45 protein-coding genes (2 of these 45 running past the window's edge) are annotated in these 57,671 nt (G+C 70.4%); 18 read left to right on the forward strand and 27 right to left on the reverse strand.

What is annotated here, in order from left to right; genetic code table 11:
* The 11 genes from KIK09_RS02300 to KIK09_RS02350 all read right to left on the reverse strand — a co-directional run.
* Positions 1 to 40: the 5' end (the start) of a TatD family hydrolase gene (locus tag KIK09_RS02300; RefSeq protein WP_214316915.1), read on the reverse strand. Its footprint begins 812 nt before the window's first position; the window shows 40 of its 852 coding nt (coding positions 1-40); it begins with the start codon at positions 38 to 40; the stop codon falls past the left edge of the window.
* Between the two features lie 3 nt (positions 41 to 43).
* Positions 44 to 646 carry an EboA domain-containing protein gene (locus KIK09_RS02305; protein WP_308163895.1) on the reverse strand — a complete coding sequence of 201 codons (603 nt, stop codon included), beginning with the start codon at positions 644 to 646 and terminating at the stop codon, positions 44 to 46.
* Positions 643 to 1,488 carry a sugar phosphate isomerase/epimerase family protein gene (locus KIK09_RS02310; RefSeq protein WP_214316916.1) on the reverse strand — a complete coding sequence of 282 codons (846 nt, stop codon included), beginning with the start codon at positions 1,486 to 1,488 and terminating at the stop codon, positions 643 to 645. The genes KIK09_RS02305 and KIK09_RS02310 overlap by 4 nt, the downstream gene beginning before the upstream one ends.
* The gene (locus KIK09_RS02315; RefSeq protein ID WP_308163896.1) at positions 1,485 to 2,354 is read right to left on the reverse strand and encodes an SCO3242 family prenyltransferase; all 870 of its coding nucleotides are present in this window, start codon (positions 2,352 to 2,354) and stop codon (positions 1,485 to 1,487) included. The genes KIK09_RS02310 and KIK09_RS02315 overlap by 4 nt, the downstream gene beginning before the upstream one ends.
* Before the next feature lie 31 nt (positions 2,355 to 2,385).
* Positions 2,386 to 3,537 (reverse strand): inositol-3-phosphate synthase, encoded by a 1,152-nt coding sequence (locus tag KIK09_RS02320; RefSeq protein WP_214316918.1) that lies wholly within the window; start codon positions 3,535 to 3,537, stop codon positions 2,386 to 2,388.
* A 61-nt stretch (positions 3,538 to 3,598) separates the two neighbouring features.
* Complete coding sequence (locus tag KIK09_RS02325) at positions 3,599 to 4,606, reverse strand: sugar phosphate isomerase/epimerase family protein (protein WP_214316919.1); 1,008 nt, start codon at positions 4,604 to 4,606, stop codon at positions 3,599 to 3,601.
* A complete protein-coding gene (locus KIK09_RS02330) occupies positions 4,603 to 5,760 on the reverse strand; it encodes a Gfo/Idh/MocA family protein (protein WP_214316920.1) in 1,158 nt (385 codons plus the stop codon). The genes KIK09_RS02325 and KIK09_RS02330 overlap by 4 nt, the downstream gene beginning before the upstream one ends.
* Positions 5,757 to 6,815, reverse strand: coding sequence for an ABC transporter substrate-binding protein (locus KIK09_RS02335; protein ID WP_214316921.1), 1,059 nt, complete (start codon positions 6,813 to 6,815; stop codon positions 5,757 to 5,759). The genes KIK09_RS02330 and KIK09_RS02335 overlap by 4 nt, the downstream gene beginning before the upstream one ends.
* A gap of 31 nt (positions 6,816 to 6,846) precedes the next feature.
* On the reverse strand, positions 6,847 to 7,866 hold the full coding sequence (locus KIK09_RS02340; RefSeq protein ID WP_214316922.1) for an ABC transporter permease: 1,020 nt from the start codon (positions 7,864 to 7,866) through the stop codon (positions 6,847 to 6,849).
* A complete protein-coding gene (locus tag KIK09_RS02345) occupies positions 7,863 to 9,344 on the reverse strand; it encodes a sugar ABC transporter ATP-binding protein (protein WP_250572488.1) in 1,482 nt (493 codons plus the stop codon). The genes KIK09_RS02340 and KIK09_RS02345 overlap by 4 nt, the downstream gene beginning before the upstream one ends.
* Positions 9,345 to 9,649: 305 nt before the next feature.
* A complete protein-coding gene (locus tag KIK09_RS02350; RefSeq protein WP_214316924.1) occupies positions 9,650 to 10,918 on the reverse strand; it encodes an ROK family transcriptional regulator in 1,269 nt (422 codons plus the stop codon).
* A gap of 206 nt (positions 10,919 to 11,124) precedes the next feature.
* Here KIK09_RS02350 and KIK09_RS02355 point away from each other — a divergent pair, with 206 nt between their 5' ends.
* The 5 genes from KIK09_RS02355 (at position 11,125) to KIK09_RS02375 (ending at position 16,776) form a co-directional block, all read left to right on the forward strand.
* Positions 11,125 to 12,408 carry an ROK family transcriptional regulator gene (locus KIK09_RS02355; RefSeq protein ID WP_214316925.1) on the forward strand — a complete coding sequence of 428 codons (1,284 nt, stop codon included), beginning with the start codon at positions 11,125 to 11,127 and terminating at the stop codon, positions 12,406 to 12,408.
* 205 nt (positions 12,409 to 12,613) lie between these two features.
* The gene (locus KIK09_RS02360) at positions 12,614 to 13,099 is read left to right on the forward strand and encodes a hypothetical protein (protein ID WP_214316926.1); all 486 of its coding nucleotides are present in this window, start codon (positions 12,614 to 12,616) and stop codon (positions 13,097 to 13,099) included.
* A gap of 130 nt (positions 13,100 to 13,229) precedes the next feature.
* Complete coding sequence (locus KIK09_RS02365) at positions 13,230 to 13,901, forward strand: response regulator transcription factor (RefSeq protein WP_214316927.1); 672 nt, start codon at positions 13,230 to 13,232, stop codon at positions 13,899 to 13,901.
* Positions 13,898 to 15,226, forward strand: a complete 1,329-nt coding sequence (locus KIK09_RS02370) for a sensor histidine kinase (protein ID WP_214316928.1) — start codon at positions 13,898 to 13,900, stop codon at positions 15,224 to 15,226. The genes KIK09_RS02365 and KIK09_RS02370 overlap by 4 nt, the downstream gene beginning before the upstream one ends.
* 116 nt (positions 15,227 to 15,342) lie before the next feature.
* Positions 15,343 to 16,776 carry a serine/threonine-protein kinase gene (locus KIK09_RS02375; RefSeq protein ID WP_214316929.1) on the forward strand — a complete coding sequence of 478 codons (1,434 nt, stop codon included), beginning with the start codon at positions 15,343 to 15,345 and terminating at the stop codon, positions 16,774 to 16,776.
* Positions 16,777 to 16,905: 129 nt separating this feature from the next.
* Here KIK09_RS02375 and KIK09_RS02380 read toward each other — a convergent pair whose 3' ends face one another.
* From KIK09_RS02380 to KIK09_RS02390, 3 genes are all read right to left on the reverse strand, one after another.
* On the reverse strand, positions 16,906 to 17,928 hold the full coding sequence (locus KIK09_RS02380; RefSeq protein ID WP_214316930.1) for a hypothetical protein: 1,023 nt from the start codon (positions 17,926 to 17,928) through the stop codon (positions 16,906 to 16,908).
* Between the two features lie 278 nt (positions 17,929 to 18,206).
* Positions 18,207 to 18,887, reverse strand: coding sequence for a hypothetical protein (locus KIK09_RS02385; RefSeq protein ID WP_214316931.1), 681 nt, complete (start codon positions 18,885 to 18,887; stop codon positions 18,207 to 18,209).
* Positions 18,880 to 19,416 carry an RNA polymerase sigma factor gene (locus KIK09_RS02390; RefSeq protein WP_214316932.1) on the reverse strand — a complete coding sequence of 179 codons (537 nt, stop codon included), beginning with the start codon at positions 19,414 to 19,416 and terminating at the stop codon, positions 18,880 to 18,882. The genes KIK09_RS02385 and KIK09_RS02390 overlap by 8 nt, the downstream gene beginning before the upstream one ends.
* Positions 19,417 to 19,609: 193 nt before the next feature.
* Between KIK09_RS02390 and KIK09_RS02395 the strand changes: the two genes are divergently transcribed.
* Entirely contained in the window at positions 19,610 to 21,898 is a 2,289-nt protein-coding gene (locus KIK09_RS02395; protein ID WP_214316933.1) for a polysaccharide lyase 8 family protein, read from the forward strand.
* A gap of 21 nt (positions 21,899 to 21,919) precedes the next feature.
* Here KIK09_RS02395 and KIK09_RS02400 read toward each other — a convergent pair whose 3' ends face one another.
* The 7 genes from KIK09_RS02400 to KIK09_RS02430 all read right to left on the reverse strand — a co-directional run bounded on the left by KIK09_RS02400 (position 21,920) and on the right by KIK09_RS02430 (position 38,101).
* On the reverse strand, positions 21,920 to 23,329 hold the full coding sequence (locus tag KIK09_RS02400) for a hypothetical protein (RefSeq protein WP_214316934.1): 1,410 nt from the start codon (positions 23,327 to 23,329) through the stop codon (positions 21,920 to 21,922).
* The gene (locus KIK09_RS02405; protein WP_214316935.1) at positions 23,329 to 27,468 is read right to left on the reverse strand and encodes a choice-of-anchor Z repeating domain-containing protein; all 4,140 of its coding nucleotides are present in this window, start codon (positions 27,466 to 27,468) and stop codon (positions 23,329 to 23,331) included. The genes KIK09_RS02400 and KIK09_RS02405 overlap by 1 nt, the downstream gene beginning before the upstream one ends.
* 26 nt (positions 27,469 to 27,494) lie before the next feature.
* Positions 27,495 to 30,737, reverse strand: coding sequence for a choice-of-anchor Z repeating domain-containing protein (locus KIK09_RS02410; protein ID WP_214316936.1), 3,243 nt, complete (start codon positions 30,735 to 30,737; stop codon positions 27,495 to 27,497).
* Positions 30,734 to 34,960 (reverse strand): DUF6603 domain-containing protein, encoded by a 4,227-nt coding sequence (locus tag KIK09_RS02415; protein ID WP_214316937.1) that lies wholly within the window; start codon positions 34,958 to 34,960, stop codon positions 30,734 to 30,736. Before KIK09_RS02415 ends, KIK09_RS02410 begins: the two co-directional genes overlap by 4 nt.
* A gap of 10 nt (positions 34,961 to 34,970) precedes the next feature.
* Entirely contained in the window at positions 34,971 to 36,413 is a 1,443-nt protein-coding gene (locus tag KIK09_RS02420; protein ID WP_214316938.1) for an exonuclease/endonuclease/phosphatase family protein, read from the reverse strand.
* Positions 36,414 to 36,584: 171 nt separating this feature from the next.
* Complete coding sequence (locus KIK09_RS02425; RefSeq protein ID WP_214316939.1) at positions 36,585 to 37,418, reverse strand: alpha/beta fold hydrolase; 834 nt, start codon at positions 37,416 to 37,418, stop codon at positions 36,585 to 36,587.
* A 74-nt stretch (positions 37,419 to 37,492) separates the two neighbouring features.
* Positions 37,493 to 38,101, reverse strand: a complete 609-nt coding sequence (locus KIK09_RS02430) for a hypothetical protein (RefSeq protein ID WP_214316940.1) — start codon at positions 38,099 to 38,101, stop codon at positions 37,493 to 37,495.
* Positions 38,102 to 38,169: 68 nt separating this feature from the next.
* Between KIK09_RS02430 and KIK09_RS02435 the strand changes: the two genes are divergently transcribed.
* The 4 genes from KIK09_RS02435 to KIK09_RS02450 all read left to right on the forward strand — a co-directional run bounded on the left by KIK09_RS02435 (position 38,170) and on the right by KIK09_RS02450 (position 42,211).
* Entirely contained in the window at positions 38,170 to 39,552 is a 1,383-nt protein-coding gene (locus tag KIK09_RS02435; protein ID WP_250572650.1) for a tetratricopeptide repeat protein, read from the forward strand.
* Positions 39,553 to 39,583: 31 nt separating this feature from the next.
* Entirely contained in the window at positions 39,584 to 40,402 is an 819-nt protein-coding gene (locus tag KIK09_RS02440; protein ID WP_214316942.1) for a PIG-L family deacetylase, read from the forward strand.
* A 519-nt stretch (positions 40,403 to 40,921) separates the two neighbouring features.
* Positions 40,922 to 41,830 (forward strand): hypothetical protein, encoded by a 909-nt coding sequence (locus KIK09_RS02445; protein WP_214316943.1) that lies wholly within the window; start codon positions 40,922 to 40,924, stop codon positions 41,828 to 41,830.
* A 21-nt stretch (positions 41,831 to 41,851) separates the two neighbouring features.
* Positions 41,852 to 42,211: a sensor histidine kinase gene (locus tag KIK09_RS02450; RefSeq protein WP_214316944.1), complete on the forward strand. Its 360-nt coding sequence runs from the start codon at positions 41,852 to 41,854 to the stop codon at positions 42,209 to 42,211.
* On the opposite strand, the gene KIK09_RS02455 is transcribed toward KIK09_RS02450, so the two are convergent.
* Positions 42,208 to 43,029 carry an SDR family NAD(P)-dependent oxidoreductase gene (locus KIK09_RS02455; protein ID WP_214316945.1) on the reverse strand — a complete coding sequence of 274 codons (822 nt, stop codon included), beginning with the start codon at positions 43,027 to 43,029 and terminating at the stop codon, positions 42,208 to 42,210. The genes KIK09_RS02450 and KIK09_RS02455 overlap by 4 nt on opposite strands.
* A 115-nt stretch (positions 43,030 to 43,144) precedes the next feature.
* Here KIK09_RS02455 and KIK09_RS02460 point away from each other — a divergent pair, with 115 nt between their 5' ends.
* Both KIK09_RS02460 and KIK09_RS02465 read left to right on the forward strand, forming a co-directional pair.
* Positions 43,145 to 43,735: a TetR/AcrR family transcriptional regulator gene (locus tag KIK09_RS02460; RefSeq protein ID WP_214316946.1), complete on the forward strand. Its 591-nt coding sequence runs from the start codon at positions 43,145 to 43,147 to the stop codon at positions 43,733 to 43,735.
* 153 nt (positions 43,736 to 43,888) lie between these two features.
* The gene (locus KIK09_RS02465) at positions 43,889 to 44,629 is read left to right on the forward strand and encodes a phosphotransferase (RefSeq protein ID WP_214316947.1); all 741 of its coding nucleotides are present in this window, start codon (positions 43,889 to 43,891) and stop codon (positions 44,627 to 44,629) included.
* Here the strand turns inward: KIK09_RS02465 and KIK09_RS02470 are convergent.
* A complete protein-coding gene (locus KIK09_RS02470; protein ID WP_214316948.1) occupies positions 44,622 to 45,542 on the reverse strand; it encodes a carbohydrate kinase family protein in 921 nt (306 codons plus the stop codon). The two genes, KIK09_RS02465 and KIK09_RS02470, sit on opposite strands and share 8 nt — an antisense overlap.
* A 139-nt stretch (positions 45,543 to 45,681) precedes the next feature.
* Between KIK09_RS02470 and KIK09_RS02475 the strand changes: the two genes are divergently transcribed.
* The 4 genes from KIK09_RS02475 to KIK09_RS02490 all read left to right on the forward strand — a co-directional run bounded on the left by KIK09_RS02475 (position 45,682) and on the right by KIK09_RS02490 (position 50,047).
* Positions 45,682 to 46,656, forward strand: a complete 975-nt coding sequence (locus KIK09_RS02475) for a sugar ABC transporter substrate-binding protein (protein ID WP_250572489.1) — start codon at positions 45,682 to 45,684, stop codon at positions 46,654 to 46,656.
* A gap of 1 nt (position 46,657) precedes the next feature.
* The gene (locus tag KIK09_RS02480; RefSeq protein WP_214316950.1) at positions 46,658 to 47,632 is read left to right on the forward strand and encodes an ABC transporter permease; all 975 of its coding nucleotides are present in this window, start codon (positions 46,658 to 46,660) and stop codon (positions 47,630 to 47,632) included.
* On the forward strand, positions 47,629 to 48,441 hold the full coding sequence (locus KIK09_RS02485) for an ATP-binding cassette domain-containing protein (RefSeq protein WP_214316951.1): 813 nt from the start codon (positions 47,629 to 47,631) through the stop codon (positions 48,439 to 48,441). The genes KIK09_RS02480 and KIK09_RS02485 overlap by 4 nt, the downstream gene beginning before the upstream one ends.
* Before the next feature lie 622 nt (positions 48,442 to 49,063).
* On the forward strand, positions 49,064 to 50,047 hold the full coding sequence (locus KIK09_RS02490; protein ID WP_214316952.1) for a LacI family DNA-binding transcriptional regulator: 984 nt from the start codon (positions 49,064 to 49,066) through the stop codon (positions 50,045 to 50,047).
* A 10-nt stretch (positions 50,048 to 50,057) separates the two neighbouring features.
* Here KIK09_RS02490 and KIK09_RS02495 read toward each other — a convergent pair whose 3' ends face one another.
* Positions 50,058 to 50,726 (reverse strand): DUF4386 family protein, encoded by a 669-nt coding sequence (locus KIK09_RS02495; protein WP_214316953.1) that lies wholly within the window; start codon positions 50,724 to 50,726, stop codon positions 50,058 to 50,060.
* A gap of 54 nt (positions 50,727 to 50,780) precedes the next feature.
* Here KIK09_RS02495 and KIK09_RS02500 point away from each other — a divergent pair, with 54 nt between their 5' ends.
* Positions 50,781 to 51,449, forward strand: a complete 669-nt coding sequence (locus tag KIK09_RS02500) for a TetR/AcrR family transcriptional regulator (RefSeq protein WP_214316954.1) — start codon at positions 50,781 to 50,783, stop codon at positions 51,447 to 51,449.
* Here KIK09_RS02500 and KIK09_RS02505 read toward each other — a convergent pair.
* Both KIK09_RS02505 and KIK09_RS02510 read right to left on the reverse strand, forming a co-directional pair.
* Positions 51,432 to 53,975: a glycoside hydrolase family 2 protein gene (locus KIK09_RS02505; RefSeq protein ID WP_214316955.1), complete on the reverse strand. Its 2,544-nt coding sequence runs from the start codon at positions 53,973 to 53,975 to the stop codon at positions 51,432 to 51,434. The two genes, KIK09_RS02500 and KIK09_RS02505, sit on opposite strands and share 18 nt — an antisense overlap.
* Positions 53,975 to 55,498 carry a beta-N-acetylhexosaminidase gene (locus tag KIK09_RS02510; RefSeq protein ID WP_214316956.1) on the reverse strand — a complete coding sequence of 508 codons (1,524 nt, stop codon included), beginning with the start codon at positions 55,496 to 55,498 and terminating at the stop codon, positions 53,975 to 53,977. Before KIK09_RS02510 ends, KIK09_RS02505 begins: the two co-directional genes overlap by 1 nt.
* A 145-nt stretch (positions 55,499 to 55,643) precedes the next feature.
* Here KIK09_RS02510 and KIK09_RS02515 point away from each other — a divergent pair, with 145 nt between their 5' ends.
* Positions 55,644 to 57,110: an alpha/beta hydrolase gene (locus KIK09_RS02515; RefSeq protein WP_250572490.1), complete on the forward strand. Its 1,467-nt coding sequence runs from the start codon at positions 55,644 to 55,646 to the stop codon at positions 57,108 to 57,110.
* 39 nt (positions 57,111 to 57,149) lie between these two features.
* On the opposite strand, the gene KIK09_RS02520 is transcribed toward KIK09_RS02515, so the two are convergent.
* Positions 57,150 to 57,671 carry the 3' portion of an MFS transporter gene (locus tag KIK09_RS02520; protein WP_214316957.1) on the reverse strand. Its footprint extends 969 nt past the window's final position, so only the last 522 of its 1,491 coding nucleotides appear in the window; its start codon lies beyond the right edge, outside the window — the gene reads right to left on this strand; its stop codon occupies positions 57,150 to 57,152.

The following is a 57,671-nucleotide window of genomic DNA, read 5'->3' on the forward strand; positions in this document are numbered from 1 at the left end:
TGCGCGAGGTCATGTGGATGTGCGGGTCGAAGATGCGCATCGGTCAGGGCTCCTTGCGAGTGAGGCGGTGCAGCAGCGCGACAGCGTCACCGGGTGTGGCTCGGCCGGCCGCGGCACGTTCGTCGGCGAAGGCGGCCAGCATGACGCCCAGCTCGGGGTCGGCCCGCTCATCGAGACCGTCCACGACGGCCAGCGGAACGCCCATGAACACGCACTTGAGCACCGCCTGCCGCCATGCGGCCTGGTCGAGGTGGCGGGCGCACGGGCCGAGCGCGGCGGCTACCAGGCGGGCGTCGTTGGTGCGGATCGCGTCGTGCAGCAGCGGCAGCGCCGCCGTGCCGAGGTCGAGCATGGGCAGCGCCTTGAGCACTGCTCGCTTCTCGTCGGCGTCGCCGTACCGGTAAAGCTCGCAGATCGCGGCGGCGCGGTCCGGGGGAAGCGCGGCCAGCAGCAGCGCTCGTGCGGCCTCATCGGCCGTCCAACCCGGCGCGCCCGGCAGCGGCTCCCGTCCGGCTTGCCGTCCCGCTGCGGGGAAGGACCGCCTGACGGTCTCGGGACGTTCGGCCGCGGCGGCGAGCATGGCTTCCAGCGAGGCCGCCCCCGGCGTCTCGCGCAACGCGGCTCGCAGTCGCTCAGGTGTCGTCACGATCCGCCTCCCCCGGCCTGCTCCGCCGCGCGGAGGAATCCGATCGAGCGGGCGGCCACGTCCGGGGCCGCGTGCGCGTGGCGGGGCAGTTCGACGGCCACCAGGCCCCGGTATCCGGCGTCGGCGAGCGCGCGCAGCACCGGCGGGAAGTCGATCTCGCCCTCGCCGAACTCCAGGTGCTCGTGCGCGCCGCGGCGCATGTCGTCGATCTGGACGTTCACCAGGAAATCCGCGACGGACGTGACACAGGCGGGCACCGGGTCCGGCTCGTTGCAGCGGCAGTGGCCGATGTCCAGGGTGATGCCGAAGCCTTCCGGCTCGCCGAGCGCCTGGTGCAGCGCGCGCCAGCCGGCGATGGTCTCGACGAGCATTCCGGGTTCGGGTTCGAATCCCAGCGGCACGCCGACGCGCCGGGCTGTCTCCAGCACCTGCGCGCATCCGTCCACGAGCCTGCTCCAGGCGAGGGACGGCTCCGTGTGTTCGGGGCGCACTCCGGACCAGAACGACATCGCCTCGGCGCCCAGGTCGGCGGCGATGGCGACGGCCCGGCGCAGGAAGTCCAGCCGCGTGTCCCGGTCGTCGTGGAGAAGGGTCGGGGCGTGCTTACGCCGGGGGTCGAGCAGATAGCGGGCGCCGGTCTCGACGACCACGGCCAGGCCGAGGGTGCGCAGGCGATCGGCGAGCTTCGCCACGCGCGGGACCAGGCCGTCGGCGTAGGGGTCGAGGTGATGGTGATCGAGGGTGAGCGCCACTCCGGCATAGCCGAGCTCGGCGATGACCTCGAGGGCGTCGGGCAGGCGGTGGTTGGTGAAGCCGTTGGTGCCGTAGCCGAATCTGATCATGTCGGTGACAGCTTTCTGATCAGGCGGCGGGCGAGCGGAACCGCCGTGGCCAGGACGAGACCGGTGCGGGTGGCCCCGCTCCGCGCGGCGAGGGCGCCCTGGAGTGCGGGCAGGGCGACGATGCCGGAGGCGACCGCGGCACGGACGCGTCCGGCGGAGGGCTCCGCGAAGGCTCGCGCCTGGGAGACGCCGAACTCGGCGGCGTACCAGGCCGCGAGCACCGTGTGAGCCGCGCGGGCCGACGCGTCGGCGCGTCGGGCTCCGGGACCGGCGGTAGCGGCCGCGAGCGCGAGTGTGCCCGTCAGGGTGGCGGCGGGGAGGCGGCGGTCCGTGCCGGAGACCTCTGCGCGGGACAAGGTGGTCAGGAGGTAGGTGTGGATGGCGATCGTGAGAGCGGATGGGAGCGCGGCGACCATCGAACGGCTGGGCGCGGCCCCGAGCAGTACGTCGAGGCCGCGGCACAAGGCCATCGCCGTCGGCCCCGCGGGGGTGTTCTTGGCGAGGAGGTCGTACGCCCAGACGGCGGCGGCCAGGGGCACGGCGACGGTCAGGGCGCGGCGTCCGCCGACGAGCCCTGCCACGGCGACGCCCGCCGTCGTGAGGCTGGCGGCCACCGCGAGGGCGGCACCTGGAGACACCCGGCCTGAGGGTATGGGCCGTTCAGGGCGTTCGACCTCGTCGAGGCGGCGGTCCGCCCAGTCGTTGGCGGCCATGCCCGCCCAGTACAGGCAGACCGAAGAGCAGGCCAGGCCCAAGGTCCGGCCGTTGAGTGCCTGTCCGGCGGTGGCACCGGCGATCACGTCGCCGGGTACGGACAGCGCGGCCGGCGCCCGGACGAGTTCGAGCAGGTCCCGCAGCGCCGTCACCGCCGCACCCCCGGCGCGCCGTACTGGAGCGTCATCGCGCGGCGCCCGGCGCGTCGAGAGCGGCGACGAGGTCGTGAAGCGCCTGCCATTGGGCGGCCAGGCCATGCGGGACCCGGCCGATGGGGTCCTTGAAGAAGAAGGCCAGTTCGGTGAGCGGGCCGGTCCGCCCGGCACGGTGGGCGGCGGCGGCCAGCCGCGCCAGGTCGAGGACCAGCGGGGCGGCCAGGGCGGAGTCGCATCCGTGCCAGGTGAACTCCATGCGCATGCGGGTGCCGAGGAAGCCCTCGAAGGTGATCAGGTCCCAGGCGGTCTTGAAGTCACCGAGGTCTTCCAGGTAGTCGATGCGGGTGTCACCCTGCGGGGCGTAGCCCAGCGTCTCCGCGAGCACGCGCTGCTTGCTCGCGGCCTTGGCCGCGTTGGCGTCCGGCAGTGAGAGGTTGGCGCCGTCGCCGCCGCCCAGCAGGTTGACCCCTGACCAGGTGCGTACTGTCAGGTTGCGCTGGGCGAACATCGGAGCGAGCACCGACTTGACCAGCGTCTCCCCCGTCTTGCCGTCGTGCCCGGCGTACGGCAGGCCCTGCTCCCGGGCCAGCCGGTCGAGCGCGGGCAGGCGGGCGCCGGTCGATGGGGTGAAGTCGACGTATGGACAGCCGGCGAGCAGGGCGGCGTAGGCGGCCAGCGCGCTCGGCGGCAGGACGGGTTCCGGTCCGGCGAGCGCGGCACGAAGCGCGTCGAGATCGGCGTGGGCGGGGTGGTCTCGTGGAGCGGGCTCCGTGGACGACACGTTGATCACGACGACGCGGTCCAGGCCGTGCCTGAGCCGGAAGCTGTCGAGGTCGGCGCCGAGCGCGCCGGCCGCCTCGGCCTGGGTGGCGGCGGCCGGGAGCGGCCGTACGTCCTGCTCGATCGCGAGCAGCTCGCCGCGTACGGCATCGGCCAGCGCCGCCGGGACGACTCCCGCCTCCCCCAGCGCTTCGGCCTTCTTCTCCAGCCGGACCGAGGAGACGTCATGGCCGCCGAAGACCAGGTCACCGATGTCGGGCCGGACACGGCCGCGCAGTTCGGCCGACTCCAGGACGCACCCGGTCGGCGCGGCCAGGCCGGCCCGTACCGCGAGCGCTCCGATCATGCTGGTGACGGCGACCGAGCCCCGCGCGCCTATCAGCCATACTCCCGTGCTCATCTGATCTCCTTCACGAGGGGGGTGCCCGACGGGCGGCCGCCGGCAGCCGCCCGCGGCGAGTTCATTCGGCGGAGAAGGCGGCGTCGAACGCCGAGGAGGGCGGGGTGATCGCGTTGTAGGCGCGGATGAGCGCCAGCGCGTCCGGCGCGCCGTGCAGCCGGTCCATCCCCGCGTCCTCCCACTCGATGGAGATCGGGCCGTCGTAGCCGATCGCGTTGAGCGCGCGGAAGCAGTCCTCCCACGGCACGTCCCCTCGCCCGGTGGACACGAAGTCCCAGCCCCGGCGCAGATCGGCCCAGGGCAGGTGCGACGAGAGCCGTCCGCGGCGACCGTCGCCCACGCGCACCTTGGCGTCCTTGCAGTCCACGTGATAGATCCGGTCGGCGAAGTCGAGGATGAAGCCGGCCGGGTCGATCTCCTGCCACACCATGTGCGAGGGGTCCCAGTTCAGGCCGAAGGCCGGCCGGTGGCCGATCGCTTCCAGGGTGCGGACCGTGGTGTGGTAGTCGTAGGCGATCTCACTCGGGTGCACCTCGTGGGCGAAGCGGACGCCGACCTCGTCGAAGACGTCCAGGATCGGGTTCCACCGGTCGGCGAAGTCCTGGTATCCGGCCTCGATCATCGACGTCGGGACCGGCGGGAACATCGCCACGGTGTGCCAGATGGAGGATCCGGTGAACCCGACCACGGTGGAGACGCCGAGCTTCGCGGCGGCGCGGGCGGTGTCCTTCATCTCCTCGGCCGCGCGCCCGCGCACGCCCTCGGGCTCGCCGTCGCCCCAGATGCGGGCGGGCAGGATGCCCTTGTGCCGCTCGTCGACGGGGTTGTCGCAGACGGACTGCCCGACCAGATGGTTGGAGATCGTCCACACCTTGAGGTTGTGCTTGGCCAGCAGCTCCAGCTTGCGACCGACGTACGAGTCGTCGGACAGTGCCTTGTCCACCTCGAAGTGGTCGCCCCAGCAGGCGATCTCCAGGCCGTCGTAGCCCCACTCCGAGGCCAGGCGGCACACCTCCTCGAACGGCAGGTCGGCCCACTGGCCAGTGAACAGCGTGATCGGCCTGGTCATGCGTCCTCCGTAGGGGTCAGCCGGCTCCCGTGAGCCGCGCTATCCTCGACCGCCTCCAGCACGCGCTGCACCCGCAGGCCGTCGTCGAAGGACGGCTCGGGGGCGATGCCTGTGGCGATCGCTTCCAGGAAGTCCTTCACCTCGTGCGTGAAGGCGTGCTCGTAGCCGAGGCCGTGACCGGGCGGCCACCACGCGCCGGCGTACGGGTGGTCGGGCTCGGTGACGAGGATGCGCCGGAATCCACCTGTGCCCTCGCAGAACCACAGCTCGTTCATCGACTCGAAGTCGAAGGCCAGACTGCCCAGCGCGCCGTTGACCTCGATGCGGAGCGCGTTCTTGCGGCCGGTGGCGAAGCGGGTGGCCTCGAAGGAGGCCAGTCCGCCGCCCGACATCCGGCCGATGAACAGCGCGGCGTCGTCCACGGTGACCGGTCCCCTGCCGCTGCCGCCTCCGGCGGTCAGCCCCGAGGAGCTGCCGGCCAGGGGGCGTTCCTTGATGAAGGTCTCGGTCAGCGCCGCCACCTCGGTCAGGCGCTCGCCGGTGATGAACTGGGCGGTGTCGATGATGTGCGCGCCGATGTCACCCAGTGCGCCGGAGCCCGCCCTGTCGCTCTGCAACCGCCACACGAGTGGGAACTCCGGGTCGACGATCCAGTCCTGCAGGTACTGGGCACGTACGTGCCTGATCTCGCCGAGCCTGCCCTCCTCGACGTAGCGCCGGGCGAGCGCGATGGCGGGCACCCTGCGGTAGCTGAACGCCGTCATCGCGTGCACGCCGCGCGCGGCTGCCGTACGGGCGGCGGCAGCCATGGCTTCGGCCTCCGCGACGGTGTTGGCCAGCGGCTTCTCGCAGATGACGTGCTTGCCGGCCGCCAACGCGGCGATGGCGATCTCGGCGTGGCTGTCGCCGGGGGTGCAGATGTCGACGATCTGCACGTCGTCCCGCTCGATCAGGCGCTTCCAGTCGGTCTCCGTGGCGGCCCAGCCCAGACGGTCCGCGGCCTGCGCGGTGGCCTCGGCGGACCTGCCGCACAGCGCCGCCATGGCGGGCCGCAGCGGCACGTCGAAGAAGGCCGCGACGTTGCGCCACGCCTGGGAGTGGACGCGCCCCATGAACGCGTACCCGACCATCCCGACCCCGATGCGCGCGCTCATGATTCGAACCCGAGAGGCAGGTACTGTGCGGCATTGTCCTTGGTCACCGTCTCCGAGGCCAGCGTGATGGACTGCGGCACCTGCTTCTCCAGCAGGTCGCTCATGCCCCTGCCCTGGGCGATCAGGCGAGCCAGCTTGATCGCGGACGCGGCCATGGTGGGGCTGTAGGTGACGGTGGCCTTCAGCACGCCGGAGTCGGCCTGGATGTCACGCATCGCGTTGGCCGAGCCGGCTCCGCCCACCATGAAGAACTCGCTGCGCTCGGCCTCCTTGATCGCGGCCAGCACGCCGATGCCCTGGTCGTCGTCGTGGTTCCAGATCGCGTCGATCTTCTTGTGTGCCTGCAGCAGGTTGGTGGCGACCTTGGTGCCCGACTCGACGGTGAACTGGGCGTCCTGCCGGGCGGTCACCTTGTAGCCGTAGGTCTTGAGCGCGTCGTCGAAGCCTTTGCTGCGGTCCTGCGTCAGGGGCAGGGTGGCGATGCCCTGGATCTCCAGGATCACCGGATCGGACACGCCCTTGTCCTTGAGCCGCTTGCCGATGAAGTGTCCGGCCGCGACACCCATGCCGTAGTTGTCGCCACCGATCCAGGTCCGGTACGACAGCTTGTCGGGGAAGACCCGATCGAGGTTGATCACGGGGATGCCGGCGTCGGTGGCCTGGCGGGCGATCTGGTTGAGCTGCTGGCCGTCGTTGGGCAGGATCACCAGCGCGCTCACCTTGGCCGCGATCAGCGACTCGACGGCGCTGATCTGGGCGTTGATGTCGTTGGTCGGCTCCACCGGTTTGAACTCCACGTCGGAGTACTGCTTGGCGGCGTCCTCGGCGTTCTTGGCGATGGCGGCGATCCAGCCGTGGTCGGCGGCCGGAGCCGAGAAGCCGATGACGACCTTCTCGCCGGGCGCGTCGTTACCCGCGGTGGCCGCGGGGGCGGGCGCGGCGGCGCTGCTCGGCGTGCCGGCCGGCTGGTTGCTGGTGCACGCGCTCACCAGGGCGCCGGCACCGATGACGGCGCCGCTGAAGAGGAATCCCCGGCGTGGCACAGAATCGGACATGAGAATTTCTCCTTGCGAGGGGGGTGACGGGTCAGACGGGTGATCGCAGGGAGCGCCGCTGGAGCAGCACGGCCGCCACGATGATCAGGCCCTTGGCGATCAGCTGGTCGCTGGTGTTGAGCCCGTTGAGGATGAACAGATTGGTGATCACGGTGAAGATCAGCAGGCCGAGGATCGAGCCGATGATCGTGCCGCGCCCGCCGGTGAGGAGCGTGCCGCCGATGATCACGGCGGCGATGGCGTCCAGCTCGTACAGGTCGCCGTGGGTGGACGAGCCTGTGGTCGTCCTGGCCATGATGAGCACCGCGGCGATGCCGCAGCACAGGCCTGACAGCGCGTACAGCAGCACCGTGTGGCGCCGGACGTCGATGCCTGCCAGGCGGGCCGCCTCGGGATTGCCGCCGACCGCGTACGTGCGGCGGCCGAACGTGGTCCGGTTGAGCAGCACCCAGCCCAGCACCACCACGATCGCGAAGATGTACACCAGCACGGGGATGCCGAGCAGCCGGGTCGTCGACAGGTCCACGATCGCCTGGTTGCCCTGCTGCACGAGCTGGGTCTTGCGGTCGGACATCCGCTGGGCCAGGCCTCGGGCGGCCACCAGCATCGCCAGCGTGGCGATGAACGGCACCAGCCGCCCGTACGCGATGAGCAGGCCGTTGACCAGCCCGGCCCCGGTGCCCACGAGCACGGCGCAGACGATCATCATGAACGGGCCGTAGGACTGGGTCGCCAGCGTGGTCGCCCAGACTGAGGCCAGTGCCATGACCGCGCCGACCGACAGGTCGATGCCGCCGCCGATGATCACGAAGGTGGCGCCGACCGTGATGACGCCGATCGTGGCGGCCAGGGACAGGATGCTCACCAGGTTGGAGACGGTGGCGAAGGTGTCGGGTGTCGTCGCCAGCCCCACGGCGGACAGCAGCACCAGCGCGATGATCAGTCCCAGGTGGGGAATCGCTGTCAGCCTGGTCCGCAGTGTCCCGGCTGTGCCCGTCTGGGCGGGGACGGTGCTCTGCCCGCTCACCGCGGGCGCCGAAGGCTCGCTCATGCCGGGGCCCCTTCCATGATCATGTCGAGAATGTCGTGTTCGTCGAGGTCACTGGCGTCGCTCTCCTTCACGAGGCGGCCCTTGCTGATGACGAGCACCCGGTCGGCCAGCCCGAGCACCTCGGGCACCTCGCTGGAGACCAGCAGCACTCCGACGCCTTCGTCGGCCAGCCGGCGCACCACGGCGTAGAGCTCGGCCCTGGCGCCCACGTCCACCCCCCTCGTGGGCTCGTCAAGCAGCAGGAGCTTGCGGCCGTTGACCAGCCAGCGGGCCAGCACGGCCTTCTGCTGGTTGCCGCCGGACAAGGTGCCGACCGGCCGGTCGGGGTCCGGAGGCCGGATGTCCAGCGCCCGCACCATGGCTCGGGCGTCCTCGGCCTCGCGGCGCCGGTCCATCCAGCTGAACCTGGAGTAGCGGCCCAGGCTGGCCAGCGAGATGTTGCGCGTGACGCTCTCGCCCAGCAGCAGCGCCTGGGCCTTGCGCTCCTCGGGAGCCAGACCCATGCCCAGCCGCACCGCGCCCGTCGTGCCGCGGCGGCGCGGGACGGGACGGCTCTCCAGGAAAACGCGGCCGGAGAAGCGGCGCGCCCCGTAGACCGCCTCGATGATCTCTGAGCGGCCCGAACCGACCAGGCCCGCCAGCCCCACGATCTCGCCGGCCCGCACCGAGAACGACAGGTCCCGGACCCGGCCGGGCACCGTCAGGCCCTCGACGCGCAGCACCTCCTCCCCCGGTTCGCGCGACACCCGGGGCGGGAATACGTACTCGACGCTACGGCCGGTCATCAGAGAGACCACCTGGGACGTCGACGTCTGCTCGGCCGGAAGCCCCACCGCGACCGTGCGGCCGTCCTTGAGCACCGTGACGCGGTCGCCGATCTCGCGGATCTCCTCCAGCCGGTGCGAGATGTAGATCACCGCCACGCCCTGCGACGTCAGCTCCCTGATGATGCGGAACAGGTTGCCGACCTCATCGTGCGCGAGAGCGGCCGACGGCTCGTCCATCACGATCAGCCGGGTGTCGTGGGAGAGCGCCCGAGCCATGCTCACCACCTGCTTGGCCGCGGGCGAGAGCCGGCCCACCTCGGTGGTCGGGCGGATCTCGCCGTGTCCCAGCCTGGCCAGCAGTTCGCGGGTGGCCCGGTTGGCCTCACGCTGGTGGACGAATCCGAGCCTCGCGGGCTCGTGGCCGAGGAAGATGTTCTCGGCCACGCTGAGCCCGTCCACCAGGTCGAGCTCCTGGTAGATGGTGGAGATGCCGAGCTGGATCGCGGCCGTCGGGCTGGTCAGCCGGACTTCCTTGCCGCCGAAACTGATGCTGCCCTCGTCGGGCTGGTGCGCCCCTGCCAGGGTCTTGATGAGTGTGGACTTGCCCGCGCCGTTCTGGCCGAGCAGGCAGTGCACCTCCCCGGCACGGACGTCGAGGTCGACACCGTCCAGGGCGCGCACACCGGGGAACTGCTTGACGATTCCTCGCATGACGAGGAGGGACGCCGAGTCGGAAGATGACCGCGGCATAGGGGCCTCCTGGGGGTGTGGGGCAGGCCGAGGGGTTGGGCCCCGTCCGTCTGAGCGGCGCCGGCGGCACTGCCGCGACGCACCGAGGTCGGCGTTAACGAATGCCTACGCGGCTCCGGACAGCCGGACAGACGGACGGGACGTTCAGCGGAGGGATCCCGCCTGCCTTCCTGGGCGGGAAGGGCGCGAGGCGTGGCTCCGGGCGGGAGGGTTCAGGCGGGTGCGAGGTCGGGGAGGCGGGATCTCATCGTTGTTCCATCCAGGGTTCACGGCTGAGTGATGGCGATGGTGGTGGGGTCGGTGAGCACGCGTTCGATGACGACACCTGCCGCCCCCCGCGAGGCAGCGCCGAAACCGAGATCGGAGGGGACGAACCTGCAGCGCTGTGTGGCAGCGGCCATGCCGAGGCGCTCCATTTCCGCCTGGGCGACAGGGATGAGCCGGTCGGCGAGCCTGGCGAAATATCCGCCCAGCACGATCACCCGTGGGTTGAACAGGTTGACCAGCAAGGCGGAGCCGCGGCCGAGCCACCGGCCTACTTCGGTGACGGCCGCGTCGACCCGAGGATCCCCGTCGGCCCGCCGCTGCTCGATGTCGGCGAGCCGTTCCTCCGGATCACGGAGGACGTGTTGGCTCGTTCCGTAGGCGTGGTCGGGAGTGGCCATGCGAACCAGCGCGGCGAGCCCCACCTTGGTCTCCCAGCAGCCGATGCGGCCGCAGCCGCACCGGTCGCCTTCGGGGTCGACCACCATGTGGCCCACCTCGCCCGCGAACCCGTCGGCGCCGTTCAGCAGTCTGCCGCCGGAGATCACGCCGCCGCCGACGCCCACCTCACCGGTGAGGTAGACCATGTCGGATGTCCCCGCGGCGACACCGGAGGTGTACTCGGCCAGCGCGGCGAGGTTGGCCTCGTTGTCCACCGCTATGGGTACGGTCCGCGGGATGCCGGCGCGCGACAGCCGCTCAGCCACTGCCACCTCGTGCCAGCCCAGATTCGGGGCGAAGACGACGGTGCCCGTGGTCGTGTCGATCAGACCGGGGACGGCCACCGTGATCCCCGCCAGTACGACCCCGAGCCGGTCGAGGTCGGCCATGGCGCGTTCGACCGCCCGGGTCAGCTCGTCCAGCGAGCGTTCCGGGCCGGATCCCATGGCGTCGAAGCCGATGCGCCGGTCGATGAGCACCCTGCCGGCCAGGTCGGTGACGAAGGCGGCGATGTAGTCGACGTTGACTTCCACGCCCAGAGCGCCCACCCGCGAGCCGTCGAGGACGAGCGCGAGGCCCGGCCGACCGACAGAGCCCGCGTACTGCGGCCCCGCTTCCTTGACGAGTCCGCGCGCTTGCAGCTCGCTCACCAGGCTGGTGACGGTGGTTTTGTTCAAGCCCGTCTCGACGGCGACGGTCGAGCGGGCGCAGGGGCCGTGATCGCTCACGTGCCGCAGGACCAGGGCAAGGTTGGAGCGGCGCACGCTGGCCTGGTCCGCGGGGGTTCCCGCGGATCTGGTGCGACTCGTCGTGTCCGTGCTGCGGTTCACGCCACACTCCAATTAGTTTGGATGGCTGGCCAAATTAAAGGCATCTCCTCCGGATCAAGGCAAGTGAAGCGGATGTAACGTTTCGGAAACGCAAACTGACACCCGTAACGACCTGCGATAAGTGTTGGATTCCAGGGTGCTCATCCGGCAGCTGCGTGCTACAGACTTGACTTAGTTGATCGCCGAGACAAACAAGCCGAAGGTGGATGGTGGCGAGCGAGCAGGACCACGCAGGACTCGCGGGCGGCACCGCCTCGGGTCCTGCCGCGATGCGCCGAGCGAACCTGTCGCTCGTGCTCCGCGAGCTGCGCGCCCACGCGGTGTTGTCACGGGCGGACATCGCGGAGGCGACCGGCCTGCATCGGGCCACCGTCTCGAACCTGGTGGCCGAGCTCCTCGATCGGCAGTTGGTGCGCGAGGTCGGCGTCGAGCGCGTGGGCGCGGTCGGCCGTCCCCGCCGTGCCGTGGCGCTGCACGGTGCGCACCTAGGCGTGCTCGGCATGGAACTCAACGTGGACTACATCGCGGTCCGCGGAACCGACCTCAGCGGCCGTTCCGCCCTGGTGGAGCGCCGCGTCGTCTTCGACGCCATGGCCGGCGGACCGGATCGCGCGCTGCGCCGCCTGGGTATGGTCGCCCGCGAGGCCGTCGAGGCGATGCGCCGGGCCGGAGCGGACCCCGCCGGCATCGCGGTGGCCGTTCCCGGCCTGGTGGACGTGGCGCGCGGCGTCGTGACGTACGCGCCGAACCTGGACTGGCGCGATATCCCGCTGGCGGACCGGCTGTTGTCCGCGCTCGGCGGGGACCGCGTACCGGTGACGGTGGACAACGACGCCAACCTGTCGGCGCTCGCCGAGTACCTGTCAGGTGTCGCGGCGGGCACGCCCGACCTCGTCTATCTCACGGGCGAGGTCGGTGTGGGCGGCGGCATCGTCAGCCACGGCAGGCTCTTGCGCGGCGCCGACGGATTCTCCGGCGAAGTGGGGCACCTGCCCGTCGATCCGTCCGGCGACCGTTGCGGCTGCGGGCGATCCGGCTGCTGGGAGACCAAGGTGGGGCTGGCGGCCCTCGTCCGCGCCGCCATGCCCGAGCAGGCATACGGGCTGTACGGCGTGCCGGTGCCCGATCCCGAGGAACGCGTGACGGAGATCATCCGCGGGCTGGCGGCGGGAGACCCCCAGATGCTGGAGGCGGTCGCGCAGGTCGGACGGTGGCTTGGACTCGGTGGCTCGATCCTGGCGAACCTGTTCAATCCTCGGGTGATCGTCGTCGGCGGATACTTCGCGTCGCTGGCCGCGTGGCTACTCCCTTACGCGCAAGAGGAGCTGGAGCGACTGGTCGTGGCCGGCTCTGCCGCCCGTTGCCGCTTCGTCGCCTCCGAATTCGGCTTCGGCGCCGCTTCACGGGGCGCGGCGATCGTCGCGGTCAACCAGCTGATCGACGATCCCACCCGGCTCCTTGACCCACCGGGACGGCCGCGGAGGCGATGACCTCGGGTGAGGACATCGCATGGTTCTCCCGAACCAGGTACGGCCGAGCCACGGCGAACTCATCGGTCACAGGTCGCGGGCCCGCGCCGTACCTGGAGGCGATCTTCTAGGGCTTTTCTAAGGTTCGCCGACGGCTCGGTGAAGGTCGGCCGGATTGGCTGGCGGCAGCCGACCGGAAACACCGGCCGGGAGAAGGAGAAGCGAGATGAAGCGACGAATGGCCGGCCTGGCCGCGGGGATGGTCGCCGTCCTGGTGCTCGGCGGGTCGGGGGCGCTGGCGGCCTCGCCACAACCAGGCCCCACCGGCAAACCCTGCGCGGAGACCGCGCCGTGCTCGCCCGACGACCTGGCGAAGCTGAAGGAGGAGGCGGCCAGGACGGCCGACCCCGGCAAGGACGGGGTCAGGTGCTCGGCCGACGTGAAGCAGCCCGAATCCCCCGATCCAGGGAAACTGGCCCAGGTGCTGGCCGACACGCTGGGCGTCGGGCTCGACCGGGCGAAAGCCGCCGCGGACGACCTGAGCCGGCTCGCCAAGCAGGGCGGGATAAGTCCTGACTCACCGGAGTTCGCCGCGGTGGCCGCGCGCCTCGGCGTGTCGGCGGAGCGGCTGCACGAGGCGCTGGTCGCGTTCAAGCGAGGGATCGCGACACAGGAAGACAAGCTGAGCCCCAGCAAGACGCCGGGCTCCTGAGCCTCCGGACCGCCAGGCGGGCGCCCAGCCCGCGAGGGACGCCCGTGGCTGGGCGGTGGCCATCCCCGCCCGGCGGTCCGGAACGCAGGAGGGCTGGGCGACGGCGGGACTCGGCGAGGAGAGTGTCATCATGCATGTCCTTGTGGCGGATGACGACGAGGCGGTGCGCCGCTCGCTGGCGCGCGCGCTCACCCGCGAGGGTTATCACGTGAACACGGCCGCCGACGGCCTGCGCGCGCTGGAGGCCGCCGGCGGCGGGCGGCAGGACGCGGTGGTGCTGGACATCATGATGCCGGGGCTGGACGGGCTGGAAGTGTGCCGCCGGCTCCGGGCGGGCGGCGACCGTACGCCGATCCTGATGCTCACGGCCCGCGACCTGGTCGCCGATCGGGTGGCCGGGCTGGACGCCGGGGCCGACGACTACCTGGTCAAGCCGTTCGCGCTGGAGGAGCTGCGGGCCCGCCTGCGCGCCCTGCTGCGGCGCAGCGGCGCGGCGGAGGAGGTGTTGCGCTTCGCCGACCTGGAGCTGGACACCGCGGCCTGCCGGGCCTCCCGCGGCGCGCGGGTCCTCGACCTGACCAGGACCGAGTACACGCTGCTGAAGGTGTTCCTGCGCAACCCGAACCGGGTGCTGAGCCGGGGCGTGATCTTCGACGCGGTCTGGGGCTATGACTTCGGACCCTCCTCGAACGCGCTGTGGGTCTACATCAGCTATCTGCGGGCCAAGCTGGAGGCCGCAGGCGAGCCGCGGTTGATCCAGACCGTGCGCGGGCTCGGATACGTGCTGCGGGTGGAGCCGTGAAGCTGCGTACCAGGGTCGCGCTGGCGGGGGCGGCCGTGGTGGCGGTGGCGCTGCTGGTGGCCTCGCTGGTGCTGTATCCGTCGACGGCGGCCGGGCTGGCCGGCCAGCACGACGGCGAGCTGGTGCTGGCCGCAGGTCAGACACCGTGGCTGCTGAAATCGTTCAAGGCCACCGACGCTCCCCTGCCCACGAGCCCGGTCTCCGTGGGCAACACGTTGCTGCAGTTCGTCCCGCCTCCCGTGGAGCCGGGTCCGACGGAAGGGTTCGTCCCGCTCACCGTCAGGGACGCGGAGGTCGCGTCGGGCAGGAGCACGCCGTACTTCCAGGACGTCAGCTACGACGGGGTGCGCTACCGCGTCTACACGGCTGCGCTGAACCAGGCTGACCAGGCGCTGGTGCGCACCGCGTTCCCGCTCGATCGGGACGACGAGACGCTGAACAGGCTGAAGCTCCTGCTGGCGGCGCTGACGCTGGGCGGCGCGCTGATCGCCGGGATGAGCGCGCGGCTGCTCGCCGGGCGGGTGTTGCGCCCCATCGGCCGCCTCACCGAGGTGGTCGAGCAGGTCACCGTCACCCGTACGCTCACCGCCGTCGACCTGGACGGCGGCGCGCGCGACGAGGTGGGACGGCTGGCCCGTTCCTTCACCACGATGACGGGCGCGCTGCACGAGTCGCTGCTGGCCCAGCGACGCCTGGTCGCCGACGCCTCGCACGAGCTGCGCACCCCGCTGACCAGCCTCCTCACCAATCTGGAGCTGCTGGGGGAAGGGCGCGGCACCGCCGACCCGCAGGCCCCGGCCCTGGTGAACGAAGCTCGCGCGCAGGCCGGGGAGCTGCGGGTGCTGGTCAACGACCTGGTGGAGCTGGCCAGGTTCGGCGACGTCCAGATCCACCTCGAGGACGTCCGCCTCGACCTGGTGGCCGAACGCGTGCTGGCCAGGGCACGGACGCGCGCGCCGCACGTGCGGCTGCGGGCCGAGCTCGCCGAGTGCCTGGTGCGCGCGGACCCGGACGCCGCCGAACGCGCCGCCGCCAATCTCGTCGACAACGCGATCAAGTGGAGCCCGCCGGGCGGCGAGGTGCTGGTTCGAGTGGATCCGGCCGGCACGCTGTCGGTCGCCGACCAGGGGCCCGGCATCGCGCCCGAGGATCTGCCCTTCGTCTTCGACCGCTTCTACCGCGCCGACGCGGCCCGCTCGCTGCCCGGCTCGGGGCTCGGCCTGGCCATCGTGCGGCAGATCGCCGAGGCACACGAGGGCACGGTCCGGGCCGAGCCGCTCCGGCAAGGGGTCCGGCTCGTCCTGTCCTTGCCCGTCGCCCTCTGAGCCCGCGCGGTTACGGGGTCGGCGCCCATGTGTGGCCGCCTTGAGGATGCGGCTGTCAGGAGACCGAGTCAGGCGCTAACATGATCTATCTCCCGTGACGCGACGGATGGGACGTGATGGCACAGCAGGCCAAGCCAGGTCATCTGGTTGGTGGGCGTTATCGTCTGATCAGCTATGTCGGGTCCGGTGGGTTCGGGCGGGTGTGGCGAGCCCGCGACGAGTCGCTACTCGTTGACGTGGCGGTCAAGGAGATGTGGCTCCCGCCGACGGCTTCCGAGGCCGAGCACGCCGAACGGCTGGTGCGGGCCGAGCGGGAGGCTCGCAACGCCGCCAAGCTGCGCCAGCATCCCAACATCGTGTCCGTGCACGATGTGGTCGTCGAGGATGGCAGCCCGTGGATCGTGATGGAGTTCGTCGAGGGGCGTTCCCTGGCCGAGCACGTCGCCGAGCATGGGCCGATGCCCGTGGATCGGGTCGCGGTGATCGCCGGTGCACTCCTGACGGCTCTCGGGGCCGCGCATGCGGCGGATATCGCGCATCGGGATGTGAAACCGGCCAACGTGATGCTTGGCGAGGATGGGCGGGTTCTGCTCACCGACTTCGGGATCGCCGCGCACGACGCCGACACGAGGGTGACCGCCACGGGGGCGCTGGTCGGGTCGCTGGAGTACATGGCTCCCGAGCGGTTCGACGGCATCGGATCCGGCCCTGCCGGGGATCTCTATTCATTAGGGGTCACGCTTTATCAGGCGGTGGAGGGGTTCTCGCCGTTCCATCGGGATACGCCGACCAAGACCTTGACCGCCGTGGTGCTGGGGCAGGCCCCGGCGCCGCAGCGGGCCGGGGCTCTGGGGCCGCTGATCTCTCGGTTGCTGGTCAAGGATCCGGGCGAACGGCCGGCCGTACCGCAAGCGCTGGCCATGCTGAACGGCGTGCCCCAGCAAACCGAGGCCCTCCCTCACCCCGGGCGCGGCTCGACCGCTGTCATGCCCCATCCCGAACCCCATCACGGCGGCCCGAACCCGCCCGCACCCCACCAGCCCCAAATCCCCGCAGTAAGGCCACCGTCACGAAATATCCGACTGATCGCCGCGGCCGCCGGTGCCGTGGTCGTCGCGGTCGCGGTGGTCGCTGTCCTGGTGAACCTCCCAGGAAAGGACGGCGGCGGCACTACGGGCTCGCACACCCCCGCATCCCCCTCTCCGGAGACAGCCGCCAGCAACGGCATCACCATCCAGGCAGGATGCGAGAACCTGAGCCAGGTCGCCAAGGACATGGACAAGGTCGTCACCTCCGACCGCTACGGCAACGGCCCGGCGCCGATCGCCGACCTCCTGGCCAAAGTGCAGGGCCAGTTGAGCGCCGACGTCGCACGAGCCACGATCCCGTCCATCAAGACCGCACTCCAGAAGGAGTACGACGACGTCACAGATGCACTCAACACCTACAAGTCCGGAGACACAGGCGGCTTCAACAAGGCGATGACGGCGGCATCCCTGGACAACCCCCTGAGAGTCTGCATAAAGGCGGCCATCCAATCCCCCGGTTGATCACACCGAGGCGATGAGCCGCAGCTGAGCGCCCAGATCTCGTGACCGCGGTGAGCGACACGGCTACTGGTGCGTGCGGCCGGCGTATGAAGGCCGCACGCACCCGCAACCGGTGATCGCCGATACTCGTCAGAGTGTGCAGAAGGCGATGGCCTGGACCTGTGTTTCATAGGGGGAGTCGTTGCGGACCCAGGCCGTCCAGGAATTGGCGGAGTCAGGGTAGTTGTCGGTGACGGCGCCGACCGGGGTGTTGTGCGGCTGGAGCACGCCCCCGCCGATGAGGCGCCAACCTTGGGGGCAGGGCGCCGTAACCGAGGCGAACTGACCCACTCGAAAGGTGTGCAGTGCGCCGGACACGACCTGGTAGGGCCCGGTGCCCCGCACGCAGACGGCGTACGGCCACACGTCCACATTCTCCACGCCGGTATTGCGCACGTAGTTGGCCCAGACACTTCCGTCTTCGCTCGGCGCCAGAGCGGGAGCGTTGACGGTGTTGGGTACCGGCCAGAAACCGCCGCCCACGGCCTTGCGGCCATCGGTGCAGGTCGCGATGGCGGCGACGTAGACGCCTGGCTCGGCTGTCCGGTGTGGTCCTTCGGTGAAGAGATAGTCGCTGACATTGGAGTCACAGACCGCGTAGACGGTCATGCGCGCATCGCTGCCGGAGAGGTTGCGCACGTTGACGATCCAGCCCGCGTCGCTGCTCGGGGTGTACGGGCCGGTGTGGATGAGCTGAATCCCGCCGGGGCTGGTGTTGGACTCCCCGCCGTTCACCGCCCGCATCCCGGACGGGCAGTAGACCCACTGGCGCCACACCTCGCCCGCCGGTACCGTCATCGGCCCGAACTGGGCGATCTGGCGGCTGGCGGCCGAGACCGCGCCTGGACGGACCGGTCGCGTCGGTGCGGCCTTGGGCTCGACATCCGAAAGCGGCTGCTGGATCTTCGGTACCGCGCCGCGCGGCCCGGGCACCGGGCCGCCGCCACCATTACCAACTGGCCGTGCTGCCACTGCTGCGGAGGGCACGGTGGAGTGTGGGGTGGAGGCCGCTGCGGCACCCTGCAGGGCGGTCAGCAACAGCGGCAGCGCGATCAACACACGCGTCACCGTCACCACACGGGCGGGCACCGGTCGTGAGAAACCCACGCTCATCGACACCTCTCCTTCTACGTCGAGTCTGATCAGAGGCACTTCAGCCGATCCGGGAGAGGACCGCGCGTGCACGCTCATCCAAATACCCGTGCACACGCTGAGTGATCATCGGATACGTAAAGTGATGATGATCTTTGAGATCTCGGCTGACCAGGGCGAGCCCGCGCGTGCCGTACGTCAGACGCGCGGCTCGTGGTGGTGGGACACCGCGATTCGTTTGGAAGCAACCGATCCCTGGCCGGGGTCGGGGCCGCGAAGCTGGTGTGGACGTGAGATGCTCACCTGCGCGCAGGAACGTCGTATGCCGCGACCGACCAGGCACCAGGACGCCTGCCCAGTTCGGCGGCCAGCCGATCGGGCGCTCTCGGGTCGGACAGATCCCTGCAGCCGCGACACGAGCCCCGCCCGCGGGCGACGGGAGCATCGGGCGGGAAAACCCAGAACGTCACCTGGTGATCGCGGCCGAGCCAGCCCGGTTCGTGCGCCTTGTCCGCGAGCATGCTGAGCCCACCCGCCGGACCACACGTGCCGCCGGCGCCGCTGCCTGCCTCCCGGCTGTAGAAGATCGAACCGGGCTGCTGGCAGAACACCACCAGCGCGATCTTCACGCTCGTCGGGCGGAACCGGATGGTCACCTTCGTCGCCGACCGCGGCATCCCCTCCCCCGCCAGCCGATCCAGGCCCTTGTAGACGCGCGGCGCCTGCTCATAGGCAGGAGGTACGGCGGGCGGCGCGGGCTCGGGAGCGCCGGCCAGGTTCGACACCAGCATGACCACGGCCACGACGACCGCCGCGGTGGCCACGGCGGCGCCGGCCGTCCAGCCCCAGCCGCGACGCATGCGGGCCTGCCGTACCGGATGCTCGTGAGCGGCCAGCCGGGCACGAGCCCTGGCCACAACCTCTGACGCGGGCGGCGGCGCGTCCGGCACTGCCTGAGCGATCAGCGCGACCTCATCCATCGTGCGCCTCCTTCAGCGGGTTGACCTCACCCAGCGCCTTGCGCAGTTGCTTGCGCGCCCGGCTGAGCCGAGACGCGACGGTGCCGTAGGGGATCTCCAGGGCGGCGGCGACCTCCAGGTGCGTCAGCCCGCCCAGTGCGACCAGCAGCACCACGTCCCTGTCGCCGCGGTTCAGACCGGCGAGCGCCCTGGCGATCCTGGTGGTGAGCTGTCCGGCCGCGACACGCGCCAGCGTCGTGTCCTCGTGACTTTCCGCCTCGCGCTCCGCTGTCCGGCTGAGCGCCTTCCACCTGCGGATCTCGGTACGGCGATGCCTGGCGATCAGGTTGGTGGCGATGCCGTACAGCCAGGACCTGACCTCGCCCCGCGAGGACTCGTATCCTCCCTTGACGGCAACCAGGAAGACCTCGGCGGCCAGGTCGTCGGCGACGTCCGCGGGGAGCCTGCGGGCGATGTAGCGGTGGATCTCGGCGAAGTGCGCGTCGAAGATCCGATCGAGATCGGTGCGCAGCGGGGTCGGAGCGCTCACGTCGGCTGCCCCGCTGGCATCGGTAATGGGGTCACGCACTGCTCTCCATCCGATCAGGAACTGCGGTCACCCCTGATTGCCCGGTAGTGCGGAATGCTTTCACGGCTGCGAGAGGTGAGCTGTAACAACCGGGCCGTGCAATCGACATATGATCTTTTCACCTGACATGTGCCCGATTGTCGGAAAGGCCTCCATGACCCACCCCCTCAGCCGGCGGTCCGCCCTGCTGGGCACCGCGGCCGTGGCCGGCCTCGCCCTGTGGGACAGACCGGCGGAGGCGGCCGGCACCGCCGCGTTCGACGTAGCGCGTGAGCGGTGGGTGGGCCTGCTGGCCGGCGGGTCGTACAACCCCGCCTACGCCGACAAGACGCAGGCGATCGAGGGCTCGGCCAATGCGGTGCTGCGCAGGATGAAGCCCACCCCCGGCCGCCCGAGCCTGTGGCCCGACCTGCCGCTCGAGAACCCCCGGACGGGCAACTTCAACCGCGCCTACAACCGCATGCGCACATTGGCGCTGGGCTGGGCCACGCCGGGCACCGCCATGCACGGGGACATGCGGGTCGCCGAGACCGCGGTCAGTGCGCTGGACTTCCTGTACGAGCACGCCTATCACGAGGGGCTCGACCGGCGGGGCAGCAACTGGTTCTGGTGGGAGATCGGCGTCCCCCGCTCGCTGACCGACACCTGCGCCCTGCTGTACGACGGCCTGCCCAAGGACCGCCTCGAGCGCTGGCTGCGCCCGTTGCGCCGCTGGTGCCCCGACCCGGAGCGCCGCATCAGCCACCCCGGCGAAGTAGAGACCGGCGCCAACCGGGCGAGCAAGGCCATGGCGGTGGCGATGCGCGGATTGCTCACCCACGACCCACGCCTCGTCAAGCGGGCCAGGGACGCGGTCTCCGACCTGCTGCGGCCGACCAGGGGCCCGGGCGACGGCTTCTACCGTGACGGGTCGTTCATCCAGCACGGCGTGTACCCCTACAACGGCAGCTACGGCGTCGACTACCTGGAGAGCGTGGCCAAGCTGATCGCCATGCTCGCGGGGTCACCGTGGGAGATCACCGGGATCGGGAACGTCTACGACCTCGTGGATCGCTCGTTCGTCCCGTTCGTCTTCGACGGGCTGATGATGGACTGCGTACGCGGCCGGCAGATCTCCGTGCAGGGCCACCGCGACTACCACTCAGGGCAGAAGACGGTCGAGGCCGTTCTCAACCTGCTGGAGGCGGCACCCGAGCGCCATGCCCGGCGCTGGCGACCGCTGGTGAAAGGCTGGCTCACCCGCAACCAGGCCATCCCCTACGACACGCTCGCACCGCTGGCGAGCATCGCGAGGGCCAGGGCCCTGCTGGAGGACCCGTCGGTGCCGGTCGGCCCGAGCACGACGGGCACGTACGTCTTCGCCGACATGGACCGGGTCGTGCACCGCCGTCCCACCTGGGCCTACGCGATCGCGATGAGCTCGGAGCGCATCGGCGCGGCCGAGGCCATGAACCAGGAGAACCTGCACGGCTGGTACACCGGCGACGGCATGACCTACCTCTACACCGCAGACCTCACCCACTGGAACGATGACCTGTGGCCCACGATCGACCCGTACCGGTTACCGGGCACGACGGTCGACACCCGCAGACGCGCCGATCTGACGCACGGCAAGCGTCGCCTGCCACCCACCCCGTGGGCGGGCGGCGTGGCACTCGACGGCGAGTACGGCGTGGCGGCCATGAAGCTGATCGCCGACGGCTCCTCGCTGCGGGCCAAGAAGGCGTGGTTCCTTCTCGATGACGCGGTGATCGCCCTCGGCACCGGCATCACCGCGTCCGACGGCCGCCGCATCGAGACCGTCGTGGAGAACCGCAACACCCACGACAGCCATCCCCCGCTGGCACAGGGCGACGGCTGGGTCCACCTGTCCGGTGTGGCCGGCTACGCGCTGCTCGACGGCGTCGATGTCAAGGTGACCCGCAAGAAGCGCACCGGACGCTGGCGGGACATCGACAAGGGTGCCACCACCGGTGGCGACCAGACCCCCACCACCAGGCACTACACGACGATCCTCATCGACCACGGCGTCGATCCGCGCAGGGCGCGCTACGCCTACGCCGTGCTGCCCGACGCCTCCATCGCGCAGACCGCGGATTACGGCCGGCGGATCGAGATTCTCGCCAACTCCGGAGCGGTGCAGGCCATTTCCCGCGACAACGTGCTCGCCGCCGTCTTCTGGCGCGCGGGGACCGTCAAGACCGCGGATGGACCGCTCGCCGCCGACGGCCCGTGCACGCTGCTGATCAGCCGCGACCACAAGCAGGTACGGCTCGCGGTCTCCGACCCGTCCAGGACCGCCCACGAGGTGAGGATCACGCTGCCCTGGCCGGTGAGATCGGTCAAGGAGAGCCACCGCGGCGTGCGCAAGGCCAAGAACGCGGTCAAGGTGAAGGTCGGTGGCAGCCGCGGGCACGCCCACACCGCGGTGGTGCGCATCTGAAGGCGCTCGAGGCCGAATCTGTCATCTCCGTGCGAACAGCGCGACCAGTTCATCCCGCTGATCGTCGTCCAGGGGGGTGCCGAAGGCCTGCGACAGCTTGTCGACGAGGTTCCGCGCGCCGTCATCCCACTCGAAGCAATAGGTGCCGAAGAGGGTCGGCGGATCCGCGATGTTCACCGGGCTCTGGTCGGGCGGCACGATGCGATAGGTGTTGCCGTCCGTTCCGCTCCCGAGCGGGAACCACCAGATCTGAACGGCTGAGTCCTGCTCGTTGCCGCTGGCGGCTCCCCCCGCGGCGTACTGCCAGTAGCTGCCGGCGGGGATGGGCAGGGTCATCGCGTTCGGGCTGAGGTTCATCTGCAACTGCCAGTTGACGCCGAACTGGCCGACGTTGCCGCCCTGGACCTGGAACCACTGCCCGGCGGTATAGATGCCGCCGTACGCGTAGGAGCTGTAGCCGAGCCAGCACGAGGGGTAGATGTGCACGACGGCGAAACCGTCGGTCAGCGACTGGACGAGGGTGTTCGATATCTGCAGGCCATCCGCCAGTTTGGTGCCGGCGGTGAACATGGCAGTCTGGAGGCCGACGGTCAAGGACGAGGCGACCAGGGCCGGGTTCTGCACGGATACGACCGTCGACAGCGTGGCGGTCAGGGGCTGACCGCCGGTCGTGCTCACGTGGACTTCGAGTGTGAAGACCGTATCGCTGGTCAGTCCCTGTGGGGTCGTCCACGAGTTCGGATCAGTGAGGCGGTCGGCGCTCCGCTGGCCGTCGGTGGCGCTCGAATAGAGGATTTCGATGGCGCTCATGTCAACGACCGAGCAGTTCCACACGAGGGTCACCGTCGCGCCCGAGGCGACCTGCGCCACCGGCACGAGCGCGCCGTCCTGCTCCACCGTGGCGACCAGACCGTTGAGGTAGAACCCGTCCGGAAAGGTGGTGACCGAGGCGGTGGTGAAAGCAGGAGGGTTCTGCTCGGTCATCTCCTTGATGCCGATCGTGGTCGTACCGGTGTTCTCCACGGTCGGAATCTGGTAGATCTCCACCACCACGGACGCGCCGGCGGCCAGCGGCACGCTGGAACCCGACACCGGCCCCAGCACGTACTGGGCCTGACCTTGGGTGATCACGGACCCGGGTCCCGTGACGCTCCAGTTGCCGGTGTCGGAGACCTGGGTCAGGATTCCGGCGGTGCTCGTGGTCAGGTCGGAGCCTGCCGTGCCGACCTGCAGCGTGAACGTGATCGCGTCGACGTTCACCGTGTCACCCGTCTGGTTGGTGATGACGAACTCCAGCGACGCGAGAAGCGGGTCGGAGCCGGGAACGCTCACCGTCAGAGGCGCCGGATCGGTCTGCAGCGCATAGGTCAGCTGCGTTCCCGAGTCGGCCTTCACGTCCACCCAGACATTGGGCTTCGAGATCAATGACATCAGATTTCCTTAAGGGCAGAGGACAGTTGCAGGAGGCCGCGCCGCAATACCGGCGCGACGGTCGGCAGCCGGGCCGTGTGGCCGTTCGGGCCTGTCGTGTAGCTGGTCCAGCCGCTGGTCTCGTCCTCGACCCAGGACCAGGCGCCGTTCTTCTCCTTGGGGGTCGGGATGAGGATGGTGGTCACGCCGTCCGCGGTGGTCGTCTGGTCGGTCAGGCCCCCGTTGACGCGGAAGGTCACGTTCATCGCGGCCAGGGCATCGGTCACGAACCGCGGCGGCAGCGCCAGCTTGACCGTCGGCAGCACGGCCGTGGTGGCGTGGACGGCGGCCCGCGGGTCGACGAGCATGGACACCTGCTTCGCCGTCGTGCCGTCGAAGGGCAGGTAGAGGTAGTTGTCGTCCATGCCGATGGGGGCGAGGTACGCCGAGGACGCCGACCCGGCCTGCTGGACGACGTTGAAGCGTGAATAGTCGTCCTGCGCGAAGTAGCCGATCAGCCCGTCGCCGAGCTGGGCGATGTTGCCGAGCTCGATCGGGAAGTGGTAGCCGGTTATGGCGGGCTGCGCAGGCTCGAAGGTGTATTGCCAGCTCGGGTCCGGGTACGGCGGGCCGTCCAGCTCGAACTGCAGCTGCGCGCGGACCATGGCGAGGGGGCGGCCCATGAGGACGGCGAGGTTCTGGTCGAACACGGCCCCCATCGGCACCGTCGTCCACAGCGTTTCGTCGATGGCCTGCAGGAAGGCGGTGAACGTCGCCGGTCCCTGTTGTGACAGGGCCTTCAGGAAGGGCCCGAAATGCGGGATGGCGTCGGCGATCTCCTCGAGGGTGAGGTAGGGGCTGCCGGGCAGCGGCGTCCAGTAGACCTCCGGCTGGTCCGAGACGTCATAACCGACCGACATCTCCCCCAGGCCCGTGCCTTGGGCGTCATAGGCCATGAGAGACGCGTCCAGGTGATTGGGCAGCACCCAGCCGCACACCGGATCGGCCCCCGGCTCCGCGGGGCCGAATTTCACCGTGTCGTCGGTCGCCGACAACAGGTCGAAGTGGAGGCGAGCCGGCTGGAGCAGGGCCGGCGGCAGCTGGACGTAGGTGGCCGTGCTGTCGACGCACTGGTGGCCGAAGACCTCCGTGATGGACGCCGTGCCCGCCGTGGCGACGAGGTCCTGGGACACCTGCGCGGTCAGTTCGGTCGGGCTGACATACGTGGTGTCGAGCGCCGCGCCGTTCCAGGCCAGCACGGATTGCGGGGCGAAGCCGACCCCGGTCGCGGTGAGCGTGAAGGCCGCCGCCCCCGCCACGACCGACTGCGGATCGAGGGTGCCGATCGCCGGTCCGGCCGAGACGGTGAAGGACGCGGCGGGCGAGGCCACGCCGCCCGACTTCACGGTGATGGCGAAGCTGCCCGGCTCCATGACGAAGTTGGCCGGAACGTAGCAGGTGATCTCGGTGCTGCCGGCGACGGTGGCGGTCAGCGCGATGTCGTTCCAGCTGACGATGCTGTTGGAGCCGAACCCCGACCCGGTGATGGTGATGGCGATCTGCGCGGACGGCGCCGTGCCGGCCTGGATCAGGTTCGGCGACACCTGGGTGATGACCGGGCCCGCGGCTGCGGCGGAGGGCGGCGAGGGAGCCTGGCCGGCCGTGATCGCGAACGGCACGGGAGTGGACGTGCGCACGGGCATCAGGTCGGGAGGAAGGTAGACGCTTTCCGTCGTCCGCTCCTCGGGATCGATCGGCCACAGAGCCTGGCCCCACTCGTCCACCAGCAGCAGGTTCTCGAAGGAGAACTGCCCGGCGCGCCAGGGCTGGAAGCCGCTCGGCGGGATGGCGCCCGACGGTATCGGCGGCAGGGCAGCCGGGTAACCGTCGACGTCGCCGATGAGGTCCGGCAGCGGCGGGTCCGTGGTGGGCGCGGCGGTGCCGGGGCTCAGGAACACCCCGGCCATGCCGAGCCGGAGCTGCTCGTTGAAGCCGTTGAGCGACTGTGACAGCAGGTCCCAGCTGTCGTTGGTCTGGACGAAGTCGAGCAGCGCCTGGAACGCCTCCGTCTCCTGCGGGTCCAGGCCGGGAGTGTTCTGCAGGAAGGCCTGGATGCGCGCCTTCATGTTGACGGTGGCGGTCGTGCTCAGCTGGATGAGCCCGCCAGGGGTGGCCGCCGTCCCGACGCTCTGCGACGTTCCGTTCCAGACGAAGGCGCCGTCCTGGAAGGTCCAGTTCGGCTCGTCCGGCGTGCCGTAGGAGATCGGGTAATAGGTGGCCTGCCAGATCAGCAGCAGCGGGTGCCACGGATTCTGCGTCCAGACCAGTACGCCGCCGGTGGGATAGGCGCCGGTATAGCTCGCCGGGTCTCCCATGGCCGTCTGCACCTCGGCCGGCGTGCTGTCGGGAATGACCGCGCTGATCGCGGCGGCGTTGACCGGGTCGGTGAGGAAGAACTCGTCGACGAGGCTCGCCGCCAGGTCGGTCGTCCACGGGACGCCGCTGACCGCGGAGAGGTCGGGCTGGGCGATGGTCAGGCCCTGGGTCGAGGCGGTGACGGTCGTGTCGTCGTAGGTGAAGGCCGTGACGAGTTGCGAGGAGAAGCGGCAGGACGCCGTCCCGCCGGTGCCGACGATGCCGGAGGCGCCGGCGCCGCTGATCAGCACCACCGGGTCGTTCGGCAGGTGGAAGGGGGCGGCGGACGTCCGCTTCAGTATCCGGCAGTCGGGCAGCTGCTGCTGGGTGCCGTACGCGGCGATCGCGGTCTGCAGCGCGTCCGGTGTGGCGCCGCTCGGCACCAGGGCGGCCAGCTCCTGGACCTTCTGCAGCTGATCCGCCGTCTGCTGGGCGATGCTGTCCTGCACGGACGGATCGATCAGCGCCTGGAGCCCGCTCTGGTCGTCCAGCCCGTGGATGCTGGTGCTGCCGGAGAAGAGCCAGGGCCAGCTGACGTACTTCCACCAGGCCACATAGAGCTGGGCCTGGAGCGCCGCCAGCTGACGCAGGGCGTCGTCGAGCTTTTCCTGGTCGCCACAGAGCGTCGCGAGCCAGGCCGACTCCTTGTCCCGCTCGGTGGAGGAGATGGTCTCGGTGCTGCCGGGAGCGTCCACGATCCTCCAGCCGTAGCCGCCGTGATAGCGCTGGAAGAAACTGGCCTGCAGCTTCTCGGCGAGGAGCGCGGCGCCGTCCGGTTCGTCGAGGACGTCGAGCAGGCCGAGCTGGAACGCCTCCAGGAGGTCGGCGTCGACGGAGACCTCGAGGTGGGCGGCCTGCGCCGCCACCATGGCGGTCAGCGCCTCGGCCGAGGTGTTGCCCACGCTGAGGGACACCGGCGAAGCACCGCCGGGCGCTCCGCCGGCCGGGACCGCGGCGGTCTGCCAGGTGACGCCGCAGGCCGACCCGACGAGGAAGGTCGTCTGGGTGGTCAGGGACGGGTCAGTGCCGGACGGCAGGGTCCAGCCCAGCGCCTGCAGCGCGGTGGCGAAATCCTCGGCGTCCACGCCCGCCAGCGGATCGTCCTGCGGATCGGAGAACCAGCCCAGCACCTGGTAGCTCAGCGTGTCGTCGGACCCGTCGCCCAGCACGTCCACGAAGGAGAAGACGTTGTTGTTCTGCGGCTGGTAGAAGGCGAAGGCGGGGTTGCCGGGCGCCACCGCCGTGAGATGCAGGGTGTCGCCGCTCTCCGTCCAGCCGCCAAGCTCGACGTTGCGGCCGATGCGGATGGCCACCGGCATGTTCTGCTGCTCGGCGACATAGAGCGACGCCTCGCCGGCGACCGTCGTCGGGGACGGCGGCGCGGTCCAGACGTAGTCGCTCTCGACGATCCACGCCGTCGCCTGGCAGCTCGTCGCCGCGCCGTTCATGCGCACGATCAGCCAGCGGTTGGGAACGGGCGGGTACGTGGTGACGCCGCTGACCGGGTCCTGCGCGCCCCGGGTGAGGGCATCCGGCATGCGCCATTTGAGGTAGACGCCGTTGTAGTACTGCGACGACGGCACATTGTGCACGAGGTCGGACGAGGTGAAGTTCGGGTCGTTGCCGCTCATGCTCGCCTGGGCGTTCGCGCACATGTGCAGGGCGCCGTACTCCATCTGCGTCCGCATGAAGGGGTTGCCGCTCAGGCGCACGTGGTCGTTGACCACGAAGGCTTCGACCGTCATGGGTACGAGAAGGGGCTGGGAGCCGCTCATGAGTTCCTCGGGATGAAGGTTTGTGATTCCGGGGCCCGCACGACCTGCAGGGCATAGGCGCCTGAGCCGAATCCGCAGGTCACGGTCAGGGTGAAGTCGCCGGTCCCGGCGACGACGGTGCCGGGTTCGAGCAGGCCGGCGGCGGGCTGCGGCGCGATGACGTCGAATGTCAGGGCGTTCGAGGTCAGCCCGCCCGACACCACGGTGATCGCCGCCTGCCCGGCGGCCGTCAGCAGGGCGGCGGGCACCGTGGCCGTGACCTGCTCGGTGTCGTCGACCTCCGTGGTGAGCACCGTGGTGTCCCAGTAGACCTTCGCGTCGGTGCCGAAGTTGACGCCGTCGATCGTCAGTGTCACCACCGGGCTCTGGGCGAGCGCGAGGGCGACGGCGGGCGAGATCAGGGTGAGGGTGGGCCGGGGGCCGGTGATGGTGAAGGTGGCCGGCTGCGATGACGCCTCGCCCGCCAGGACCGTGACCGACGCGGTGCCCTGGGCGGCGAGCAGGTCCTTGGGGACCGCCGCCACAAGCTGCCTGCCGTCCGTGACGACCCGGGTGGGCAGCGGCGAGCCGTTCCACTGCACGACGCTGCCGCCGTCGAAGCCCGTGCCCTGCACGGTCAGGGCGAAGCCCAGCGCGCCGGCCGGTTGCAGGGCGGGTTCCAGGAGGTCGATGGCCGCTCCGGCGTCCACCACGGTGAAGGTCGCATCGTTCGAGGTGGCCTCGCCCGAGGTGACGGTCACGGTGGCCGTACCGGGATCGGCGAGGTCCGCCTCGGTGACGACGGCTGTCACCTCCAGCGCGCTGACCACATGAGTGGCGAGATCCGTGCCGTTCCACCGCACCTTGGCGTCGGCGCCGAAGCCCCGCCCCCGCACCGTCAGGGTGAGCTGCTCGCTGTCGGCGACGGCCACGTCCGGCGCAAGCTCGTCGATGGCCAGCGCGGCGTCGATGGTGAAGGTCAGGGGCTCCGACGTGGCGCCGCCGCTGGTGACCGTCACGGTGGCGGTTCCGGCTTGGGCGACCCGGTCGGCGGACACGGCGGCCTGGAGTTGCCGGTCGCTGACGAAGGTGGTGGTGAGCGGGGTGCCGTTCCAGTGCACGACGGCGTCGTCGGCGAAGGGCAGGACGCCGGCCGCGCTCTCCAGCAGGCCGGCGAGGGACGCGGCCTGGAGCACGCCGCCGACCGCTCCGTCGGCCGGTGTCCGCTGCGGCGGCGTGACCGGCGTGGCGTTGCTGATCTGCGTGCCGACCGCGGCGGGCAGGGTGAGGCAGCGCGGGTGGATCCCGTCGTCCTCGGCGCCGAAGCGCAGGCCCTGGTACGGCTCGCTCAGCCGGACGGTGTCGGGCACGCCCTGGAACAGCGACAGGCGGACCGCCGGAGCCGGGCAGTCGTCCCGGATGACCGGCAGCGGCGCTCCACCCAGAGTGGGCGCGACCACGAGAGCCGGCCAGCCGGCGACGAGCTGCGAGCGGATCAGCACCCCGGTCACGCCGGTGCCGCCGGCCGCGCCCATCGACAGCCGCGTACGGTGCCGCGCCACGGCGGCCTCCAGCCGCGGCCGGCAGGACGACAGGAGAGCGAGGTCCGCCGAGCCGTGCACCGCCAGGCTGAGCGCGCCGGCGACGGCGGCGTCGATCCAGCCCTGGTCCACGTAGAAGAAGCGGATCGACTCCGCCGGCAGCATGCGGGGATCGGGCACCAGGTGCGAGAACGGCACCGGGCGCAGCAGCGTGAGGTTGGCGAGCCAGCCGGCGATCGCGTCGATCTCCTCCTGGAGGTCGGTCGTCACCGCCTGCGCGGCCTCCGGCAGCGCCAGCACGTCCCGCGGGTGCAGGGTCCTGCGCCGGGGCCGACGGCTTGCGGGGCGGGCAGGGCGGTCGCCGTCGCGTACCGACGCCAGGACGTCCGTCCACGTCCGTCCCAGGCCGGCGCCCATGCGGGAGGAGAAGTACGCCCGCGTCGGCTTCGGCGCGAGATCGACCTGGCGGCCGAGGGCCATGCGCTGCGACAGCCGGCCCAGCGCCGCGCGGGCCGACTGGCGGTAGCCGTTGATCGACCGGGCGAACGCGCTGTCGGCGAGGGCCAGCTGCCGGCCGATGTTCCACGCCGCCGCGTAGCTGAGATCGAACAGCCCTTCTTCCGCGAGATAGATCATCAGGGCGTCGGCGCTGGTGGCCTGGCGCGGATCGACCTGCGGGTCGCCGACCGCCGGCAGGGGTTGCGGGACGGTCGGGCTGAAGGGCCCGCGATACCAGGCGAAGCTGGTCTCGCCGGTTCCTGCGACGAACGTCAGGGGCGCGTAGCCGTTGCCCAGGTGGGAGAGCACCGCCGGATCGACGCCCGAGGAAGAGGCGACCGGCAGGCACAGGGCGGGGGTGGCCTGCTCGCTGTCGATCAGCCCTTGCACGAGCTGGGTGAAGCTCTCTCCGGTCTGCGGCAAGGAGACGAAGGTCCAGCCGGTCAGCGTCACCAGCTGGACGTCCTTGGGGCCGCTGCCGCCCTGCCGCTGCGGGATCGGCGTGCCGTCGGGGCCGAGATAGTCGGCGTACCCCTCCAGCGAGACCAGATGAGCGTAGTAGCGCAGCGGCGTGGCGTTCCCCTGCCGGGTGTCGGCGACCGCCAGCCGGTTCGCCAGCAGGACCGACAGCAGCGCCTCGCCTTCCCGCGCCGACGGCGCCGCCCGGCAGTGCGCCAGGTAGGGCAGCTCGTCGGTCTGAGGTACGACGGCGGTGAAGGCGTCCCCGGTGACCGTGATGGTCTGGCACTGCGACGCCAGGGTGGCCTCTGACAGCCAGCCGTCCGGGAACTGCGGTTTGAGCACGTTCGGGTCGACGGCCGTCAGGTCCTGCACGGTGCAGGTCGCGACCGGATTGTTCGAACCCTGCTGGAGGCGTATCTCGCCGTCGGCGAAGACCAGCAGCGCCAGCCACGCCCGGGGGCACGCCGCATCGGGCAGGTCGTCGCCGGGGACGAGGGCGCGCTCCCAGGGCAGCGCCGGGTCGGTGAGCACGACGAAGGGCAGCGACTGGCCGTAGATGTCCGACGACCCGACCGGCGGGTACACGGTGTGGACGATGCGCTGGTCGATGACGAACTCGGGCGCTTGAACGTCGAAGCCCTGCTGGAGACTGTAGGCAGGCGTCGAGCCCTGGCCGGAGACGGTGTGCTTGACCGCGATCTGGTGCTCGCCGGGCGCCAGCGCCGGGAAGTGACCGTCGAAGAACTGGACCGTGCTCATGTGACCACCAGGGGCTCGGCGGCGAAGAGGCTCCCGGCCGTGCCGGCGAAGGAGGTCATCGCATCGTTGGGCGTGTCAGGGGCGTACTGGAGGTTGCTCAGGCTGGTGAAGATGTCGCCACGCGCCTGCTGGACCGTCGTCGCGGCTATCCCGGAGCTCGCGTCGCAGATCCGGCTGATCGTGTCCCCGGTGTAGACCGGCACGTCGCCCTGCGGTTGCGCCGAACCGCTGAGCGGTAGCTCCGCGCCGGACAGGCCGAGGTCGATCGAGGCGAGGGCCTGTTCGACGCTGACGGGCCCGGCGGTGGCGCCCGACTGCGGCACCTGTACGGCGAGCGCCAGGCCGGTGATCTGGTCCGGTACGAGCTGGTCACCGGCCTGCGGGACCCGCGAGCCGCTCCCGCTGCCCCACAACGAGCTGGGCACGGCCTTGCGCAGCGGCGCGATGTCGAAGGCGGCGGAGACGTCGTTGCCGTCGTTGTCGGTCAGGGTGACGGTCAGGTCGGAGGTGACGCCGGTCCACCCCAGCGGATAGACGTCGAACGAGTCGCCGTTGAAGGCGTGGGTGGAGCCGGCGGCGGCCTGGGTCACCGGGATGGGGGTGGCCACCGTACAGGCGAACGTGCTCCCGCGCACCGGCCAGGCCGCGCCGGCGGATTCGGAGGTGCCCGACGGGATCAGGCCGGCGTCCGGCGTGGCTGACAGGACGTTGGGCGCGTTGGGCAGCATCGTCTCGATGTCGCTCCAGCCGTTGATCTTCGGCCCGGCCTGCTTGCCCTGGCCGAAGGGGACGGTGAAGGAGATGACCGTCCAGTCGACCGTGATCTCGCCGCCGGTCGGCGGTCCCCAAGACTCGAGGTTGCAGCCCAGCTCCACCTTGATGGTCACGGAGGTGATCAGCAGGTTCAGCTTGTACGAGGCCCCGACCGTGATGCCGATGTCGGCGTCGAACCAGAACGGCTTCCAGTTCACGATGATGTCGGCGTGCGCGTCGAACCAGGCTTTGAGGCCGCCCGACTGGTAGGTGGCCTCGAGCCGGCCGCCGGCCATGATGGCCGCCGGGGTGAGGGCGAGATAGGCGTCGCCGCTGATGGTGATGGACGCGTCCATCGCCCAGTGGAAGCCCACCGGCGGTACGGCGGGGTAATAGCTGGGGGGCGAGAATCCGGCGTTGTAGCCGCCCAGCGTCAGCACGAAGTCGCCGGCGTGGGCGTTGTCGCCGTACCAGACGAAGAAGGCGAAACCGCCGGTCAGGACGCACGCCCGATCGAGCAGGAAGGAGCTGCGGGCCAGCACGGCCTGGGCCGAGAACACGCCCTCGTCAGGCGCGAAACGGACGTCGAAGTCCAGTTCGATGTTGGCGTAGCACGGCCCGCTGTTGCTCTCCGCGGACTGCGGGAACGTCGCGCGCGCGTCGCCGATCAGCGAGATGACCAGCTCCTGCCCGACCTCGACGAACAGCATCGCCTGGGAGTGGACGAGGTCGTAGCTGGTGAAGGTGATCCCCGCGGCGAACCACAGCGCCCCGGCCTGGTCGCTCACCCAGGGAGGCGTGGTGCCCATGATGACGCCGAGCACCTTGACGGGCGTCGGGTCCGTCCCGAACAGGCTCGTGTTGGACGCGGTCGAGCCCGGCAGGACCTGGACGAAGGGGAAGGTCTGCACCTCGTCGATGGTCGGCAGGCGCAGGTTGGAGTTGTAGCCGAAGCCCAGCGCCGCGCCGGTGACGTAGAACGCCGGCGGGCCGCCGATGGGGTAGCTCAGGTCGCCGAAGAGGAACATCGACGGGAAGCCCGAAGGGTCGCCGTAGTACCCGAAGGCCTCGAGAGTCAGCGAGCCGGTCGAGACGACGAGCCCGCCTTCGAGGTCGAGGGCCTTGCTGCCCGGCGGGGACAGGTTGACCAGGGTGCCGGCGATCTCCAGCGGCGGCTGACGGTAGGCCACGCCGAGGCCCTGGAGGCAGAAATCCGGGGCGAAACTGGTCAGGGGCGAGCCGATGCCGAGCCCTTGGAGGTTGAGCGTCAGCGGACCGAAGAGCAGCGTCGCGTCCAGCTCGAACCACAGGGCCTGCTCGCTCGACTGGTACAGGACGCCGATGCGATTGATCGACACCGGTCCGAAGCTGCGCTGGACGGTGTACCAGGTGATCTCGTCCGCCGTCGCCGCCTCGGGCACGGGCGCGTACGCCTGCGACTGGCTCGAACCGCCGCCCAGGCTGACGCTGACCGGCGAGGTGTCGCTGCCGATCTGCAAGGCGGCCGAGGCGAGGAAGGTCCCAGGAACGCCCTTGGTCGGCAGGAGCGGGTAGTCCGCACCGAGGCTTTGGATGAGGTTGTTGATGGCGCTGGGGTCGGTGATCGAGTCGCTGGCGATCAGGACCTGGAGGTCGCTGATCGAGACGTTCTCGATGTCGGCCAGTTCCTTGCCGACCAGCGGCAGGTCGGACAGGCTGAAAGTCTGGCCGGTGGCCAGGCAGAAGGCATAGACGCGCGTCTGGCCGTTCTTGAGGGTGACGAAGGCGGCGTCGCCGTAGGTCCGCGACTGCGCGCCGAACGCCAGGCTGTCGTCCGTGAAATCGTAGATCAGCGTGGCGCCGGTCAGCGCCAGGTCGAGGCCGGACGGGATCGTCGGCATGGACGTCCAGCCGAAGGCATTGGCGACGTCGGCGAACCCGAGCGGCTGCCCCCGGTCGGTCCAGCTCGCGGTCATCTTCTTGTCGGTGGCGTCGAGATCGATCTCGACGTCGAAGAACTGCTCACCGATCTGCAGGCCGCCCTGCAGCTGGTAGGACAGCTGCCCGCCGGTCGAGGCGATGACCGCCTGAACGGTGATGTCCAGCGGCCCGGTGTCGAGGCCCAGCGTGAACAGGCCCTGCGCCGTTCCGTACAGCTGCCAGTCATAGTCGCTGCCGGTCTTGCTGAAGGTCATGCCGAAGTCTTCGAACTCGATCTGCTGCAGGCATGACGGCACGTCGACGGCGCCCTCGGAGATCCCGCTCACCAGGTCCTGCAAGTTGACCGAGCCGGTGAAGCCGGCGGCGATGCTGAGGTCACCGGCCGTGTCGGCGGTGATCTCGAACCCGAACACGCCATCGAAGACGTCCGGGTAGTAGACCTCCGCGGTGGCGTTGAAGTTGGCCAGGACGGTGGAGGTGGCGTCGAACGGCGTCAGAACCGAGCAGTTGAGCGTCCATCCCTCCAGCGTGAACTGCCCCAGCGTCCACGTCCCCGTCGTCCCTATCCCGCCGGTGATGTCCATGACCTTGGGCGCCTTGACGTCGAAGGTCGCACCGAGACTGGCCAGGCCGACGCTGGAGAAGACGTCTGTCAGCAGCGAGGGGATCGACTTCGTGTAGTCGACTCCGCCGATCAGATTGACGATCTCGTCGGGCGTGATGGGATTGCCGGTCGCCGCCATGGTGAGGCAGATGTTCGGCGATCCCTCGATCAGCGCGGCCTGGAAGGTGCTGAACGGCTGGCCGTTGACGCTGAGCGTCGAGGCGAAGGCCAGCCAGTAGGCCAGGAACCCGTTCTCGTCGGTCTCGCTGGTCACCAGGACCTGGGGCAGGGACAGCTTGAAGGATGTGTCGGCGGTGATGGGCGCGTCGATGGTGCCGGTCAGCGCCATGGGCGGCGGGTCGCTCGTCGGATCGACCGTCCCGCACAGCACGATGGTGTCGCTGGAGTCGAGGCTGTCCATCAGCTCCAGCAGGAGGGCGGCGGGGCCGTCGAGCCCGAGGAAAGCGGCGACGTTCAGGCCCTTGACGAGGGCGAGAGCGGGCACCTTCGGCTGCCACACATAGCTGGTCGTGGCGGCCGTGGTGACCAGGAACGAGGGCTGGGTGATGGTCATGGTGGTGAACGGCGCGGTCTGCAGCGACGGGAAACTGGTGCTGAACGCCCAGTCCGAGGGCAAGGTGGCGACGATCAGCGCATCGACCGTGCTGTCGCTCTCCAGGGTGAAGACGACCAGCGTCGGAACCGACGTCACCCCCAGGAACGTGGCCGTGCCCGAGACGCTGAGCTGATTCGCGTCAGGCGCAGGAACCTGGCCGGTGAACGCGACGGACAGATCCTGCGTCAGGTTCAGACCGGCCTGGACGGTGGTGTCGAAACCGGTCGCCGGGGTCAGCCCGGCGGCCGTCAGGGTGGCTTCCGCGACGGTGATGGCACCCTTTGCGTCCACCTGGGACTGGAGCACGGACTGCAGATCCAGAAGACTCATTTCCGCGCTCCTAGACGTCGATCATGAGAGGCAGATGGTCGCTGGTGCTGAATCTTCTGCCCAGGTAGTCCCACAATTGGAAAAGGCTCGCGTAGAACGCCGCTCCGGAGCTGCCGGGCTGGACCCCGCCCACGCCCTGCGTAGCAGGCGGAATAGCGGTCAGCATCTTCATCCCCATGGTGCTGGGGAAGTTCAGGCCTCCCGTCAGTTCCGCTGTGACCCCCTGCGGTGGGTTGAATTGGTTGTAGGGCGTGCCGGTCAGCGTATTGACGACGGTGATATTGGCCGCGGCGCCCGCTCCGCCATAAGCCGTGAGAATATTGTCGATCGCGCCGGTGTCGTTGATGCCCCGAAACGAACCTCCCATGTAACCGGCGCGCGGATAAACATTGTGCTGCGGATCGGTAGGCGCGCCGTTGGTGTTGTTGTAGGGCGTCCCCTGGTCGGCCGGCAGCAGATGCGTCATGCAGTACGGCTTGCGGGCCGGGACGACGTTGCCGGCATGTGCCACCCGCGAGTCGAGTTCCATCGTGTAGATGCCGCCCGAGCCTGCGAGCAGGTTCGTGTAGGCGTCGGCGGCAGGGCTGAAGGTGTCGACGTTGAAGTCACCGAGCAGGACGTTGACCTCGCCCGCGTTGACGGCGCTGATCTGGGGGACGTTCGCCAGTTGCTGGACCGCGCCCCGACCCGTGGCCGGAGAGCTGTGGACGCTGAAGAGGTTGATCGTGCGGTTGCCGCCCACGTCGAGGAAGCGCGTGTAGAACGGCCCCCGGCATCCGGCGTTGGGAAACTGCAGGCGGTTGGGCGGCATCGCCGGTGGCAGCGGCGAGGGAACCGGCCGGTTGGTGTTGGCGGCGTAATACTGCCATTCGCCGGCAAGCTGGTTCTCGGCGATCGACTGGTTGATCGCCGGGAAGGCGGTGGTCCGTCCCAGGGCCGGCATCGCGCCGAGCCAGGGGGCGGGATAGGGGATCATGGCGGCGAAGGTCGCCTGGTTGACCGGTTGGCTCTGCCCGACGACAGTGCCCGGCGGGCCGTAGAGCTGGTAGAAGAGGTTCGGGCCGGTGAACTGGACCGTGCCGGCGTTGTAGAAGACTGCGACGGCCTCTCGCTGGCCGAGCTCGCCGAGGTTGAGCAGTGGAACGACGCACCAGTTCGTACCGGCGGCGCCAAGGGTGGCGTCCGCGCGAATCCGGGCCAGCAACCGCAGGACGGCCTGTGCGGCATCGCTGCCCGGGTTGAGCACAATGCCTTCCGCCCCGATTTCGCGTACCCGCGAATAGACCTCGACCACCACGATGATGTCGGGAATGGGGCCGCCGACCGGGCCGCGCATCACCTCGACGATATGGGACTGCCGGGAAGAGGCCGCGCTCGACGTGATCCAGGTTGCCGGGTCGTAGATTTTGGGCAGTGAGAAATTACCGATGTTCCAATAAAGGATGCGGGTCACGATGGCGCCCTCCTGATGATCACAGTACTTCCGCTCGCGCGGGCACCGCCGTGCGCCATTCCCAGCCGCCGGGTCAAAATGTTCTCCGCGCCCCTTTGCCCGTTTATGGGTCCGCCGCCCGGAAATGACGAAGGGCCGGTACGGCAATTGCCGTACCGGCCCTTCGTGCTGTCAACTGATTCTGGACTGCAGCCAGGGTCGCAGGATGGGCAGGGCGTTGGTGGGTTGCATGGCCTGGGTGTGGTCGAGGCCGTCCAGGATCTCGACGTCCCAGCCGAGGGATTCCAGTTCCGCGCGCCGTTCCATCATCGGGCCGGCGATGCGGACGCGGACGTCGCCCCAGCGCTCGCCGTACACGATCTCGTCGGCCGAGCCGGCGAAGCACAGGCGCGGGCAGGTGACCCGAGGCTGTGCGGCCAGGTCGTCGAAGCCGCGCAGGGCCTCGTAGAGGGTGACGAACTGGCGGGTCTGATCCTCGTTCATGGTCACCTCGACGCTGTCCCAGTCGAAGTCGCCCTCGCTCGGACTCTGGGACGGCTCGGCGGGCTTGCCGGCCATCTCGTGGGTGGCCAGGGTGACCTTCAGCATCTCCGCGTACGGCCCGCCCAGCGGCGGGAAGCCGCCCATGACCAGCGCCGACAGCCGGTCGGTGCGGATGGCGAGCTGCAGCCCGCTGAGCGCCAGCCACGAGTAGCCGTAGTAGGCGAAGCGGTCCGCCCCCGCCGCGTCGGCGATGGCCTGGATGTCGGCCGCGATGTTGGCGGGCGTGAGCGTGTCCGGCTTGGGGTTGGCCAGGACGTGTCCCTCGTAGTCGAAGGCAACGACCGTGAAGGCGTCCTTCAGCCCGTCGATGAGGGTGCGGCCGAGCGCCGGGTCCATCCCCCAGGCGCGCAGTTCCTCGGCCTTGGGTCCTTCGGCAGGCGCGGGGTTGACGGGGAGGAGCACGGCGGGGCCGTCGCCGTGCACCTCGAACTCGATCTCGCTTCCATCGTGCAGTCTCGCCACGAGAACTCCTTACGGCATAAACCAATCTTGGTAGGACAATACCTTATGCCATAAGGAGTTCTCTTCCGGTGGGGTCAGTCGGCGATGTAGGTCACCGACCGCACCGCGTACCCGGCGGTCTTGCCGCCTCTGACGTGCATCGTCATCGCGCCGCCCTCGTAGGACCACTGGCACGCCCAGCCGTGCGGCTCCGCCGTACAGCCCTGATAGGTGTACGGCACGCCGTGCGGGTCGAAGCGGGCACGGAAGATCGTCGAGACGGCCGAGGCCGAGGCGACCTCGAGCCCGCGGTTCCTGTCGCCCGCCTTCCAGGCGTCGAACAGCCACAGCGCGGCCTTTCCCGGCTTGGTCAGGTGCCGCGACTCGTACACCTTCGCGACCTTGGACCCGGAGACGATCATGAGGATGCCGTCGAGCCCGCCAGGCACCGTGACGCTGGTGTGCCTGAACCGGCACGCGTTGCCCGAGCAGCCGGCGAACACGTCCGGCGCCCGGTAGGGATAGGCGAAGATCGTCTTGACCGCCGCGGGGCCGGCGACCTTGGCCGCCGCGACCTTGTCTGCGCTCAACCACGCGTGGAAGAGCTTCTTGGCCACCGAGGCCGGGCCGGCCGCCTGGGCCGGTAACGGGAAGAGCAGCATCGCGCAGGCCGCCACGGCGCCTGCCACCCATCGCTTGAGCATGGCTGGAACGTAGCCCGCCTGGACCGTTCCGAATAGACCCTGAATTTCCTACAATTTGTGTGGTGAACATGGATCAGCACGGTCTCGCGCTGAGCGGCGCGAGCCAAGCGATACGGCACTACGACCAGGCGATCGACGAGCTGCTGCACTTCAGGATCGAGGTGGACGCGGAGACCGGCGCGGCGCTCGAGGCGGATCCGGACTTCCCGATGGGCAACGTCCTGTCCGCCTATCTTGGGCTGCTGACCACCGAGTCGGCAGACGCGCACCAGGCCAGGGAGCGCTTCGCCGCCTTCCGCGGCAGGATCGACCACGCGGCCTTGCTGCCGCGCGAGCGGGCGCACGTGGAGGCGGTCCAGGCACTGCTCGACGGCGACTTCCACACCAGCGGCGAACTGCTGCAGCGCATCACCGAGGAACACCCACGTGACGCGCTCGCGCTGGCGGTGGGGCACCAGATCGACTTCTTCACCGGCGACGCGCGCTCGCTGCGCGACAGGATCGGCGGCGCGCTGAACTCCTGGCACGACGACGACCGGCACTACGGCCACGTGCTCGGCATGTACGCCTTCGGGCTGGAAGAGGCAGGACACTACGACAGATCCGAGGACGTCGGGCTGCGCGCCGTCGAACTCAACCAGCGCGATGTGTGGGGCATCCACGCCGTCGTGCACACCTACGAGATGCAGGGCCGCTTCGGTGAGGGCCTGCGGTACATGGACACGCGGGTGGACGACTGGTCGAAGGACACCTTCTTCAACGTCCACAACTGGTGGCACTACTCGCTGTACGCGCTGGAGGCCGCGGACGTGCCGCGGGCGCTGGCGATCTACGACGCGGTGCTCGCGGGCGGGCAGTCGTCGATGGAGCTGCTCGACGCGGCGGCGCTGCTGTGGCGGCTCTACCTCGAGGACGACGTCCAGCACGAGCGCTGGACCGCGCTGGCCTCGATGTGGCCCACGCTGGTGGACGAGCCGTTCTACGCCTTCAACGACATGCACGCCGTGATGTCCTTCGTGGGCGCCGGGCGGATCGCCGACGCCGAGAAGCTCATCGCCACGCGCGAGGCCTACGTCGCCTCGCCGGTTCCCGGCGTGTCCAACGTCGCCATGACGTCGCGCGTGGGGCTGCCGGTGTGCCGGGCTCTGGTCGCGTACGGCAAGCGGGACTACCCGGCCGTGGTCGACCTGCTCTACCCGATCCGGCACCGGGTCAACGAGTTCGGCGGCAGCCACGCACAGCGCGACGCGGTGCAGAAGACGCTGCTCGAGGCGACGCTGCGCTCCGGGCGCCACGACCTGGCGCGGGTGCTGGTCAGCGAGCGGATCAACGTGCGGCCGTGCAGCCCGTTCAACTGGCTCAAGCAGGCCTCCCTGGCCGAGCGCATCGGCGACTCCGCCGCCGCGACGGCCGCCCGTCTGCGCGCGGAGGAGCTGGTACGGCAGGCCTGATTGTCGGACGGGCGAGGTACGCTCGCGACCTATGGGTCAACTTACTTTGATGGTGGTCCACGCCCACCCCGATGACGAGGTCATCAGCACCGGCGGCATCCTGGCCCGCTACACCGAGGAGGGCATCCGCACGGTCCTGGTGACCTGTACGAACGGCGAGCAGGGCGACGGCCCCGGCGGCGTCAAACCGGGTGACACCGGCCATGACGACGCCGCCGTGGCCGAGCGCCGGCTCGGCGAGCTGCGCGAGTCGGTCGCCCACCTCGGCATCAGCGACCTTGAGCTGCTTGGATACCGTGACTCGGGCATGGAGGGCTGGGACACCAACGGCCATCCCGATGCCTTCGCCAACGTGCCCGTCGAGACGGCGGCGGCCAAACTTGCCGAGCTCATCGAGCGGTATCGCCCGCAGGTGGTCGTGACCTATGACGAGACGGGCGGGGGCGGCTACGGGCACCCCGACCACGTGCAGGCTCACCGCATCACCGTCGCGGCCGTCGAGTCCACCGGCATTCCCGACAAGTTCTACTACACGGCGATCCCCCGGTCGGGCATCAAGCAGATGTTCCAGGTGATGAAGGATCAGGGGGTCGAGCTCGACTTCGAGCCCTCGGACGACTTCGGCACTCCTGACGAGCGGGTGACGGCGGTCGTCGACGTCTCGCCGTACGTGGAGCGCAAGGTCAAGGCGCTGCGGGCGCACGAGAGCCAGGGCGAGAACATCTTTCTGCTCCGGATGCCCGACGAGGCGCAACACCTGGTCTTCTCCCGCGAGGCCTTCGAACGCAAGCTCTGCAAGGTGAACGCCCCCGCCCACGAGGAAGACCTCTTCGCCGGCCTCCACCCCTAACCCCTAATCCCCAACCCCACCCACCAAACCCACCGGCGTGCTGGCCCCCACAACCCCAGCACGCCCCAACACCCCAAGCCCACCCCCCACCCGCCGAACCCCAACGCAGCACGCGCCCCGGCACCGCGCACTACAGCCCGCCCGCCGCAGCCCGTGACTTGCGACCCGCGACCCGCGCGCCGCAACCTTGCGACGCGGCCCGCGACCCCGCGCCGCGACCCGCGACCAGCGCGCCGCAACCTTCGCGACGCGACCCGCGCGCTGCGACCTGCAGCCCGCGCCCCGCACGCCGCAACCGGTGACCCGCGACCAGCGCGCCGCCACCCTCATGACCCAGCCCGCGACGCACGCTGCAGCCTGCGGGCCGCGCCCGCACGCCACAACCCGTGACCCGCGACCAGCGCTGCGGGGCTCGTGGCATGGGTCGTGTGTCGCTGCTGCCGAGGTCCCTCTTGTGGGGGAAGGGGTTCACCCAGGGGAGGGAGCCGGTTGGGGGTGGAGGGCCGGGAGAGTCGGGGCATGGGTGTGATTCTGGTGGCGTATGCGGTGATCCATGTGTACTGGGCGGTGGCGGGTGGGCCGCACTTCGCGATCTTCGGGGAGTCGTTCGTGCCGGGCGTGTGGACGCCGGTGGTGCTGTCGGGGCTGGCGCTGGGCGCCTGGCTTCTGGTGGCGCGGCGTCCCGGCAGGGCCGCAGTCGCGTTGGGGTGGGGCGCCGGGGTGGGGATGCTGCTGTACTCGTTCATGTTCGCGCTCGACCTGGCCGGGATGCTGTTCGGCGAGCCGACGGACTGGCCGGGGTTCCTGATCAGGAGCCTGGGAGTCACCGGCGGGCTGCTGCTGGTCCTGCGCACCGCGGCCACGCGGCGCACGCTGGTCGGCGCCTGCCCGGACTGCGGGCGCGTGCACGGCCGCTCGCCGGAGCGGCGTACGGATGCCGTGCCACGGTGGGCCTTCGCCGCCGCCTATCTGGCGCTCGCGGGGAGCCTGGCGCGGATGGGGGCCGAGCTGGTCATGGGGTTGCCGTGGTCTCCCAGCGACCCTTCGTCGCTGCCCTTCCTGATCGCGTACGGCCTGGCCGGGGTCGTCCTGCCACCGGCGCTGGTGCACCGGTGGGGCAGGATCTGGCCGAGCTGGGTGGTGCCGCTGGCGGGGCGGGACGTGCCGCGGTGGCTGGTGGCCGGCCCGGCGATGCTCGTCGGGTTCGGGCTGAGCGGATACTTCGGGCTGGCCGGGATGACGCACGTCGTCATGGGCGACCTCGACCCGGCGCGGCCGCTGTGGTGGACGCTGGCCGTCGTGCCCGGGTACACCGTGTGGGGGCTCGGGCTGGTCGTGGCGGCCGTGCCGTACCTGTCGATCACTCGCAGGCCCTGCCGTCTTCAACGAGGCCTCAACGAATCCTCAACCGTGTCGCTCGCAGGATGAACACATAAGGAGGTGTTCATCATGAAGCAGGCGTGCACCGACTCGCTGACGGAGTACCTGACGCACTGGTCGGCGCGGACCGGGATCGCGGTGGAGACGTGGGCGCTCGCCTCCCTGCCTCGCGGGGACGCGCGCGCCGTGCTGGAGACCGTACGGCTGGCCCTGGAGCACGTGGCACGGGCGGGCGCGACCACCGTGTCGGTCGCCGTCACCCATGGCGGCCGCGGGCTGCGGCTGACGATCAGCGACAACGGCCCCGGCACCGCCGCGACCGAGGGCGTCGCGGCGATGCGGGCGGCCTTCGCCAGGATCGGCGGAACGCTCACCGTGCACGCCTACCCCGGAGAAGGCACGACCGTCAACGGCGTGCGCGGGGTCTAGCCCGCGGCCTTGCGGCTCAGGGACTCCCAGGCCCGGTATTCGGCGGTCCTGGCCTGGTCCATCTGCTGGACCAGGTCGTAGGAGCGGGAGCCGACGATGAGGCGGCTCGGCGGCTCGGGCAGGTCCACGAGCTCCATGATCACGGGCGCGGCGGTGGCGGGGTCGGCGTCCTCGGCCTCCGACCAGGTTTTGGCCAGCTCCTCCCGCAGGGAGGCGTAGGCCGGGTTCTCCTGGGTCACCGTGGTGCCCTGGGTGAACAGGCCGGTCTGGTACCCGCCGGGCTGCACGACGGTGACCTTGATGCCGAAGGGCGCCACCTCCATCGCCAGGGCGTGGCTGAGCGAGTCGAGGGCCGCCTTGCCCGCGCCGTAGAGGCCGACCGAGGCGTACCCTCCCCCGGTGCCCATCGACGTGACCTGCAGGATGTGCCCGTGGCCCTGCTCGCGCAGGTGCGGCACGACGGCCTGCGCCACCCAGATCGCGCCGAACAGGTTGACGTCCAGGTGAGCCCTGATCTGCTCCTCGGTGGCCTCCTCGACCATGCCGAACAGCAGCCCGCCCGCGTTGTTGACCGCGACGTCGACCCGGCCGAACGCCGCGAAGGCCCGCTCCACCCCGGCGAACACCGCCGCCCTGTCGGCCACGTCCATCGGGAAGACGACGAGGCGCTCGGGGTGCTGTGCCACGAGGTCGGCGAGCGGGTCGACGTCGCGGGCGACTCCCACGACCCGCTCCCCCGCGGCCAGCGCCGCCTCTGCGAAGGCGCGACCCAGGCCCCGGGAGGCGCCCGTGATGAACCAGACGCGTGCTTCGGTCATGTCACTCCTTCGATCGAATCGAGACGAGACGGTCCGTCTCGTCCTGCGGTACGTTGCCTGAAATTTCGGGAACTGTCAAGACGGACCGTCTCGTCTCGTTGCTAGGGTGGCCCGCATGAGTGAGAAGCCGAACCCGGCCCGCCGCAGCGAGCGCTCCCGTCAGGCGATCCTGGCGGCCGCCCGCGAGCTGGTCTCCGAGAGCGGGTACGCCAAGGTCAGCATCGAGGCCATCGCGGCCAGGGCGGGCGTGGGCAAGCAGACGATCTACCGGTGGTGGCCGTCGAAGGGCGCGGTGGTGTTCGACGCGATCCTCGACCTCAGCAGGGCGGAGGGCGGCGAGATCGCGCTACCCGACACCGGTGACATCGCGGCGGATCTCAGGACGGTCATGCGAGCCACGGTCGCGGAGTTCGCCGACCCTGCCTTCGAGGCGCCGATCAGGGCGCTCACCGTGGAGATCGCCAACGACCCCGACCTCGCGGCGGCCTACCGGGACCGCCTGGCCCGTCCCGTCGAGGAGGCCAAGAAGGCCCGCCTCCGCTCCGCCCAGGCGGCCGGTCAGATCGCCCAGGACGCCGACCTGGACCTCGCCGTCGAGTTCCTCTACGCCCCGCTCTTCCAGCGCTGGCTCCACCGCTCGGGCCCCCTCACCCCCGAGTACGCCGACGCCCTGGTGACCCTCACCCTCAAAGCCCTCGCCCCCTAGGGCCCTTCCGGTAGGCGCCGGGCGGGACGCCGTCGTCGACGGCGTGTGGGAGACTGCCGCGGGACCCGCGCGCTTCGCAGAACGCCTGACAGTGGAGGACGGACTCATCACCGACATCCAGGCCTGCTTCGACGCCCGTCCCTTCGCCCGCGGATGACCGGCGAGCAGCCCCTGCACGGCGGGAACGTCAGCGCCGGCGTCGTCCGCGTCGGCGACACCGTCCGCCGCCCCGCGGGCCCGTGGACGCCCGCCGTGCACGCCCTGCTGACCCACCTCCACGACGTCGGCTTCCGCGGCGCGCCGCGCCCGCTCGGGATCGACGAGCAGGGGCGCGAGGTGCTGACCTTCGCCCCCGGCGAGGTGGTCTGGCCGGACCGGTTCGCGCTGATGGAGCGGGGATTGGGCCGGGTGGCCCGACTGATCCGCGACTTCCACGACGCCGTGGCGGGGTTCGTCCCGCCGCCGGACGCGCGCTGGCGGGTGCTCATCCCCGCCGACGGCGCCGAGATCATCGCCCACCACGACCTGGCTCCGTGGAACCTGGTGGCGGGCGAGGAGTGGGTGTTCATCGACTGGGACACCGCCGCTCCGGGCACCCGGTTGTGGGACGTGGCCTACGCCCTGCACGGGTTCGTGCCGCTGTCGGCCAGTCCAGCCTGGCAGCGGGAGGACGCACCCGCCCGGGTCCGCGAGTTCGCCGACGCCTACGGGCTCGACGAGCGCCAGCGGCGGGAGCTGGTGCCGCTGCTGGCCCGCCGTACCCGCTCGATGCACGACTTCCTGAGGGATCAGACGACCGAGCCGTGGACCAGGCTCTGGGCGGAGGGGCACGGCGCGGTCTGGGCGGCCGACGCCGACTACATCGAGCGGATCCAGCACCGGCTGCTCACCTGAGCCGGTCCGCCCACGGCGGGTTGGCGCCGGCGACCTCGCAGGTCAGCGCCGCCACGCGGACGGCGAAGGCGGCCGCGTCCGCCGCGGTGTCCAGGTCGAGGCGGTCCAGGCGGCCGCCGAGGTGGCCGAGCTCGTCCAGCCGGTGCAGGAGCCCGGCCGTGAACGCGTCCCCGGCGCCCACCGTGTCGACCACCTTCACCTTCGGAGCGGGCACCGACGCCCGCGCCCTGTCCAGCGAGACCAGCGCGCCGGCGCCGCCCCTGGTCACCACGATCAGCCGGGCACCGGCCTCGTGCCAGATGTCGCAGGCCGCCTCCACCGCCACGCCGGGAAGCAGCACCTCCAGGTCCTCCTGGCTCAGCTTGAGCACGTCGGCCACGGCGCACCACCGGGTGACCGGGTAGTCGGCGGGGTCGGCGAGGCTGGGCCGTACGTTGGGGTCGATCGAGATCGTGGCCCGCGCGGAGACCGTGGCGAGGAACTCCTCGACGGCGGCCGCCCCGGGCGGGCGCACCAGCGCCAGCGAGCCGGTGTGCAGGCACGACGCGCCGTCCAGACGGCCCGGGTCAAGCTCGGCGGGGGTCCACTGCCAGTCGGCCGTGCCCTCGGCGTGGAAGGAGTAGGTGGCCTGGCCGTCCGCGTCGAGCGCGGCGATGGCCAGCGTGCTCGGCTCCGCCGCGGCCACGCAGGCCGACAGGTCCACCCCCGAGGCCGACAGGTGGTCCAGGAAGAGCCGGCCGAACACGTCGCCGGACACCCGGCCGAGGAAGCGGGTCGCGGTGCCCAGCCGGGCCAGCGCCACCGCCGTGTTCGCGGGGCTGCCCCCGGGCAGGACCCGCAGCGCGAGCTCCTCCTCGTGGGGCAGGCGGGTGGCGAAAGCGTCGGCCACGCACTCGCCGAGGACAGCGATCATCAGCTCTCCAGAGTTGCCGATTCGTTACAGGCTGAGGGCATTGACGTTTCCCGCAATCGAGTTCATCATCGCAGCACGGCGGATGTCAACGTTGACATATGTCAACGATGACATCGAATCCCCCCAGATAGGAAGCACCATGATGAAGAAGCTCTCGGCCGGCTTGCTGGCGACCGCGCTCCTGGTCACGGGCTGCGGAGGCGGCGGCAAGTCGGGCACCCCCAAGGTCGGGCTGATCACCAAGACGGAGACGAACCCCTTCTTCGTCAAGATGAAGGAGGGCGCGCAGAAGGCCGCCAAGGACAACGGCCTGGAGCTGATGACCGCCGCGGGCAAGTTCGACGGCGACAACGCCGCCCAGATCACCGCGATCGAGAACATGGTGGCCGCCGGGGTCAAGGGCATCCTCATCACCCCGAGCGACACCAAGGCCATCGTCCCGGCGATCAAGAAGGCCCGCGACGCCGGCGTCCTGGTGATCGCGCTGGACACGCCGACCGACCCGCAGGACGCCACCGACGCGCTGTTCGCCACCGACAACCTCAAGGCCGGCGAGCTGATCGGCCAGTACGCCAAGGCCGCGATGGCCGGCAAGCCCGCCAAGATCGCCACGCTGGACCTGGCGCCGGGCATCACCGTCGGCAAGCTGCGCCACGACGGCTTCCTCAAGGGGTACGGCATCGCCGAGGGCGACCCGCAGATCGTCTGCTCCCAGGACACCCGCGGCGACCAGGCCAAGGGCCAGGAGGCCATGGAGAACTGCCTGCAGAAGGCGCCCGACGTCAACCTCGTCTACACCATCAACGAGCCCGCCGCGCTCGGCGCCTACACCGCGCTCAAGGCCAAGGGCAGGGACAAGGACACGATGATCGTCTCCGTGGACGGCGGCTGCACCGGCACCAAGGCCGTGCAGGGAGGCCAGATCGCGGCCACCTCGCAGCAGTACCCGCTGAAGATGGCCACCGACGGCGTCAAGGCCGTCGCCGACTTCGCCAAGACCGGCAAGAAGGCCTCCGGCTACACCGACACCGGTGTCACGCTGATCACCGACAAGGCCGTGTCCGGGGTCGAGGGCAAGGACACCGCCTTCGGCCTGGCCAACTGCTGGGGCTGACATGGCCGTCGCTGTAGAGGCTCGACTGCCGCGCAAGCTGCTGGCCACGCCCGTCGCGGGACCGCTGGCCGCGCTCGTGCTGGCCTGCGCGTTCTTCGCGGTCAACACCGACCAGTTCCTGTCGGGCGGCAACTTCTCGCTGATCATCCAGCAGGTCATGGTGGTGGGCACGCTGGCCATCGGCCAGACGCTGATCATCCTGACCGCCGGGATCGACCTGTCCAACGGCGCGATCATGGCCTTCGGCGGGATCGTGATGACCAAGCTGGCCGTGGGCGGCGGGCTGCCGCCGGTGCTGGCGATCGTCGCGGGGCTCGCCGTGTGCGCCGCGTTCGGGCTGGCCAACGGGCTACTGGTGACGCGGATCTCGCTGCCGCCGTTCATCGTCACGCTGGGCATGCTGAACGTGGTGTTCGCGCTGACGCACATCTACTCCCAGGACCAGACGGTCACGCAGCTGCCCGCCGTACTGACGTTCCTGGGGCAGACGTTCAGCGTCGGCGGGACGAACGTCACCTACGGGTCGCTGCTCACGATCCTGCTGTTCCTGCTGTTCGCCTACCTGCTGGGACAGACCGCCTGGGGCAAGCACGTCTACGCGCTCGGCAACAGCCAGGAGGTCGCGCGGCTGACCGGGATCAGGACGCAGCGGCTGACGGTCGGCGTCTACACGCTGGCCGGGTTCGTGTACGGCATCGCGGCGCTGCTGCTGGTGTCGCGGACGGGCGTCGGCGACCCGCAGGCCGGGCAGACCGACAACCTGGACAGCATCACCGCGGTCGTGCTCGGCGGCACCTCGCTGTTCGGCGGTCGGGGACTGGTGCTCGGCACGCTGATCGGGGCGCTCATCGTCGGCGTCTTCCGCAACGGGCTGCAGCTGATGGGCGTACCGTCGATCTATCAGACCCTCATCACCGGGATCCTGGTGATCCTCGCCGTCACCATCGACCAGATCTCCCGCAGGAGGAGCCGATGACCACGCCGGTGCTCCAGGCCCGGGGCCTGGTCAAACGCTACGGCCACGTGACCGCGCTCGACGGCGCCGACTTCGACCTGATGCCGGGCGAGGTGCTCGCGGTCATCGGCGACAACGGCGCGGGCAAGTCCAGCCTGATCAAGGCGCTGACCGGCGCCATGCAGCCCGACTCCGGCGAGCTGCTGCTCGACGGCGAGCGGCTGCGCTTCCGCGACCCGCTCGAGGCGCGCAGGCACGGCATCGAGACCGTCTACCAGGACCTGGCGGTGGCGGCCTCGCTGGACATCTCGACCAACATGTTCCTCGGCCGCGAGGTGCGCAGGCCCGGGTTCCTCGGCAGCGTGCTGCGCATGCTGGACAAGAGGCGCATGCGTGAGGAGTCGGCCGAGCACATGGCCGCGCTCAAGATCGGGCTGCCGTCGCTGGCGGTGCCGGTCGAGTCGCTGTCGGGCGGCCAGCGGCAGGGCGTCGCGGTCGCCCGGGCGGTGGCGTGGGCCTCGCGGGTGGTCGTCATGGACGAGCCGACGGCCGCGCTCGGGGTCAAGGAGTCGGGGCAGGTGCTCGACATGATCAGGCGGGTCCGCGACCGGGGGCTGCCGGTGGTGCTGATCAGCCACAACATGCCGCACGTCTTCGAGATCGCGGACCGCATCCACGTCCAGCGCCTCGGCCGCCGGGTGGCCCAGCTCACGCCCGCCGACCACAGCATGGCCGAGGTCGTCGCCATCATGACCGGCGCCCTCACCGTCTCCGACGGCAAGGCGGTCGTCACCGACCGCAACGCGGCCGATGCCATCGGACTGACCTGACGATCTTGTACGGCAAGCCACCGCACTGGGCGTTTTGGTGATCCTGTACGGCAAGCCGCCCCACCGCCAACCACCGCACTCCGGCTGGGCCCTGTCCAGGGAGACGCTCCTCCGGTGATGCGCGTCGCCCGCCATAACGCCCCACGGGACCCGCCTGGGTGGTTTCCCCGGCACCCCCACGGCTCACCCCAGGCGCCGGGTCGGCGAGGAGGGGTACGGCGGAGCCCGGCGCCCAGTACGGCGGGAGGCGGGGGCCCAGTACGGCGGGGACTCGGTACGGCAGAGCCCGGCGCCCGGTAGGGCGGGAGGCGGGGCCGGGGGGCCACGAGCACGGAGGACGTGGCGGCGGGCAAGGGGCACCGACTCGCCAGAAGCGCCGGGCGCGGGCCCTCAGCCGGAGTACGGCGGGCGGCCGGTGGCGGCGGCCTCGCCGTACAAGATGATCGTGAACGTCGGCGGGCGGCCGGCAGTGGCCTCGCCGCACAAGATGATCACGAAGGTCGGGGACGTAAGAAGGTCGGGGTGCGAGACGTAATGGGCGGCGGTGGGAAGATCGTGGACTGTCGTACCGTATGGCGAGGAGGGATGTGAGGTGGGTGTGCGGCGGCCGACGATGACTGATGTGGCGCGTGAGGTCGGGGTGACGGCCAAGACCGTCTCGCGCGTGCTCAACAACGAGGATCCCGTCGCCCCCGAGACGCGCGAGCGCGTCATGGAGGCCGTGCGCAAGCTCGGCTACCAGCCGAACCTCATGGCCAGGAACATGCGCGTCGGCGCCCGCGACGCGGCGATCGGGCTGGTCATCCCCGAGATGGGCAACCCGTTCTTCGGCACCGTGGCGGGCGGGATCGAGAGCGCGATCCGCGCCCGCGGGCTGACGCTGATTGTGGGGTCGTCGAGCGAGACGGCCGAGCTGGAGCAGTCGCTGATCGCCGCGTTCCTGGCCCGGCAGGTGAGCGCGCTGATGGTGGTGCCGTCGGCGGCCAGCGACCACCGCCACCTGCGGAGCGAGCGCCTGGCCGGGCTGCCGATCGTCTTCCTGGACCGGCCGGCCGTCGGGATGACCGCCGACTGCGTGGTGAGCGCCAACCGGGAGGGAGCCAGGGAAGGGGTGCGGCACCTGGTGTCCTTCGGGCACCGGCGGATCGGGTTCATCGGCGACCTGCCGGCGACGCTCTACACGCGGCGCGAACGCTTCCAGGGATACCGCGACGCGCTGGAGGAGGCGGGGATCGGCTTCGACAGGGCGCTGGTGGAGACGGGCCACGACCAGGAGGCGGCCAGGGAGGCGACGCTGCGGCTGCTGGCCCTCCCCGACCCGCCGACCGCCCTGTTCGCCGCCAACAACCTGGCCGCGATGGGCACGGTGCTCGGCCTGGCCGGCGCGGGGCGCAAGGACGTGGCACTGGTGGGCTACGACGACCTGCCGCTGGCGGAGGTCCTGGATCCGCCGCTCACGGTCGTGGCCCAGGACCCGGCCGCGCTGGGGGCCGCGGCGGCGGAGCTGGTGCTCGCGCGCCTGGCCGGCGACCGTTCCAGGGCCCACCGCACGCTCATCCCCACCCGCCTGGTCGTCCGCGGCTCCGGCGAGCTCCCGCCTCCCTGACGCGGCGCGGTCAGGAGACCGGCTGCGGGACGGGCAGGCGGTCGCGCGCGACCCGGACCGCCAAGGCCACCATCCAGACGCTCCACCCGAGGTACCCCGCGAAGTTGACGGCGCCGGGAAACCCGAGCGGAACCAGCAGCCCCGTGGCGATGGCCAGGGCCGACCCGGCCCCGAGGGCGGTGAACCAGCGTGGCGTGCCGGTGAGGGCGCGCAGGACCAGCAGGGTCCACGCCGCGGTGAACAGGTAGCCGAGGGTCTCGCCGACGGCCACCCCCAGGTAGTCGTTGAGCGCCGCGAAGACCGTCTCCGCGGTCCGCGGGTCGGCCGCGTGGGTCCGCGCGAGCGCCGGGACCGCGAACGGCCAGCGCAGCAGCCCGAGCAGCTGCACGAGCCCGGCGATCAGCCCGGCGTGCACCGCCAGCGTGGCGACCGGCCCCGGCGCGAGGCGGCGGCCGAGCAGGACGGCCGCGGGAATGAGCAGGCCTGCCCCGAGCGCGAGCAGCAGGAAGTATCCGCTGATCGCCCCCGCTCCGGCGGCGAAGCGCGCCAGCACCTCCCCCGACGGCCGGCCGAGCACCGCGGGGTAGTCGAAGCTCGCCCCGAGCCCTGCGAAGGCGGCGTTCGCGGCGACGACGCCGCCCGCCAGCGCTGTGACCAGGGCCCATTTCTCCAGACGCATGACACGCCCCTAACTCTGAACGGTGTTTAATATTAAACACTGTACAGTGTTCCCGTGGATTCGAAAAGGGGCCCCAAGCGGTCGGCCGATCCGAGGGCGGTGATCGAGGCGGCCCTCGATCTGGTGGACGGCGGCGGCCTCGCGGCGCTGACCATGCGCGCGCTCGCGGCCAAGGTCGGGCTGACGCCCGGCGCGCTCTACACCTACTTCCCCGATCGCGCGGCGATCGTGGCCGCGCTGGTCGACCGGCTGCTCGCCGAGGCCGACACCGCCGCGCTCCAGGACGCGAACCGCTCCTGGGAGCAGCGCCTGACCGACTTCGCCCTCGGGCTGCGCCGCGTCCTGCTCGAGCATCCGGGGGCCGTGCCCGCGGTGCTCGCGGGCCCGTTCACCGGCCCCGTCGCGCTCGAGGTCGGCGAGCGCATGCTCGAGGCGCTGGCCGAGGCGGGCCTGGACCCCGACGAGGCCGCCCGCGCCTCCTACACCGTGATGATCTACGTGCTCGGCGCGATCGCGCTCGAGGCGGCCGAGATCGACCCCGCGGCCCCGGCCGCCTCCGAGGACGAGCGCGTCGCGGCCAGGCGGGCGGCCTTCGCCGAGCTGGACACCGGCGCCTACCCGCTCACCCACCGGGCCGCGGACACGATCGCCTCCTACACCTCCACCGGCCAGTTCGTCTGGGGACTGCGCCGGGTGCTGAAGGGGCTAGGGGACGGGGATTGACGTGGTCGGCAGGTTGTAGCCACGCAGGCGCAGGTACGGCGGGCGGCCCCCGAGATCGGCGGCGTCGTAGGCGGCCGTGATCGTGGTGGACTCGCCCGGCCAGAGCGTGACGTAGTTGTCGGAGTAGGTGACGGGCACGACCTCCTGACCGCCGTCACCGGCGGTGATCTCGGGGCGGACGAAGAAGGCCAGCGCCGTCGGGCTGGTGTTGGCCAGGGTGATCGTGGCTCCCGTCGAGGTCCGGGACACCGCGGCGGTCACACCGGTGTTCTGCGGCAGCGAGTTCAGGCCCGTCAGGTTCGCGTAGTTCTTCGGGGTGGTCCGGTACCACGATGACTTGTTGCCGAGCGTGTCCGGCGTGGTCGAGTACCAGTAGAGGTTGGAGCTGACCACCGCGCCGGAGGAGTCCTTGAGCTGCAACCGGATGAGATAGGTCGCGGAAAGCCCGGAGATGGCGGGAAGCGTCATCACCTGGGTGCCGGCGTTGGCGTTGGCCGCGACCGGAGCCGACGCGGTGTGCTTGACCGACAGATCAGGCACGTTGTAGACGGTCGCCGTCGCGGTCAGCCCCGGCCGGTCCGTGAGCGTGGAGTTGACCACGTGGACGGCGCGGGTGAAGTAGTCGTAGCTGATGTGCACCGGCTCGGTGGCCTTGCGGGTGCCGAAGTAGCCGCCGCCGGGCTTGAGGTAGTAGTCGTAGAGGTTCCAGTGGACCGACGGCCAGGCGTTGTTCAGCATCCAGAAGATCGCGCCGAACGACTGCACGTGCTGCCTGGCGCTCCACGCCTCGAAGAAGGCCCTGGCGTTCTCGTAGTTCTGCAGCTCCGACTTGCGCGAGTAGTCGGCGGCCGACGCGGCCGTGCCGTACCGCCTGGTGATGCCGTCGGTGAACGGGGTGATGTTGTCGAAGACGCTGCGCGGCTTGCCGGCGTGGTAGTTGAACGCCGTGCCGATCGGCCAGAGGTCGGCCGGGGCGAGGAAGCGCTGCAGCGACTCAAGCGGCGGCGGCGACTCGGTGCCCTCCTCGGCGGTGGTGCCGAACGCGCTGCCCGCGCGCGACGTGTCCCACCACAGCACCGGCGGCTCCCAGACGTAGGGGCCGTCCATCTTGACGCCCGCGTCGGCGTTGGACCAGGTGGCGACGTTGTCCAGGGTGGGGTTCTGCCAGTGCAGCCCGGCGGCGACGTTCTTGTAGGCGGTCAGGTGGGCGGCGGTCGGCGGCTGGTCGCTGCCGTAGGCCCAGACGAAGACCGAGGGGTGGTGGCGCAGGCTGCGCAGCTGGCTGTCGAGCGACTGCTGGGCGACCTGGGTCTGCTCGGCGGTCCACGTGCTGTCGTTCTCCCAGGCGCTGCAGCAGACGAACCCGGGCATGACGAGGATGCCGGCCCTGTCGGCCATGTCGTAGAGCTCCTCGTTGCCGAGCGTGCCCTCGAGCCGGATCGTGTTCAGCCCCATGCCCTTGACGTAGGCGATGTGCGCGGCGTTGGTCTTGGTGTCCCAGCGCTGCATCAGGTCCCAGACGTAGCCGCCGCCGCGCAGCAGGATCGGCCTGCCGTTGATCTTGTAACCGGCGAATGACGTGCCGTTGACCGTGGTGCGGTAGTCGGTGACCTGGCGGATGCCGAAGTCGATGGCCGCGCTGTCGGACGTGCCGGCGTTCAGCGCCAGGTGGTAGAGCTCGGGACTGCCGAACTGGTAGGGCCACCAGAGCACCGGGTTGGTGACGTGAATCGGGGCGAAGGCCACTTCCCGCCGCTCGCCCGCGGCGAGGGTAACGCTCTGGCTGAGGTTGAGGGTTGATTGCCCCGGCTTGGTGATCGTCCCAGTGATCGTTGTGGTGACCGGGGCGTTCGTGGCGTTGACGGCGTCCACGTAGGCGTTGAGGTCGGCCGCTCCCCCGGACAGCGTGGTCCGCACGTACGGGTCGCGCAGCGCGACGGCGCCGGTGGTGTCGACGGACATGGTGTTCCAGATGCCGGCGTTCATGTCCGGCGCCTCGGGGTTCCAGTCCACCGTGCAGATCGACAGGTCCTTGCAGTCGTGCGCGGGCGGCGTCACCTTGATCGCGATGGCGTTCGCGGCGCCGGGCCTGATGAGCGGCGTCACGTTGTACTCGTGCCTGACCAGGGTGCCGACGGCGTTCGCGTCGACCTGGGTGCCGTTGAGCCAGATCTGCGCCCGGTAGCTGATGCCCTTGAAGCGCAGCCAGAACGCCTGCCCGGTCCCGGCGGTGAACTCGCCGCGGTACCACCAGTCCTGGGTGGTCAGGTCGGGCACGCTCTTGAGGTTCTGCCCGAAGTAGACGTCCTGGTAGACGTTGTTCTTGACCAGTACGGCCAGCACCGTGGAGGGCAGCTCGACGGGATACCAGCCGGCCGTGCCGTACCCGACCTGCGAGATCGTGGCGCCGGTGTCGGATAGGCCGGTGGCCGAGCGCAGGGCCCAGCCGGGCGCGGCGGAGGCCTGCACGGGGAAGACGGTGACGGCGATGAACAGGGCTAACGCGGACAGCACTCTCTTGATCATCAGGAACCTGCCGGCCAGGAGATCTGGGTGGAGTGGTAGTAGTTGACCCCCATGACACGCCAGCGCGGCCCCTGCGCGGCGAGCCGTGACTTGAACGCGGTCCAGTCGTGCGTGCTCTGCGGCGACCAGCCCAGCTCGGCCAGGGCGGGCAGCCGCGGGAAGGCCATGTAGTCGATGTCGGCGCCGGTGCGGATCGTCTCGGTCCACAGCGGTGCCTCCACGCCGAGGACCTGCGAGGAGGGCAGGCCGCTCAGGAAGGTGGCCGGGTCCCAGCCGTAGGCGTCGCGCACCTCGATCACGCCCGCCCAGGTCTGCCCGAGCGGCGTCCGCCTGTTGTACTTCATGTCGAGGTAGGCCCGGCTCGCGGGCGACATGATGACCTTGCGCCCGGCGCCCGCCACGGCCGCGTTGCGGGTCGAGGTCCCCCAGTACTGCGCGACCGTCGAGGGCAGCGGGGTGGCGTTGACGATGTCGTGCCAGCCGATCACGGTCTTGCCGTGGGCGAGGGGCTGCACCCTGTTCATGAACGTCTTGTAGTCGGCCGCGGAGGTGGAGCTGGCCTCGTCGCCGCCCAGGTGCAGGTAGGGCCCGGGGGTGATGGCCGCGAGCTCGCCCAGCACCTGGTCGACGAAGGTGTAGGTGATCTCCTTGGAGACGCACAGCGAGCTGAAGCCCACGTCGGTGCCGGTGTAGAGGGGCGGGGCGACGCCGTTGCAGTTCAGGTCGGCGTAGGAGGCCAGCGCGGCGTTGGTGTGCCCGGGCATGTCGATCTCGGGGATGATCGTGACGCTCCTGGCGGCGGCGTAGGCGACGAGCTCCTGGTACTGGGCCTTGGTGTAGTAGCCGCCCGGGTCGCCGCCGACGGCCGTGCTGCCGCCGTAGGTGGCCAGGCGGGGCCAGCTGTCGATCACGATGCGCCAGCCCTGGTCGTCCGACAGGTGCAGGTGCAGGACGTTGATCTTGTAGAGCGCGATCTGGTCGACGTACCGCTCCACCGCGGACAGCGGGAAGAAGTGCCTGGCCACGTCCAGCATCGCGCCCCGGTAGGCGTAGCGCGGCTGGTCCACGATGCGGCCGCCGGGGACCTGCCACGGTCCCGGCTGGACGGTGGGGCTGTCGGCGGTGGGAGGCAGCAGCTGGCGCAGCGTCTGCACGCCGTAGAAGAGCCCGGCCGGCTTGTTGGCGCTGATCGTGATCGCCGCGGCGGTCACGTCGAGCTGGTAGGCCTCGTCACCGCCGGGCGCGCCGGTCAGGCGCAGCGAGATGCCGTCGGCGGGCGGCGCCGAGGCGATCGGCACCGGGTAGCCGGTGGAGCGGCGTAACTGCTGCGCCAGCAGGTCGCCGGTCCCAGGCACGTCGGAGTAGACGCTGGCCGAGGAGGTGATCTGGTAGGTGACCCCGGACGCGGGGACCGAGCTGACAGGCGCGGGCACCACCGCCCCGAAGGACACGACCGCCCTGGCGGGAGCTGAGACCCCACAGGTGACCAGGACGAGGGATACGAGCACGACCCGAATTCGCATGGCGGCCTCCGTGATCAGCTGATATCACCATACGGACGCCTCGGGTGGTAGTAAATAACCTTCCTAACAACTTCCTGGCAGCAACCCCCCGCCGCCCTCGCGCGTCTAGCACTCACCTGTCATTTCGATGAAACGGATGCGCCCTATGCGACGCTTAGCGCGGCTCCTCGTGCCGCTTCTGGCCGTCCCGCTGGTCTCGGGACCGGCCATGGCCGAGGCCAGACCGCTGGCCCGGTACTACTCCCAGCACCTGGCCTGGTCCGCCTGCGGCGGCGGCTTCGAGTGCACCGACCTCAAGGTGCCGCTCGACTACGCCAAACCGAACGGCGAGCAGCTGAAGATCAAGGTGATCCGGCTGAAGGCCTCCGGCAAGGACCGGATCGGTTCGGTCGTGCTGAATCCCGGCGGGCCCGGCGGCTCCGGGGTGGACTACGCGAAGGCCGCCAAGACCGTCGTCTCCCCGCAGATCAGGGCGCGCTTCGACGTCGTCGGCTTCGACCCGCGCGGCGTGGCCGCCTCCTCCCCCGTCCACTGCCTGACGAGCAAGCAGATGGACCGGTACGCGGCGCTGGACGCCACGCCCGACACGCCGGCCGAGGCCAAGGCGCTGCGGGCGGGCGCCAAGGAGTTCGCCGACTCCTGCAAGGCCAGGTCGGGCAAGCTCCTGGCGCACGTGGGCACCGCCGACGCCGCCCGCGACATGGACGTGCTGCGGGCCGCGCTCGGCGACAAGGGCCTGACCTACCTCGGCAAGTCCTACGGCACCTTCCTGGGCGCCACGTACGCGGAGCTGTTCCCCAAGAACGTGCGGACCATGGTGCTCGACGGCGCGCTCGACCCGACGCTGTCCAGCTTCAAGCTGAACGTGGCCCAGGCCAAGGGCTTCGAGGTCGCCTTCGCGGCCTTCGCCGAGGACTGCTTCAAGGCCACGGACTGCCCCTTCGCGGGCACCACCGCGGACGCCGCCTTCGCCGAGACCGCGGCGCTGCTGAAGAAGGCCGACAAGAAGCCGCTGCGCAACAGCCAGGACACGCGGAAGATCAACGAGTCCATCGCCGTGATGGGCGTGCTGACCCCGCTCTACGACCACCAGGCGTGGCCGGTCCTGCGCATCGCGCTCAAGCAGGCCTTCAAGGGCGACGGGACGATTCTGCTGCGCATCTCCGACCTGTACTACGAGCGCAAGGACGACGGCAGCTACTCCAACCAGACCGACGCCAACCTGGCGGTCAACTGCCTGGACCACCCCACGACCAGGAACCCGGCCGTCTACGAGAAGCAGGCCCGCGAGGCCGCGAAGATCGCGCCCCACTTCGGGGCCTACATCGGCGGCGGGGCCAACCCGTGCGTGTACTGGCCGGTCAAGGCGACGGGCAAGGACAGGGCACTGCACGCCAAGGGCGCGCCGCCGATCCTCGTGGTGGGCACCAAGCGCGACCCGGCCACGCCGTACGCGTGGGCGCAGGCGCTGGCCAAGCAGCTGAAGTCGGGCATGCTGCTCAGCTACGACGGCGACGGACACACCGCCTACCGCACGGGCTCGACCTGCGTGGACACGGCGGTCGACGCCTACCTGATCGACAGGAAGGTCCCCGAGACCCGCGACTGCTGACGGCTTCGGGGCCCGTACGACGGTACGGGCCCCGGAACGTCACGAACCATCGAGGAGGCGTTCCACCTCACGGTCGTGCGCCTCGATCTCGGCCCTGGCCGCCTTCGGGCTCCACCTGCCCGCCAGCGGCAGCATGAGCGGGATGAAGACGAGCTGGGCGACCACGCAGATCCAGAACCAGGTCTGCCACTGCCCCGGCGCGATGGCCGCGGCGGCCTTGATCTCGGCCAGCTTCTCCACCAGCGCCGGCGGCGGGTTGGCGCCGGCCTGCTTGGCCGCCGCCAGGTAGGCCGGCGCCTCGACCAGCGTGTTCATGCTGCTGACCACGTACGGCACGAAGAACAGCGAGGCCGTGACCACGATGCGGATGATCCAGCCCCACACGGCCAGTCCGGTGGCGGTCAGCGCGGGGTTGCGCCGCTCGACCGTCTCGGTGAAGGCCGCCATCCACGGCGCGTAGGCGATCGCCAGCCCGGCGGCCAGCACACTGATGATCAGCGCGAGCGTGCCGTAGCCGGTGTCGGGATGGGTGGCCCTGGTCAGGAACACGATCGTCATCGC

It is taken from the genome of Nonomuraea sediminis (assembly GCF_018531495.1).
In the GTDB taxonomy this organism is placed as follows: Bacteria; Actinomycetota; Actinomycetes; order Streptosporangiales; family Streptosporangiaceae; genus Nonomuraea; species Nonomuraea sediminis.

Coding starts and splice junctions, on each gene's coding strand:
- KIK09_RS02310 (WP_214316916.1), bottom strand. CDS start 1,488: ATGATCAGATTCGGCTACGGCACCAACGGCTTCACCAACCACCGCCTG.
- KIK09_RS02320 (WP_214316918.1), bottom strand. CDS start 3,537: ATGAGCACGGGAGTATGGCTGATAGGCGCGCGGGGCTCGGTCGCCGTC.
- KIK09_RS02325 (WP_214316919.1), bottom strand. CDS start 4,606: ATGACCAGGCCGATCACGCTGTTCACTGGCCAGTGGGCCGACCTGCCG.
- KIK09_RS02330 (WP_214316920.1), bottom strand. CDS start 5,760: ATGAGCGCGCGCATCGGGGTCGGGATGGTCGGGTACGCGTTCATGGGG.
- KIK09_RS02335 (WP_214316921.1), bottom strand. CDS start 6,815: ATGTCCGATTCTGTGCCACGCCGGGGATTCCTCTTCAGCGGCGCCGTC.
- KIK09_RS02340 (WP_214316922.1), bottom strand. CDS start 7,866: ATGAGCGAGCCTTCGGCGCCCGCGGTGAGCGGGCAGAGCACCGTCCCC.
- KIK09_RS02345 (WP_250572488.1), bottom strand. CDS start 9,344: ATGCGAGGAATCGTCAAGCAGTTCCCCGGTGTGCGCGCCCTGGACGGT.
- KIK09_RS02355 (WP_214316925.1), top strand. CDS start 11,125: ATGGTGGCGAGCGAGCAGGACCACGCAGGACTCGCGGGCGGCACCGCC.
- KIK09_RS02360 (WP_214316926.1), top strand. CDS start 12,614: ATGAAGCGACGAATGGCCGGCCTGGCCGCGGGGATGGTCGCCGTCCTG.
- KIK09_RS02365 (WP_214316927.1), top strand. CDS start 13,230: ATGCATGTCCTTGTGGCGGATGACGACGAGGCGGTGCGCCGCTCGCTG.
- KIK09_RS02375 (WP_214316929.1), top strand. CDS start 15,343: ATGGCACAGCAGGCCAAGCCAGGTCATCTGGTTGGTGGGCGTTATCGT.
- KIK09_RS02380 (WP_214316930.1), bottom strand. CDS start 17,928: ATGAGCGTGGGTTTCTCACGACCGGTGCCCGCCCGTGTGGTGACGGTG.
- KIK09_RS02385 (WP_214316931.1), bottom strand. CDS start 18,887: ATGGATGAGGTCGCGCTGATCGCTCAGGCAGTGCCGGACGCGCCGCCG.
- KIK09_RS02395 (WP_214316933.1), top strand. CDS start 19,610: ATGACCCACCCCCTCAGCCGGCGGTCCGCCCTGCTGGGCACCGCGGCC.
- KIK09_RS02400 (WP_214316934.1), bottom strand. CDS start 23,329: ATGTCATTGATCTCGAAGCCCAATGTCTGGGTGGACGTGAAGGCCGAC.
- KIK09_RS02405 (WP_214316935.1), bottom strand. CDS start 27,468: ATGACGGTCGAAGCCTTCGTGGTCAACGACCACGTGCGCCTGAGCGGC.
- KIK09_RS02410 (WP_214316936.1), bottom strand. CDS start 30,737: ATGAGCACGGTCCAGTTCTTCGACGGTCACTTCCCGGCGCTGGCGCCC.
- KIK09_RS02415 (WP_214316937.1), bottom strand. CDS start 34,960: ATGAGTCTTCTGGATCTGCAGTCCGTGCTCCAGTCCCAGGTGGACGCA.
- KIK09_RS02430 (WP_214316940.1), bottom strand. CDS start 38,101: ATGCTCAAGCGATGGGTGGCAGGCGCCGTGGCGGCCTGCGCGATGCTG.
- KIK09_RS02435 (WP_250572650.1), top strand. CDS start 38,170: ATGGATCAGCACGGTCTCGCGCTGAGCGGCGCGAGCCAAGCGATACGG.
- KIK09_RS02440 (WP_214316942.1), top strand. CDS start 39,584: ATGGGTCAACTTACTTTGATGGTGGTCCACGCCCACCCCGATGACGAG.
- KIK09_RS02445 (WP_214316943.1), top strand. CDS start 40,922: ATGGGTGTGATTCTGGTGGCGTATGCGGTGATCCATGTGTACTGGGCG.
- KIK09_RS02450 (WP_214316944.1), top strand. CDS start 41,852: ATGAAGCAGGCGTGCACCGACTCGCTGACGGAGTACCTGACGCACTGG.
- KIK09_RS02455 (WP_214316945.1), bottom strand. CDS start 43,029: ATGACCGAAGCACGCGTCTGGTTCATCACGGGCGCCTCCCGGGGCCTG.
- KIK09_RS02460 (WP_214316946.1), top strand. CDS start 43,145: ATGAGTGAGAAGCCGAACCCGGCCCGCCGCAGCGAGCGCTCCCGTCAG.
- KIK09_RS02465 (WP_214316947.1), top strand. CDS start 43,889: ATGACCGGCGAGCAGCCCCTGCACGGCGGGAACGTCAGCGCCGGCGTC.
- KIK09_RS02470 (WP_214316948.1), bottom strand. CDS start 45,542: ATGATCGCTGTCCTCGGCGAGTGCGTGGCCGACGCTTTCGCCACCCGC.
- KIK09_RS02475 (WP_250572489.1), top strand. CDS start 45,682: ATGATGAAGAAGCTCTCGGCCGGCTTGCTGGCGACCGCGCTCCTGGTC.
- KIK09_RS02480 (WP_214316950.1), top strand. CDS start 46,658: ATGGCCGTCGCTGTAGAGGCTCGACTGCCGCGCAAGCTGCTGGCCACG.
- KIK09_RS02485 (WP_214316951.1), top strand. CDS start 47,629: ATGACCACGCCGGTGCTCCAGGCCCGGGGCCTGGTCAAACGCTACGGC.
- KIK09_RS02495 (WP_214316953.1), bottom strand. CDS start 50,726: ATGCGTCTGGAGAAATGGGCCCTGGTCACAGCGCTGGCGGGCGGCGTC.
- KIK09_RS02505 (WP_214316955.1), bottom strand. CDS start 53,975: ATGATCAAGAGAGTGCTGTCCGCGTTAGCCCTGTTCATCGCCGTCACC.
- KIK09_RS02510 (WP_214316956.1), bottom strand. CDS start 55,498: ATGCGAATTCGGGTCGTGCTCGTATCCCTCGTCCTGGTCACCTGTGGG.
- KIK09_RS02515 (WP_250572490.1), top strand. CDS start 55,644: ATGCGACGCTTAGCGCGGCTCCTCGTGCCGCTTCTGGCCGTCCCGCTG.